Below are 57478 nucleotides of genomic sequence, written 5' to 3' on the forward strand. Positions count from 1 at the left end.
CCGAGCGCCGGGACCTGTCCGGGATCGTCGCGGACGCCTGGGAGTTCGCCCGGCGGACCCGGGGAGGCCGGTGAGCGCCCGGCGGGCCGCCGAGGCCTTCAAAGCGGTCCATGGCGCCCCGTGCGAGGGCGTGTGGGCGGCGCCCGGCCGGGTCAACCTCATCGGCGAGTACACCGACGTCAGCGACGGCTTCGTGCTGCCCTTCGCGCTGCCGCACCTGACCTGGGTGGCCGCCCGCCGGCGCCGGGACGGGCTGCTGCGGCTGCACTCGGCGGCGGTCGGCGGCGGAGTCGTCGAGCTGCGCGCGGACCGGCTCGCGCCCGGCACGGTGGGCGGCTGGGCCGCCTACCCGGCCGGCGTCCTGTGGGCGCTGCGCGCGGCGGGGCACCCGGCCGGAGGCGCGGACCTGCACGTGGAGAGCGACGTGCCGGCCGGGGCCGGGCTGTCGTCCTCGGCGGCGCTGGAGGTCGCCACGGCCCTCGCGCTGGACGGGCTGTACGGGCCCCGCATGGACCCGCCCGGGCTCGCCCGGCTGGCGCGGCGCGCGGAGAACGCCTTCGTGGGCGTCCCCTGCGGCGCCATGGACCAGACGGCCGCCGCGTGCTGCGTCGCGGGCCACGCGCTGCACCTCGACACCCGCCACCTGACATGGCGGCAGATCCCCTTCGACCCGGCGGCCCACGGCCTGCGGCTGCTGGTCGTCGACACACGGGTCGCCCACGCCCTCGGCGACGGCGAGTACGCGCGGCGGCGCGCGGGCTGCGCGGCGGCCGCGCGGGCGCTCGGCGTGCGCGCCCTGCGCGATGTGCCGTACGCGCATCTGCCCGCCGCCCTCGACGCGCTGCGCGACGATCCGGGCCTGCTGCCGCTCGTGCGGCACGTGGTCGGCGAGAACCACCGCGTCGGCGCCGTGGCGGCGCTGCTGGAGGCGGGCGACCCGAGGGCGGCCGGGCCGTTGCTGACCGCGGGTCACGCGTCGCTGCGCGACGACTTCGGCGTCTCGTGCCCGGAGCTGGACCTGGTGGTCGCGGCGGCGTGCGGGGCGGGCGCGCTGGGGGCCCGGATGACCGGGGCGGGGTTCGGGGGCTCGGCGCTTGTGCTGGCCGAGGAGGCGGACGACGGGGCGGTCCGGCGAGCCGTCGCCGACGCCTTCGAGGCCGCCGGTTACCGCCCGCCGCGGATCTTCGCGGTGGTGCCGGGGGAGGGCGCCCGACGGGTGGGCTGATGTTCGGCATGCCGTCGTTCCGAGTCGTTCACCGCCCCAATACTGAACATAAAGCTCACGATAAACACCGGGGTCAAGCAGTTTTGCCAATCGCCTTCCGTCGCCGGACCCCGGCCGTACCCTGATGCACAGCGTCGGTGGGGGCCGACGCTGATCAGGGGGCGAGACAGGCAGGTACGACGCCCGGGGCGGGGTGGTTGTCAGGGCACGGCGGCGGCCGTGCGCGCGTTGGCGGCGGCTCCGGATCGGGCGCCGTACCCGCACTGCCCTCGCTTTCCGGGATATGGGGGTGGTTGTGGCACGTATTCGGGTACTGGTGGTCGACGACCACCGCATCTTCGCCGAGTCGCTCGCCGCCGCCCTCGCGGCCGAGCAGGACGTGGACGTCTCGGCGGCCGGCAGCGGGCCGGCGGCCCTGCGCGCGCTCGAGCGCGCGGCGGGCGAAGGGCGGCGCTTCGACGTCCTGCTGATCGACGCCGACCTCGGCACCGTGGGCCCGGACGGCGCACAGCCGCCGGGTCAGCTGAGGGCGCCGGGAGCGGTGGACGGCCCCGGGCAGGCCGAAGGTGTGGTGGACGGCATCTCGCTGGTGGCGCGGGTGCGCACGGGCCACCCGGGCGTACGCACGGTGGTGCTGGCCGAGCGCGACGACCCCCGCCGCGCGGCGGGAGCGCTGCAGGCGGGCGCCGGGGGCTGGGTCGCGAAGGACTGCTCGCTCTCGCGGCTGCTCGCGGTGATACGGGGCGTGCTGCGGGACGAGACGCATCTGCCGCCCGCCCTGCTGACGGGCGTGCTGCGGGAGCTGACGGCCGCGCGCAAGCACCGCACCGAGAGCGAGCGGCTGGTGGAGTCGCTGACCCCGCGCGAGCGCGAGGTGCTGCGCTGCATGGTGGCGGGCCTGGGCCGCAAGGCCGTCGCCGAGCGCCTCTACCTCTCCCCGCACACCGTGCGGACGCACATGCAGAACGTGCTGGGGAAGCTCGGGGTGCACTCCACGCTGGCCGCCGTCGCGCTGGCACGGCGGGCCGGGGTGGGGCCGGTGGACCTAGCCGGGGACGTTGTCGAACGGGGCGGTCAACTGGCGTAGCAGACCGGCCAGTTCGCCGCGCTGTGCGGAGGACAGCTCGGCGAGGATCGCCCGCTCCTGGGCGAGCAGCCCGGCGAGCGCCTGATCGGCGCGGTCCTGGCCCTCGGTGGTCAGCCGGACGAGCACGCCGCGCCGGTCGCTGGGGTCGGGCTCGCGCTGGACCAGGCCCTTCTTGGCGAGCCTGTCGATGCGGTTGGTCATGGTGCCGGAGGTGACCAGGGTCTGGGTCAGCAGCTGCCCGGGGGAGAGCTGGTAGGGCGCCCCGGCACGGCGGAGCGCGGTGAGCACGTCGAACTCCCACGGCTCGAGCTCGTGCTCGGCGAACGCCAGCCGCCGGGCCCGGTCGAGGTGGCGGGCGAGCCTGCTGACCCGGCTGAGCACCTCGAGTGGTTCCACGTCGAGGTCGGGGCGCTCTCGGCGCCACGCCGCGACCAGCCGATCGACCTCGTCCTCCATGGGATCAGTGTAGTTGGTCTGTCGACATGAAGTCTCTTGATGTCAAGACACTCGCGTGGCCGGTGTCATCGCCGAGGCGAGCGCGCGCCCCTGAAGGGCGCGGTGCGCCCTGGCGCGCGCACCGCCCCCCTGCGTAACAGCCGTCAGTTCTTGCGGTGGCCCACCAGCCGCGGCTTGGCCTCCAGCCCGTCCAGGCCGTGCCAGGCCAGGTTCACCAGGTGGGCCGCGACCTCCGCCTTCTTCGGCTTGCGGACGTCCAGCCACCACTGGCCCGTCAGCGCCACCATGCCCACCAGCGCCTGCGCGTACAGCGGTGCCAGCTTCGGGTCGAAGCCGCGGGCCTTGAACTCCAGGCCCAGGATGTCCTCGACCTGGGTGGCGATGTCGCTGATCAGGGACGCGAACGTGCCCGTCGACTGCGCCACCGGCGAATCGCGGACCAGGATGCGGAAGCCGTCCGTGGACTTCTCGATGTAGTCCAGCAGCGCGAACGCCGCCTGCTCCAGAAGCTCCCGGGGATGGCCGGCGGTCAACGCCCCCGTCACCATGTCGAGCAGCTGCCGCATCTCGCGGTCCACGACCACCGCGTACAGCCCCTCCTTGCCGCCGAAGTGTTCGTAGACCACCGGCTTGGAGACCCCGGCCTTCGCCGCGATCTCCTCCACCGACGTCCCCTCGAACCCCCGCTCGGCGAAGAGCGTGCGACCGATGTCCAGCAGTTGCTCGCGGCGCTCCGCGCCGGTCATCCGCACCCGGCGGGGCCGGGCGCGCCGGGGCGCCGGAGCCGCGGGCAGGTCCTTGTCACTGGTGGTATTGCTGTCGATCGCCACGCTGTCAATCATGCCGCGTGAACGGCATCTTCCTTCCCCTGGGAATTCCGCTTCGACTCGATACGGCCCGCGTCCGGCCAGCGCACGTCGTACGCCCAGCCCGCCTTCTCGAACCAGCGGATGATACGGGCGCTGGAATCCAGCTGCCCCTTGAGCACACCGTGCCGCGCCGACGTGGGGTCGGCGTGGTGCAGGTTGTGCCAGGACTCGCCGCACGAGAGCACGGCCAGCCACCAGACGTTGCCCGAGCGGTCCCGCGACTTGAACGGGCGCTTGCCCACCGCGTGGCAGATCGAGTTGATCGACCACGTCACATGGTGCAGCAGCGCCACCCGGACCAGCGACCCCCAGAAGAACGCCGTCAGTGCCCCCTGCCACGACCAGGTGACCAGGCCGCCCACCAGCGGCGGGGTCAGCAGCGAGACCGTCGTCCACAGCACGAACTGCCGCGAGATCGTCCGAACGACCGGATCCTTGATCAGGTCCGGGGCGTACTTCTGCTGCGGGGTCTGCTCCTGGTCGAACATCCAGCCGACGTGCGCCCACCACAGGCCCTTCATCAGCGCCGGCACGGTCTCGCCGTAGCGCCAGGGGGAGTGCGGGTCGCCCTCGGCGTCGGAGAACTTGTGGTGCCTGCGGTGATCGGCCACCCAGCGCACCACCGGTCCCTCGACCGCCAGCGAGCCCATGACCGCCAGGGCGATCCGCAGCGGCCGCTTCGCCTTGAAGGAGCCATGGGTGAAGTAGCGGTGGAAGCCGATCGTGATGCCGTGGCAGCCGATGTAGTACATCGCCACCATCAGCCCCAGATCCAGCCAGCTCACCCCCCAGCCCCAGGCCAGCGGCACTGCGGCGAGCAACGCGACGAACGGAACGACGATGAACGCCAGCAGGGTGATCTGCTCGACCGACCGGCGTTGCTCACCTCCGAGCGTGGCGGACGGCAGTGCACTCTCCTGGGCCTGCGGCGCGTTCTCGATCACGTCGGGGCTTGCAGTCATGGGTTCCCTCAGGGGGTCGGGGCTTGGCCACGGTCTCCGACCGCGATCTCTGACCGCGATCTCTGGCTACGGTTCCGTAACCTACGGCTTCGTAAGTATGGCAGGGCTCGGCGCCGGGGCAAGAGGCCGTGGCCAACCGCGCGTCGTGCGGAGACCTATGCTGGGGGCGTCGGACAGCGCGGTCCGCCACCCCTCCAGACGTGCTCGGAAACACCGCAAGGAGCCGCACCTGTGAGCAGTGCCGACAACACCAACGCCGCCCTGCGCGCCGACATCCGCCGCCTCGGGGATCTTCTGGGCGAAACGCTGGTCCGCCAGGAGGGTGACGAGCTTCTCGACCTCGTCGAGCGTGTGCGCGCCCTGACCCGTACGGACGGCGAGTCCGCCGCCGAGCTCCTCAGCGCCACCGACCCGGAGACCGCCGCCAAGCTCGTGCGGGCCTTCTCCACCTACTTCCACCTGGCCAACGTCACCGAGCAGGTGCACCGAGGCCGCGAGCTGCGCGCCCGCCGCGAGGCCGAGGGCTCGATCCTCGCCCGCACCGCCGACCAGCTCAAGGACGCCGACCCCGAGCACCTGCGGGCCACCGTCGAGCACCTCGGCGTACGTCCCGTCTTCACCGCGCACCCCACCGAGGCCGCCCGGCGCAGCGTCCTCAACAAGCTCCGCCGCATCGCCGAGCTCCTCGACGCCACCGACGCCGGCACCGGCGAGAAGCGCCGCACCGACCTCCGCCTGGCCGAGAACATCGACCTGCTCTGGCAGACCGACGAGCTGCGCGTGGCCCGCCCCGAGCCCACGGACGAGGCCCGCAACGCCATCTACTACCTCGACGAGCTCCACGCGAGCGCCGTCGGCGACGTCCTGGAGGACCTCGCCGCCGAGCTCGACCGGGCCGGCGTCGCCCTGCCCGCCACCACCCGCCCGCTCACCTTCGGCACCTGGATCGGCGGCGACCGCGACGGCAACCCCAACGTCACCCCCGACGTCACCTGGGACGTGCTGATACTGCAGCACGAGCACGGCATCACCGACGCCGTCGAGCTCGTCGACGACCTGCGCGGCGCCCTCTCCAACTCCATCCGCAACAGCGGCGCCACGGAGGAGCTCCTCACCTCCCTGCAGCGCGACCTCGAGCTGCTCCCCGAGATCAGCCCCCGCTACAAGCGGCTGAACGCCGAGGAGCCCTACCGGCTCAAGGCCACCTGCGTCCGGCAGAAGCTCGTCAACACCCGCGAGCGCCTCGCCCGCAACACCCCCCACCAGGAGGGCCGCGACTACCTCGGCACCGGCGAGCTCCTCGCCGACCTCCAGCTCATCCAGGACTCCCTGCGCGCCCACCGCGGCCGGCTCATCGCCGACGGCCGCCTCGAGCGCGCCATCCGCACCCTGGCCGCCTTCGGCCTCCACCTGGCCACCATGGACGTCCGCGAGCACGCCGACGCCCACCACCACGCCCTCGGCCAGCTCTTCGACCGCCTCGGCGAGGAGTCCTGGCGCTACGCCGACATGCCCCGCGAATACCGCCGCAAGCTGCTGGCCAAGGAGCTGCGCTCACGGCGCCCCCTCGCCCCCAGCCCGGCCCCCCTCGACGCGGCCGGCGCCAAGACCCTCGGGGTCTTCCACACCGTGCGCGAGGCGCTGCAGACCTTCGGCCCCGAGGTCGTCGAGTCGTACATCATCTCGATGTGCCAGGGTGCCGACGACGTCTTCGCCGCCGCCGTCCTGGCCCGCGAGGCCGGACTCGTCGACCTGCACGCCGGCTGGGCGAAGATCGGCATCGTGCCGCTGCTGGAGACCACCGACGAGCTCAAGGAAGCCGACCGCATCCTCGACGAGATGCTCGCCGACCCCTCCTACCGGCGCCTGGTGGCCCTGCGCGGCGACGTGCAGGAGGTCATGCTCGGCTACTCCGACTCCTCCAAGTTCGGCGGCATCACCACCTCCCAGTGGGAGATCCACCGCGCCCAGCGCCGGCTGCGCGACGTCGCCCACCGCTACGGCGTACGCCTGCGCCTCTTCCATGGCCGCGGCGGCACCGTCGGCCGCGGCGGCGGCCCCACCCACGACGCGATCCTCGCCCAGCCCTGGGGCACCCTCGAGGGCGAGATCAAGGTGACCGAGCAGGGCGAGGTCATCTCCGACAAGTACCTCCTGCCGGCCCTCGCCCGGGAGAACCTCGAGCTGACCGTCGCCGCGACGCTGCAGGCCTCCGCCCTGCACACCGCGCCCCGCCAGTCCGACGAGGCCCTCGCCCGCTGGGACGCGGCCATGGACACCGTCTCCGACGCCGCCCACCGCGCCTACCGGCGCCTGGTCGAGGACCCGGACCTGCCGGCCTACTTCTTCGCCTCCACCCCGGTCGACCAGCTCGCCGAGCTGCACCTGGGCTCCCGCCCCTCCCGCCGCCCCGACTCCGGCGCTGGCCTCGACGGGCTGCGGGCCATCCCGTGGGTCTTCGGCTGGACCCAGTCCCGGCAGATCGTCCCCGGCTGGTTCGGCGTCGGCTCCGGCCTGAAGGCCGCCCGCGAGGCCGGCCTGGACACCGTCCTGGACGAGATGCACGACCACTGGCACTTCTTCCAGAACTTCCTGTCCAACGTCGAGATGACGCTGGCCAAGACGGACCTGCGGGTGGCGCAGCACTACGTGGACACGCTGGTCCCGGACGAGCTGAAGCCCGTCTTCGACGTGATCAAGGCCGAGCACGAGCTGACGGTGCGGGAGGTGCTGCGCATCACGGGCGAGGACGAGCTGCTGGCCGCGAGCCCCGTACTGCGCCAGACGTTCCACATCCGCGACGCCTACCTCGACCCCATCTCGTACCTGCAGGTCACCCTTCTCGACCGGCAGCGCCGGGCCGCCGAACGCGGCGAGAGCCCCGACCCGCTGCTCGCCCGGGCCCTGCTGCTGACCGTCAACGGCGTCGCCGCCGGCCTGCGCAACACCGGCTGACCCGGCGGACCCCCGGACACACCGGTGCCCCCCTCGCCGTGCGGCGAGGGGGGCACCGGCATCCGCGGTCAGGAGTTGTACGTGCCCTGCGCGCGCTCCAGACCGTCCACGATCAGCGTCTCCACCGCGTCCGCCGCCCGGTCCACCTCGAACGCCAGCTCCTTGCGCTCGGTGGAGGAGAAGTCCTTCAGCACGAAGTCCGCGACCTGCATACGGCCCGGCGGGCGGCCGATGCCGAACCGCACCCGGCAGTAGTCCGGCCCCATCGTCTTCGTGATCGACTTCAGGCCGTTGTGGCCGTTGTCGCCACCGCCCAGCTTCAGCCGCAGCTGCCCGAAGTCGATGTCCAGCTCGTCGTGCACGGCGACGATCCGCTCCACCGGCACCTTGTAGAAGTCCCGCAGCGCGGCCGTCGGGCCACCCGACAGATTCATGAACGACATCGGCTTGGCGACCACCACCCGGCGGCTCGACGGACCCGGCGCGCCCAGCCGGCCCTCGACCACCTGCGCCCGCGCCTTGTGCGCCTTGAACTTCGCCCCCAGCCGCTCGGCGAGCAGGTCGGCGACCATGAAGCCGACGTTGTGGCGGTTGCCGGCGTACTCCCCGCCGGGGTTGCCCAGGCCCACGATCAGCCAGGGACTCGAGTCGTCCGTCATCTGCATGTCTCCTTCATAGCCAACCGCCGCCCCGCTCCGGTGGAGCGGGACGGCGGTCGAAGAGAAAAATCCCGCGAGCCCGAGGATCAGGCCTTGACGACCAGCAGGTCGACGTGCTCGAGGAAGCCCTTCAGCGGGTCGCGCTGGACCTGCTTGGGGACGACGCGCTCGGTGCGGCCCTCGATGTCCAGGGTCAGCTCGACGCCGGCGTTCTTGAGCGCCATCATCAGCTCGTGGCCCGGCAGGGAGACGTGGACCGGCTCGGCGCCGTGGCCGTAGATGACGGCGGGAACCTGGTCGGCGCGGCGGATACGGCGGGCGGCGCCCTTGCCGAAGTCGGTGCGGACGGCGGCGGTGAGCTGGATCTCAGCCATGGTGCACTCCTCGTGAGCAGTGGTTGTGGACGGTTACCCGGCCCACGAAAGGCCTGCTACGAAGAGCGCGTCGATAACGGACCGCCGGCACCGTGAAAACGGTGCGGCCTCCCTCGCCGAGCAACTCGAGGAGTCTACCCGGCGGGGGAGGCCGTCCAGAAATCGATCAGTGAAAGATCGTTACTCCGCTCAGCCCAGCTCGTCGAAGAGGCTGGTGACCGAGCCGTCCTCGAACACCTCGCGCACCGCGCGGGCGATCGTCGGCGCGATGGAGAGCACCGTGATCTTGTCGAGCTCGAGCTCGTTCGGGGTCGGCAGCGTGTTGGTGAAGACGAACTCGCTCACCTTCGAGTTCTTCAGGCGGTCCGCGGCCGGGCCCGAGAGCACACCGTGCGTGGCCGTGACGATGACGTCCGCCGCACCATGGGCGAACAGCGCGTCGGCGGCGGCGCAGATGGTGCCACCGGTGTCGATCATGTCGTCGACGAGCACGCAGACGCGGCCCTTGACGTCACCGACGACCTCGTGAACGGTGACCTGGTTCGCCACGTCCTTGTCGCGCCGCTTGTGCACGATCGCCAGCGGCGCGCCCAGACGGTCGCACCAGCGGTCGGCCACCCGCACGCGGCCGGCGTCGGGGGAGACGACGGTCAGCTTGTCGCGGTCGACCTTGGCGCCGACGTAGTCGGCGAGGATCGGCAGCGCGAACAGGTGGTCCACCGGGCCGTCGAAGAAGCCCTGGATCTGGTCGGTGTGGAGGTCGACCGTCAGGATGCGGTCGGCACCGGCCGTCTTCATCAGGTCCGCGATGAGGCGGGCGGAGATGGGCTCACGACCGCGGTGCTTCTTGTCCTGACGGGCGTAGCCGTAGAAGGGAAGGATCACGGTGATGCTCCGGGCGGAGGCCCGCTTCAGAGCATCGATCATGATCAGCTGCTCCATGACCCACTTGTTGATCGGAGCAGTGTGGCTCTGCATCAGGAAGCAGTCGGCGCCACGGGCCGACTCCTGGAAGCGAACGTAGATCTCGCCGTTGGCGAAGTCGAATGCCTTGGTCGGGACGAGAGAGACGCCCAGCTGGTGCGCGACCTCCTCGGCAAGCTCGGGGTGGGCGCGGCCGGAGAAGAGCATCAGCTTCTTCTCGCCGGTCGTCTTGAACCCGGTCACAGCACATTCTCCTTGGATGTCGCTTTGTGTGCGCTTATCACGGTACGCCCCGCACGGCGTGCCGGTGTCACGGTCACTGCTCGCCGTCGGTCTCCCGGCGAGCTGCGGAAGCGGCCTGAGCGGCTGCGCTTCCCGGGCGCTTACGGGCCACCCAACCCTCGATATTCCGCTGCTGGCCACGAGCGACAGCGAGCGAACCCGGGGGCACATCCTTGGTGATGACGGAGCCGGCGGCGGTGTACGCGCCGTCCCCGATCGTGACCGGAGCCACAAACATGTTGTCCGATCCGGTGCGGCAGTGCGAGCCGATCGTCGTGTGGTGCTTGTTGACACCGTCGTAGTTCACGAAGACGCTCGCCGCGCCGATGTTGCTGTACTCGCCGATCGTGGCGTCACCCACATACGACAGGTGCGGCACCTTCGTGCCCTCACCGATCTCGGCGTTCTTCATCTCGACGTAGGCGCCGGCCTTCGACTTCGCGCCCAGGCGCGTGCCCGGCCGCAAGTAGGCGAACGGGCCCACGGTGGCGCTCTCGCCGATCACGGCCGAGTCCGCCACGGTGTTGTCCACGCGGGCGCCCGCGCCGACGGTGGTGTCCGTCAGCCTGGTGTTCGGGCCCACCTCGGCGCCGGTCGCCACGTGGGTGGCGCCCAGCAGCTGGGTGCCCGGCTGCACCAGTGCGTCCGGCTCGAACGTCACCGTCACGTCCACCCAGGTCGTGGCCGGGTCCACCACCGTCACACCGCTCATCATCGCGGCGTGCAGCAGTCGGTCGTTGAGCAGCCGACGGGCCTCCGCCAGCTGGACCCGGTTGTTGATGCCCAGGATCTCCCGGTGGTCGGCGGCCACGGCCGCGCCCACCCGGTGACCCGCCTCGCGCAGGATCCCCAGTACGTCGGTGAGGTACTCCTCGCCCTGGCTGTTGTCCGTACGCACCTTGCCCAGCGCGTCCGCCAGCAGCTGGGCGTCGAACGCGAACACCCCGGAGTTGATCTCGCGGATCGCGCGCTGCGCGTCCGTGGCGTCCTTGTGCTCGACGATCGCGGTCACCGCGCCCGTCGCCTCGTCCCGCACGATGCGCCCGTAGCCGGTGGAGTCCGGCACCTCGGCGGTGAGCACGGTCACGGCGTTGCCGTCGGCGGCGTGGGTGTCCGACAGGCGCCGCAGGGTCTCCCCGGTCAGCAGCGGGGTGTCGCCGCAGACGACGACCACGGTGCCGTCGAGGACGATGCCGTTGCCCGACAGCTCCTCCAGGCCCATGCGCACGGCGTGGCCGGTGCCGTTCTGCTCGTACTGCACGGCGGTGCGGACGTCCGGGTCGATCTCGGCCAGGTGTGCCGAGACCTGCTCGCGGGCGTGCCCGACGATGACGACGAGGTGCTGGGGGTCCAGCTCCCGGGCGGCGGCCACGACGTGCCCGACGAGGGAGCGGCCGCTGATCGCGTGCAGGACCTTGGGGGTCGCCGACTTCATGCGGGTGCCCTCACCCGCTGCGAGGACGACGACGGCTGCCGGGCGGTTGGCGCTCACGGGTGTGCCCTTCGGCTTCGAGGGGGTGGACACCCGCAGGATACCGGGGCGTAAGAGGGGGGAAACGCGCGCGGGTCCTGACCTGCGAGGTCAGGACCCGATATTCGAACTTTGAGCTCCCCCGCCAGGACTCGAACCTGGAAAGACGGCACCAAAAACCGTAGTGTTGCCAATTACACCACAGGGGATGGCAAAGATTGCCAAACCGGACAGATCGTCTAGATCGTCGAGCTGGCTCCCACCACTATGCCGTACCACCAGCCCTCAATGCGACGGTACGGCTCGGCGCTTCTCGGTACGCCCGCGACGAGGGGGCGGAGAGGCGGCCACGAGAGCCGCGGACCCCGTTCCCGCGCACCCTTTCCGGGACCTCGTCCGGCGCGTCGCAGGCCGCCGCAGGCCGTGGCACGCCCAGGAAATACGGTGGCGCCCGCCCGTAGTCTGGGTGGTATGACCACAACGGGGGCAATCGCGGAGGCGGGCGCGCGAGGCGCGCCCGTCGGGCCGTGGTGGTGGGTGCGCCGGCGGAGTCTGGTGCTGGACGCGGTGCTGGCCATGGTGTCGGCCCTGGAGTGTGCGCTGGAAGGGGTGAGCTTCGCCCAGGAGGCGGGGCTGCCGGGAGTGCTCGGGGGCCTGGTCGGGCTGCCGGCGGGGGCCACGCTGCTGTTGCGGCGGCGGTGGCCGGTCGCGGTGGTGCTGGTGTCGATAGCGATCCTGCCCGCCGAGATGGGCGTGCTGCTGGGCATCGTGTCGATGTACACGCTGGCGGCGTCCGAGGTGCCGCGACGGATCATCGCGGTGCTGGCCGGGGCGTCCCTGGTGGGCACGCTGATCGTGACCTTCGCGCGGTTCCACCGGGACATGGCGCAGGACGGCTACCAGCCGGGTTACTGGCTGACGTGGGTGTTCTCGCTGGTGATGGCGCTGGGGCTGACGGCGCCGCCGGTGCTGCTGGGGCTGTACGTGGGGGCCAGACGCCGGCTGGTGGAGAGCCTGCGGGAGCGCGCGGACGGACTGGAGCGGGAGCTGTCGCTGCTGGCGGAGCGGGCCGAGGAACGCGCGGTGTGGGCCCGCAACGAGGAGCGGACGCGGATCGCGCGCGAGATGCACGACGTGGTGGCGCACCGGGTGTCGCTGATGGTGGTGCACGCGGCGGCGCTGCAGGCGGTGGCCCTCAAGGACCCGGAGAAGGCGTCGCGGAACGCGGCGCTGGTCGGGGACATGGGCCGGCAGGCGCTGACGGAGCTGCGCGAGATGCTGGGCGTGCTGCGTTCGGGTTCGGACGGGGCGGCGCGGCCGCAGGGCGCGGTGGACTCGGAACGGCTGGCCGCGGTGGCCACGGCGGCGTCGGCCCGGGTGCGGGTCGCGGCGGGTGCCGCGGCCGAAGGCGCGGCGGACGCCGGGGACGGCGGGCCGTGCCTGGACGGGCTGGAGGATCTGGTCGGGCAGTCGCGGGACGCCGGCATGGCCGTGGAGCTGTCGGTGATGGGGGACGAGCGCACGTACGCGCCGCGGGTGGAGCGGACGGCGTACCGGGTGGTGCAGGAGGCGCTGACGAACGTCCACAAGCACGCTCCGGGCGCCAAGGCGCTGGTGCGGCTGGCGCACCGGGAGGCCGAGGTGGCGCTGCAGGTGGAGAACGGCCCCTCGGACGCCGGCGCCGACGCCGGCCCGGGGCTGCCGAGCGGCGGGAACGGGCTGGTCGGGATGCGGGAGCGGGTGGCCGCGCTCGGCGGTGTGTTCGTGTCGGGCCCGACGGACGCGGGGGGCTTCCGGGTCTCCGCGGTGATACCGGACACTCCCTAGCCGGGCGGGGCCGGCCGGGGTCCAGGGCGTGCCCTAGGCGGGGCCGGGGGCGGTGAGGCGGGAGGGCCGGGTTCCGGTGACCAGGGCGCCGATGGCGTGGTCGATGTCGGAACCGAGGTACCAGTCCCCGGTGTGGTCCAGGCTGTAGACGCGGCCGTGCGCGTCGATGGCGAGGAGGGCCTGGCCGTCCAGCTCCTGGCCGAGGGGGCAGATCTCGGTGCCCAGCGCGCGGCCGAGGTCGGCGACGGTACGGGCGAGGTGGAGGCCGTGCAGGGGGTCGATGTGGAACGGCGTGGGGGCGATGTGCCGACCCGGTCCGGGCGGGGTGACGTGGAGTCCGCCGAACTCGGCCCAGGCCTCGACGGCCGCGGGGAAGACGGTGTGCCGGTGCCCGGCGGGGCTGGTGTGGGCGCGCAGGGCGTCGGCCCAGCGCTCGGCGGCCTTGATGTCCCAGCGGCCGGGTTGCCAGCCGGCCTCGCGCAGGGCGGCGTCGACGGCGACGGGGAAACGGGTGGCGGCGGTGCGGTCGAATGCGCGCATCGGTGGTCGTCAGTTCCTGCCGTGGGACGGGGCGCCGGGGTCGACGGGCCGTACGCCGAAGTGGTCGAGGAGGGCCGTACAGGAGCGGCAGGGCGGGGCGTACGCGCCGTGGCGGGGATCGCCGTCCTCGCGGATGTGGCGGGCGGTCAGTTTGGATCCCTTGAGGGCGCGGCGGGCGTCGCTGTGGGTGAGGGGTTTGCGGGAGGCGCGTTTGCTGCGGGCGGGCTCGTGGGCGGTCAGGTAGCGGGTGAGGAGGACGGCTTCGGGGCAGCGGCCGGTGAAGCGTTCGCGCCGTTCGATGGTGAGGGTGTCCAGGAAGTCCTGGACGAGGGGATGCAGTCTGGGGGGCTGACCGGACTTGCCGGCGGTGCAGGTGAGCGTCTCGCCGCGCACGGAGAGGGCGGCGGCGACGGTCGGCAGGATGCCGTCGCGGCGGCGCAGCAGGGCGGGCGGCCGGTCGGCCTCGTCGGCGGAGCTCCAGGTGAGCCGGGGGTCGCCGGGTGTGCCGCTGTCGGTGTGCCGGTCCTGAGTGGTGTGCATGACGCTTCTTCCCTCCCGTGCAATCCCCCTGTTGCGGGGATCAGACTGCCAAATGGGGAGGCCGCTGTGAAAGCCAGGTCTGTTTTGCGTGGTGCTCCTGCGATGAATGATCACTGTGGGGTTACGAGTTGTCGCGGGGCGGTGCGTGACGGGGCAGGGGCTGGTGGGGGTTCGTACGCATCTGCAAGCGTGTGCACGGGCTGTGCGGAGGCGGGGCCGGGCGGCGGCCGGGACCCTCGCCCGCGACAGCGCATAGGCTGTCGCCCACGAGTGTTCCCGGCGTCCGCCGCATGTCCGGGTCTTCAGTAGTCCTGTAGGAGACACAGTCAGCAGGGGGCTTCCGCCATGACGACAGGTCGGCTCGGGCAGCAAGCCGCGCCACCGAACGCGGCCTATGCCGGGCAGGTCGTGCACTTCCCGGACCCGGTCCGGCGCGGCCGTTATCCCAAGGGCGTACGCGTGGACGACCGGGGTTTCCCGGACTTCTCGCCGTACGCCCGGGCGGCCGCGGAGATCGCGGAGCCGCCGGAGGGCTTCGGCGTCGACGAGCTGCGGCTGACCGACTACGTGTCGGCCAACGCGGCCCAGCACGCGGCCGGCCACGAGCTGTGGGCGAGCCTGTCGCCGGTGGCGACGCCGCACGGCTGGACCTGGCACCACGTCGCGGGGACGCGCCGGCTGGAGCTGGTCCCGGCCGAGGTGAAGGCGCTGCTGCGACACCACGGCGGCCTGGCGACCGCCGCCGTCGACCAGGACAAGCGCGGCACGCGCCCGCTGCAGGAGACCCGTCCGGTGCACTTCGCGCTGCCGCCCCGGGACCTGCCGGTGACGGAGGAGCAGGTGCAGGGCGTCGAGGAGGACCTCGGCTACCGCCTGCCGGGCGCCTACCGCGCGTTCCTGAAGGCGGCCGGCGGCTGCGCCCCGGTGGGCGCCGCGCTGGACGCGGACCTGGGGCTGCTGCTCGACCAGCCGTTCTTCACGGTGCGCGACGACGCCGCGGTCAACGACCTCGTCTACATCAACAAGTGCCTGCGCGACCACTTCACCAAGGACTATCTGGGCGTGGCCTTCGTGCAGGGCGGCGTCCTGGCGGTGAAGGTCAAGGGCGAGGCGATCGGCTCGGTGTGGTTCTGCCCCTACGACGACGCCCGGGACCGTGACGGCTGGGCCGTGCAGGAGCGGGTGGAGCGGCTGCTGCTGCCCTGCGGCGAGGACTTCGACGCGTTCCTGTCGCGTCTGGCGGGTGGACCGCCGGAGCTGGAGACGGTGGCCAACCTGATGGTGGACGGCGGATTCGCGTACGCCGTCCCGGTGGAGGAGTGAGCGGCGCCATGGTGACATTCGCGCAGGCGCAGGAGCGCGCGGAGCGCTGGGTCAACGGAGACGTGCCGGCCTATCTCCAGCGTGAGGTGTGCGTAAGGGAGTTCGACCTGGGCTTCGTGGTCTGGGCCGAGGACCGCGAGGACGGCCCGACGGGCGACGGCGGCCGGCTGCGGATGGTCATCGCGCGCGACAGCGGCGAGACCACGCTGTGGCCCGCCCTGCCGGTCGGCGAGGTGATCCGGCGGTACGAGGAGGAGTACGGGGCCGTGGAGGAACCGGTGAACGAGACGCCGGAGCCGCCGAAGCGGGTGGACCTGAACGCGACGTCGTTCCTGCTGAGCCCGCCGGAGTGGCTGCAGGAGGCGGCGGACGCGATGGGCATCCCGGACCGGCGGCCCTCGTCCGGGTCCTCGTCGTCCGGGTCCTCGTCCGGCTCTTCCCCGGCCGAGGACGCGGCGGATGCCGCCGCGGCGTCCGGTGCGGACGACGCGGCCGCCGGTCCGGTGGCCGCGCCTGAGCCCGAGCCCGAGCCCGTGCCTGTGCCTGAACCTGAGCCGGCGCCGGTTTCCGAGGCGCCGGAGCGGGCGGCGTCCGCCGTCGCGACCGACGCCGGCGACGCGGAAGCGTCCGATCCGGCGGCTGGTACGCCTGGTGACGTGCCGGAAGCCGGGGCGCCCGCCGACGCGGTGGTCCCGGAACCGCAGGAGCGTGCCGACATGTTCGCCAAGCCGTCCGCCGACGTGTCGGCCGACGCACCGGCGAGCCCGGAAGCCGCGCAGGCCCCCGTGGAGTGGCCCTCGGGCGGTGACACGTCGGAGGCGCCGGCCGGTGCCGAGCCGTGGGCGGGTGCCGACGTGTCCGGGGACGACGGCGACGACCACGTGGTGGGGCTGCCCGCCACGGTTCTGACGCCCGCGCTGTCGGGCGTCGACGTCGACGACGTCCCGGCGCCGAGCGTCCGGCCGGAGGCGAAGACGGCGCTGATGCCGCAGGGCAGCGCCCTGCCGCGCACGACGATCGCCCCGGCGGTCGGCGGCCCGGCCGCTCCCGCGACCCCGCCCGTGGCCCCCGCCACTCCTGTGACGCCTGCCGCCCCCGCCGTACCGAACGCCGCGCCGAACGCCGCTCCGGCCGCCGCGCCCGGCGCTCCGGCCGGTGGGTACGTACGGACGCAGATGGTCGCGCAGCTGGACGAGTCGGGTCAGCCCGTCATGGCCGCCCCGGCGGCTCCCGCGACCCCGCAGGCGCCCGCCGCGCCGCCCGCGACCGGTGGCGCGCACGCCGCGGCCACCATGCTGGCGAGCCCCGGCGGTCCCGTGCCGCCCGCCCCGCCCGGCGCACCCGCGGCTCCGGGCCAGCCTCCGGCCGCCCCGCACGCCCCTCAGGCTCCGCAGGCCCCGGGCGTACCCGGTGTCCCGGCCGCGCCGCAGGGCGCCCGCCCCGTGCACGCGGCGGCGACGATGCTCGCGAGCCCCGGCGGCCCGGGTGCCCCGCAGGCCCCCGGCGTGCCCGCCGCGCCCCAGGTCCCGCAGCCGCCGCAGGCCCCGGCGCCCGCGTACGGCTACCCCCAGGCCCCCACGGGCCTGCCCACCGTCGGGCCCGGCTACATGGCCGTGCTGCGCTACCGCGCCCACGACGGTTCCGAGCAGCAGATCATCCGCCGCAGCGCGCCCGGCACCCCGCACCCCGAGTGGCAGATCCTGCATGAGCTGCGGGCGATGAACGTGCCGCCGCAGCAGGTGCTGGAGCTGCACACCGAGCTGGAGTCGTGCGACCTGCCCGGCGGCTACTGCGCGCGGATGATCCGCGAGACGTGGCCGCAGGTGAGGATCAGTCACACGGCCGCCTACGGGCGCGACCACGCCACCCGCCAGCAGGGCGTGCGCCACCTCGTGGAGCACCAGGGCGAGCTGCACCAGGTGGCGGACGGGCCCGCGCGGCCCGCGCCGAACCGGGTGCCGCTGCCGCACCCGCAGCAGATCCAGATGGCGCCGCCGGTGGGGCCGGACGTGATCGGGCGGGAGCTCGCCGAGGCCTTCGGGCCGCAGGTGTTCCGCTTCGACCAGCGGGCCGTCTCCCGTCAGGGCGTGCCGGACATCGTCGCGCAGACGCTGGTCTGGGCGGGGCTTCCGGCCGACTTCGGGCCGTTCTTCTGGGGCCAGGCCCAGCCGGGCCGCCCGGTGCCGACGCTGGCGGAGCTCGCGGCCGAGCGCGGGGTGCGGGCGGCGGCGGACGCCGGTTCGTACCTCGTCATGGGCAGCGACTACGGCCGTCAGCTGTGCGTCCAGTACGGCACGGCCCACATCGTGGCCGTGCCGATGGAGTCGCCCGACGGTCAGCCGGCGCCGCCGCAGTTCGTCAACACGAGCCTTCCTCAGTTCGTGCGCTCTTTGGCGCTGCTCGGCAAGATGTGGCGGTGGCGCTACGGGCTGACGCCGGAGCAGGCCGGGCGCTGGACCGTGGACTTTCAGGACCAGCTGGCCGCGCTGGACCCGGCGGCGCTGTCGTCGCCGGAGAACTGGTGGGCGGTGCTGCTGGAGCAGATGTGGGACGGTCTCTTCTAGCGGCCGGCCGAGACGTGCGCGGACGGCGCGGGGCGCCCACCCCGGGACGGGGGGCGGGCACCCCGCGCCGCGGAGTGTCGCGGCAAGGGCACTTCGCTCGTACGGGAATGATGTACGCCGGACCTGTCGCATACCGGATTTCCGGATATAAGGGGCTACAAGGATGAGTTCATCGCTGTCTCCTGACGGTTTCGCTGTCGTACGAGGCCGCGGTTACCGGCCTGAGCAGGTCGACCGCACGCTGGCGGAGTTCGCCCGTCAGCGCGACTCCGCCTGGGAACGGGCGGCGCGGCTGACCGTCCTCGCCCGCGAGATGGAGGACGAGGTACGGCGCCTGGAGCAGGTCGTCGCGAAGATGCCTCCACAGACGTACGAGTCCCTCGGCCCGCGCGCCCAGGGCCTGGTGACGACGGCCGAACTGGAGGCCGCGGGCCTGCGGGAGCGTTCGGAGGCCGAGGCGGCGGAGGCGCAGGAGAGCTCCCAGGCGCACGCGCGGAACCTGCGCGACGCGGCGCACGAGTACGCCGTGGCGGTACGGGCGGAGGCGGAGGAGTGGGCGCGGCAGGCGCTGCTCGCCGCGGAGACCGTCGCCGACGACGTGTGCACGACCGTGACCCAGGAGGTCAAGAAGCGCCGTGAGGAGTCGCTGGCGGCGCTGACGGAGATGCGGCAGCGCACGACGCACGTCCTGGCCGAGCAGGAGAAGGAGCACACCGAGCGCTGGGACGCGGCGGGCCGTGAGATCGCCGAGCGCGAGGCGGCGATGGACGCGCGCGTGGCGGCGCTCGAGGAGTACGCGCGTACGGCGCTGGGCGACGCGCGCCGCCGGTACGCCGACACCGAGGAGGCGGCGCGGCACGGGCAGGAGGACGCCGAGGCGCAGGCCGCCGCGGTGATCGCGCAGGCCCGGGTGCGGGAGGAGCGGATCGCGCGGGACACCGAGCGGGTGCTGCGCGAGCACGAGGAGCGGCGCGAGGAGCTGAAGTCGCACATGGCGCATGTGCGGCACAGCCTGGCGGCGCTGACGGGCAAGCCGGTGGTCGAGGACGCGGGCGCCGCGGACTGATCCGGCCGGTCCCGGGCCGCCGGGAGACACGTGGTCCCGCCCGCCGGGGGCGGGCGGGACGTCCGTGACCTACTGGGCCGGCGTGGGCGTGCCCGCCGGCTTCGACGGCTCGGGCTTCTCCGGCGCGGGGGCCGCGACGGTCAGCTGGAGCACGAGGACCGTTCCGTCGCCGGTGGCCAGGCGCAGGGTGTAGGTACCGGTCCGCTCGTCGGTGAACAGCTCCGGCAGCGTGACCAGACCGTCCTTGTCCGTCTTGGGCAGGGCGAGCGTGCGGGTGGGCTTGCCGTCCTTGTCCTTGAAGTAGGGGCCGGCCTTCGTGAGGGGCTTGCCGTCGGCGTCGAGCACGGTGGCCGTGATCGCCGTGTCGGACACCGGCTTGTCCTTGCCGAGCGCCTTGATCTGGATCTTCTGCGTGAACGTGGCCTTCGGCGCGGCCTTGAGGTCTCCCTCGCCGACGCGCTGGAGCTTGTCGGCACGCGGCGCGGGGGCGTTCTTGACGGTCGCGTCGAAGTCGACGGGGGCGACGTCGCGGCCCACGACGGTGGCGCGGACGGTGAACTGCCCGGGCCAGTCGCCGGCGTGGAGCGTCGGCGCGGTGGCGGTGCCGTCCGCCTTGGCGCGGACGGTGGCCTCCTTGGCACCGCCGGGGAAGCGGGCCTCGGTGTCGCCGATGATCTCGAAGCGGACGCGGGTGCCGTCCGGGGCGGCCTTTCCGGCGCCGGTCAGGGCCCGTACGCGCGGCTGCGCGGTGAAGTCCTCGCCCGCCGTGGCCTCCAGCTTGCGCTCGCTCACCCGGTCGAGGCGGGTGACCGGGGCGGGCGCGGGCGGGGTGGGCTTGTCGGTGCCGCCACCGCCGGGCTTCTCGCCGCCGCCCGGCTTCTCGGGGGCCGGCTTGTTGCTGCCGCCGTTGTTGCCGGTGTTACCGGTGTTGCCCGGCTTGTGGGGCGTGGTGGAACCGCCGCCGGGGGTTGCGGGCGGGGACGAGGGGGACGACGGGGACGAGGGGGTGGGCTGGGTGCCCGAGGGGGCGTTGCCCGACGGGGAGGGCGGCAGACCCGGGCCGTCCGGCACCACGCCGACCTGGCCGTCGGAGTACTTGCGCATCCAGGCGAGGACCGCGTTCACGTACTCGCGGGAGTTGTTGTAGCTCAGCACCGCCTTGTCGAGGTCGGCGGCGCGGGTCATGTCCTTGTTGCCGGAGCACAGGTAGCGCGCTGTCGCGGCGGCGGCGTCGAAGATGTTGTTGGGGTCCTGGACGCCGTCGTTGTTGCCGTCGGCGCCGAAGTCCGTCCACGTGGCGGGGATGAACTGGGTCGGGCCGACGGCCCGGTCGTAGAGCTTGTCGCCGTCCCAGCGGCCGCCGTCGGTGTCGGTGATCTTCGCGAACTCGCCGCCCGTCAGCCGGGGGCCGAGGATCTGTCTCTCCGTCGTCCCGTCCGCGTTCAGCCGGCCGCCCATGGCCGCGTGCTGCGACTCCACCTTGCCGATGCCCGCGACGAGCTGCCAGGGGATGTGGCAGCTCGGGTACTTCTCCTTGGCGATGGCCTCGGCGTTCTTGTAGGCGGCCAGTGCGGTCGCCGGGATGCCGGAGTTCTCGCCGCCGGACGGCAGCGCGGACTCGCCGGGCTTGCCCGTGGCGCCGGGCTTCGGACGGAGGTCGGGGAGGGTGAGGTTGGGGGTTCCGTGCGGGCGGCTCTGCGGGCTGTCGTTGCCGGGGGAGGGGTCGCCGTCGGCGGCGTTGTGCGGAGTGGCCCCGACGGCGGCCGTGGTAAGGCTGGCGACGAGCAGAGCAGCGCACAGTCCCTGACGGGAGACGCTGGCAGCGCGTGTACCACGTATCTTCACGGAGACTGCTTCCTCGGGAGACCGGCGGCCGTTCCCATCGGGGGGTCGCACGTCAGCCCCCCACGGCCATAGACCCGAACACTAATTCTCTCCAACCCCAATTGTCTTGTCAGGGGACCGGCTTCACGGTTTCTTCGCCGTTCGTTACCCCTCAAGGGTCGGTTTCTCCGTCGATGTACGTACCCGACCCTGAGAAGTCATCGTGCTGAGGGAGGGCTTCCCCTAGGGGACGCTCCTTACGTTCTCCTCCTCGCGGTTCGTACCGCAGCAGGACGAGTGGCCGGAAAGCCGCGTCTAGATTCATGGGGGCGGCCGGGGGGCGCCGGGTGGGGCTGACCCCACCCCAGGACACGGACGAGCACCATCGCGTCCGCCACCGGGTCTGCCACAGGCTTGATCCCGTCCCCCGCCACCGGGCGGACCTCACACGATCACTAGGAGAAAACCCACCGTGACAACGGCTGTATCGATTCCCAGGACCGGGGGCAGTGGAGGGCATGCGGCCGTCGCGGCGAGGGCCCGTCAGGTCCTGAAGGCGTACGGGTCCGGGGAGACCCGCGTCGTCGCGCTCGACCACGTGGACGTGGACATCGCCCGCGGGCAGTTCACGGCCATCATGGGCCCCTCCGGCTCCGGCAAGTCGACCCTGATGCACTGCCTGGCCGGCCTCGACAGCGTCTCCTCGGGGCAGATATTCATCGACGAGACCGAGATCACCGGGCTCAAGGACAAGCACCTGACCCGGCTGCGCCGGGACCGCATCGGCTTCATCTTCCAGGCGTTCAACCTGCTGCCGACGCTCAACGCCCTGGAGAACATCACGCTCCCCATGGACATCGCCGGCCGCAAGCCCGACCAGCAGTGGCTGGACCAGGTCGTGGAGACCGTGGGCCTGGCCGGGCGTCTGAAGCACCGCCCCAACCAGCTCTCCGGCGGCCAGCAGCAGCGCGTGGCCGTCGCCCGCGCCCTGGCCGCCCGCCCCGAGATCATCTTCGGTGACGAGCCGACCGGAAACCTGGACTCGCGGGCCGGCGCGGAGGTGCTCGGCTTCCTGCGGCGCTCGGTGGACGAACTGGGGCAGACCATCGTCATGGTGACGCATGACGCGGTCGCCGCCTCCTACGCGGACCGCGTGCTCTACCTCGCGGACGGCCGGATCGTCGACGAGATGCACTCCCCGACCGCCGAGGCCGTCTTCGAGCGGATGAAGAACTTCGACGCCCGGGGCCGGGTGTCGTGACCGTTCTCAAGACCTCGTTGCGCAACTTCCTCGCGCACAAGGGCCGCATGGCGCTGTCCGCCACCGCGGTCCTGCTGTCGGTGGCGTTCGTCTGCGGCACGCTCGTCTTCACCGACACCATGAACGCCACGTTCGACAAGCTCTTCGCCAACGTCGCGTCGGACGTCTCCGTCGGCCCGAAGGAGAACGACGACGCGCAGCAGGCCGGCAGGCCGGCGACGGTCCCGGCCTCGCTGCGGGAGAAGCTCGCCAAGGTCGACGGCGTCGCCAAGGTCGAGCCGTCGGCCGACAGCCGGCAACTGACCGTCGTCGACGGCAGGAAGAAGAGCCTCGGCCCCACCTCCGGCGCCCCCACCGTGGGCGTCAACTGGGACGAGGGCGCGAAGAAGTCCGTCGAGATCACCAGCGGCCACGAGCCGCACGGCCCGGCCGAGGTCGTCCTCGACTCCGACACCGCCGACAAGCACGGCGTGAAGACGGGCGACGCCCTCCGGGTGATCGCCGTCCCGGGCGACTTCACCGTCAAGGTCGTCGGCATCGCCACGTACAAGACCACGAACCCCGGCGCGGCCGTCTTCTACTTCGACACCCCGACCGCCCAGGCCAAGCTCCTCGGCAGCACCGACGAGTTCAGCGGCTACGGGCTGACCGCCGCCTCCGGCGTCAGCGACGAGCAGCTCAAGGAGCGGGTCTCCGCCGCCCTCGGCTCCTCCGCCGGCGACTACACCCTGCGGACCGCCGCCGAGAGCAAGGAGGAGAACAAGAAGGACATCGGCTCCGTCCTGGACGTCATGAAGTACGCGCTGCTCGCCTTCGCCGGCATCGCCGTCCTCGTGGGCGTCTTCCTCATCGTCAACACCTTCTCGATGCTGGTCGCCCAGCGCACCCGGGAGATCGGCCTGATGCGGGCCATCGGCTCCAGCCGCCCGCAGATCCTGCGCTCGGTGCTGGTGGAGGCCGTACTGCTCGGCGTCGTCGGCTCGGTCCTGGGCATCGGCGGCGGCGTGGCGCTGGCCGTCGGGCTGATGGAGCTCATGGGCTCCATGGGCATGAAGCTCGACACCTCCGAGCTGACCATCAAGGCCGCGACGCCGATCGTGGGCCTGACCATCGGCGTGCTCGTCACCGTGCTCTCCGCCTTCCTGCCGGCCTTCAAGGCCACCAAGATCTCCCCGATGGCCGCCCTGCGCGACGCCGGCACCCCGGCCGACGGCAAGGCCGGCAAGGTGCGCGCCGCCATCGGTCTGGTGCTGACCGCCGTGGGCGGGCTGGCGCTGGCCGGCGCCAGCCAGTCCGACGACGCCGCGGCGGGCTCGGGGATGCTCGGCCTCGGCGTCCTCCTCACCCTCGTCGGCTTCGTGGTCGTCGGCCCGCTGCTCGCCGGGTTCGTCGTCCGCGCGATCAGCGCGGTGGTGCTGCGGGCCTTCGGGCCCGTCGGACGGCTCGCCGAGCGCAACGCGCTGCGCAACCCGCGCCGCACGGGCGCCACGGCCTCGGCGCTGATGATCGGCCTCGCGCTGGTCGCCGCCCTGTCGGTGGTGGGCTCCTCCATGGTCGCCTCGGCCACCGAGCAGCTCGACAAGTCGGTGGGCGCGGACTTCATCGTCCAGTCCGAGAACCAGCAGCCGCTGAGCCCGGCCGTGGTCAAGGCGATCAAGTCCGCCGGCCACGTCGAGCACGTCACGGAATACACGGTCGTCAACGCGAAGATCACCACCCCGGACGGTAGGAGCGGCACCCAGCGGCTGTCCGCGGTGACCCCCACCTACGCCGACGACGTGCGCGCCGAGACGGTCGAGGGCGACCTGAAGGACGCCTACGCCAAGGACGCCATGTCCGTGCCGGAGGGCTTCGCCAAGGACCACGGCGTCAAGCTCGGCGACCGGCTGACGGTCGCCATGGTCGACGGCCGGACGGCCAAGCTGACGGTCAAGGCCGTCACCTCGGACGACACCAGCATCGACAAGGGCGCGATGTACACCGACATCGCCACCGCGCGCAGCTACCTCCCGGCCGGGAAGATGCCGCTGGACTTCATGGTCCTGGCCAAGGCCGCCGACGGGCAGACGAAGCAGGCCGCCGCCGCGCTCAAGGCGTCGGTCGAGGACTACCCGCAGGTCAAGGTCCGTGACCAGTCCGACTACAAGAAGCTCATCCAGGACCAGGTCGGCCAGCTGCTCAACATGATCTACGGCCTGCTGGCCCTCGCGATCATCGTCGCGGTCCTGGGCGTGGTGAACACGCTCGCCCTGTCGGTGGTCGAGCGCACCCGGGAGATCGGCCTGCTGCGGGCGATCGGCCTCTCGCGCCGCCAGATGCGCCGCATGATCCGGCTGGAGTCGGTGGTCATCGCCCTCTTCGGCGCCCTGCTGGGCCTCGGCCTCGGCATGGCCTGGGGCACCACGGCCCAGAAGCTGCTGGCCCTCCAGGGCCTCGGCGTCCTGGACATCCCCTGGCCGACGATCATCGCGGTCTTCGTCGGCTCCGCGGTGGTGGGCCTGCTCGCCGCCCTGATCCCGGCGTTCCGGGCGGGCCGGATGAACGTCCTGAACGCCATCGCGACCGACTAGCGGGGCCGCCGCCCGAAGGCTCGGACGGCCCGGACGCGACACGGGGGTGCGCGTCCGGGCCGTCCGGCATTTCCCGGGCCCACCCCGAGTGACCGACGGTGGCGAACGGAGCTCGCCCCGCTACGCACCGGCGGGCGTCGGTCCACCGTCGTAGTCTGGAGACCCCCGGCTCGGCCCGTACGGCACGCGCCGGGCCGTTCGCGTTGTCCACCCCCGGGACGGGAAAGCCTTCATGAGCCTGCACGGTCTGCTCGACGCCGTCGTCAATGATCCGGCGCTCGCCGAAGCGGTGAAGGCCGCGGGCGACGGCAATCGGCCGCACATCGACCTCGTGGGGCCGGCCGCCGCACGGCCCTTCGCCGTCGCCGCGCTCGCGCGCGACGCCCAGCGGCCCGTGCTCGCCGTGACCGCCACCGGCCGGGAGGCGGAGGACCTGGCAGCCGCCCTGCGCTCCCTGCTGCCCGCCGACCGCGTCGTCGAGTACCCCTCCTGGGAGACGCTGCCGCACGAGCGGCTCTCCCCGCGCTCGGACACCGTCGGCCGCCGCCTGGCCGTGCTGCGCCGGCTGGCGCACCCCAGCGCGGACGACCCCGCGGCGGGCCCGGTCAGCGTCGTCGTCGCGCCCGTACGGTCCGTGCTGCAGCCCCAGGTCAAGGGCCTGGGCGACCTGGAGCCGGTGAGCCTGCGCAGCGGGCAGGGCGCGGACCTCGGCGAGGTCACCGAGGCGCTGGCCGCGGCCGCCTACGCCCGGGTCGAACTGGTCGAGAAGCGCGGCGAGTTCGCGGTGCGCGGCGGCATCCTCGACGTCTTCCCGCCGACCGAGGAACACCCGCTGCGGGTCGAGTTCTGGGGCGACGACGTCGAGGAGATCCGCTACTTCAAGGTGGCCGACCAGCGGTCGCTGGAGATCGCCGAGCACGGCCTGTGGGCGCCGCCGTGCCGTGAGCTGCTGCTGACCGACGCGGTCCGGGAGCGGGCCGCGGCGCTGGCCGAGGAGCACCCCGAGCTCGGCGAGCTGCTCGGGAAGATCGCCGAGGGCATCGCGGTGGAGGGCATGGAGTCCCTCGCGCCGGTCCTGGTGGACGACATGGAGCTGCTGCTGGACGTGCTGCCGGCCGGGGCGATGGCCGTGGTCTGCGACCCGGAGCGGGTCCGCACCCGGGCCGCCGACCTGGTGGCGACCTCGCAGGAGTTCCTGCAGGCGTCCTGGGCCGCCACGGCCGGCGGCGGCGAGGCGCCCATCGACGTGGACGCCGCCTCCCTGCGGGGCATCGCCGACGTCCGCGACCGCGCCCGCGAGCTGGGCATGATGTGGTGGTCCATCAGCCCCTTCGCGGCGGACGAGACGTTGACATCGGCCGTCGGCGCGGCGGGGGACGGCGACACCCTCAAGCTCGGCATGCACGCCCCGGAGACCTACCGCGGCGACACCGCCCGCGCGCTGGCCGACACCAAGGGCTGGGTCTCCGACGGCTGGCGCACGGTCTTCCTCACCGAGGGCCACGGACCGGCCGCCCGTACCGTCGAGGTGCTCGGCGGCGAGGGCATCCCCGCCCGCCTCGACGCGGACCTGGCGGAGCTGTCCCCGTCCCTCGTGCACGTCTCGTGCGCCGGGATCGACACCGGCTTCGTCGACCCGGGCCTGAGGATCGCCGTGCTGACGGAGGCCGACCTGACCGGCCAGAAGTCCGCCAGCAAGGACCTGGGCCGGATGCCGGTGCGCCGCCGCAAGACCATCGACCCGCTGACCCTGCAGGCCGGCGACTACATCGTCCACGAGCAGCACGGCGTCGGCCGCTACCTCGAGATGATCCAGCGCACGGTCCAGGGCGCCACCCGCGAGTACCTCCTCGTCGAGTACGCGCCCGCCAAGCGCGGCCAGCCCGGCGACCGCCTCTACATCCCCACCGACCAGCTCGAGCAGGTCACCAAGTACGTCGGCGGCGAGGCGCCCACCCTGCACCGGCTCGGCGGCGCGGACTGGACGAAGACCAAGGCGCGCGCCAAGAAGGCCGTCAAGGAGATCGCCGCCGACCTGATCAAGCTCTACTCCGCCCGCATGGCCGCCCCCGGCCATGTCTTCGGCCCCGACACCCCCTGGCAGCGGGAGCTGGAGGACGCCTTCCCCTACGCGGAGACGCCCGACCAGCTCACCACCATCGCCGAGGTCAAGGAGGACATGGAGAAGTCCGTCCCCATGGACCGCCTGGTGTGCGGCGACGTCGGCTACGGCAAGACGGAGATCGCGGTCCGCGCGGCCTTCAAGGCGGTGCAGGACGGCAAGCAGGTGGCGGTGCTGGTGCCCACCACGCTGCTGGTGCAGCAGCACTTCGGCACGTTCTCCGAGCGGTACTCCCAGTTCCCGGTCGTGGTGAAGGCGCTCTCCCGCTTCCAGACGGACGCCGAGGCGAAGGCCGTCCTGGAAGGGTTGCGCGAGGGCTCGGTCGACGTCGTCATCGGCACCCACCGCCTCTTCTCCTCCGAGACGAAGTTCAAGGACCTGGGCCTGGTCATCGTCGACGAGGAGCAGCGCTTCGGCGTCGAGCACAAGGAGCAGCTGAAGAAGCTGCGCGCCAACGTGGACGTGCTGACGATGTCGGCCACGCCCATTCCGCGCACCCTGGAGATGGCGGTGACCGGCATCCGCGAGATGTCGACGATCACCACCCCGCCGGAGGAGCGGCACCCGGTGCTGACCTTCGTGGGCCCCTACGAGCAGAAGCAGATCGGCGCGGCCATCCGCCGCGAGCTGCTGCGCGAGGGACAGGTCTTCTACATCCACAACCGGGTCGAGTCCATCGACCGGGCGGCCGCCAAGCTGCGCGAGATCGTGCCCGAGGCGCGCATCGCCACGGCGCACGGCCAGATGTCGGAGTCGGCCCTGGAGCAGGTCGTGGTCGACTTCTGGGAGAAGAAGTTCGACGTGCTCGTCTCGACGACGATCGTCGAGTCCGGCATCGACATCTCCAACGCCAACACCCTCATCGTCGAGCGCGGCGACAACTTCGGCCTCTCCCAGCTGCACCAGCTGCGCGGCCGTGTGGGCCGTAGCCGCGAGCGCGGCTACGCCTACTTCCTCTACCCGCCGGAGAAGCCGCTGACCGAGACCGCCCACGAGCGGCTGGCCACCATCGCCCAGCACACGGAGATGGGCGCGGGCATGTACGTGGCGATGAAGGACCTGGAGATCCGCGGCGCGGGCAATCTGCTCGGCGGCGAGCAGTCCGGGCACATCGCGGGCGTCGGCTTCGACCTCTACATCCGCATGGTGGGCGAGGCGGTGGCGGACTACCGGGCCTCGCTGGAAGGCGGCGCGGAGGAGGAGCCGCCGCTCGAGGTCAAGATCGAGCTGCCGGTCGACGCGCACGTCCCGCACGACTACGCCCCCGGCGAGCGGCTGCGCCTGCAGGCCTACCGCGCCATCGCCTCGGCGACCAGCGAGGAGGACATCAAGGCCGTCCGCGAGGAGCTCACCGACCGCTACGGCAAGCTGCCCGAGCCGGTGGAGAACCTCCTGCTGGTGGCCGGCCTGCGGATGCTCGCCCGCTCCTGCGGGGTCTCCGACATCACGCTGCAGGGCGCCAACGTGCGCTTCGGCCCGGTGGACCTGCGCGAGTCGCAGGAGCTGCGGCTCAAGCGGCTCCACCCGCGTACGGTCATGAAGCCGGCCACCCAGCAGATCCTGGTGCCGCGCCCGGCGACCCGCCCCATCGGCGGCAAGCCGCTGGTCGGCCGGGAGCTGCTGGCGTGGACGGGCGAGTTCCTGACCACGATCCTCGGTTAGCAGCCGCCTTCCGGGCCCTCGGCCACCCGCCTGGAACGACCGGGCGGCCGAGGGCCCGCCGCCGTCAGGGGCGGGTGGTCGCCGCGGTCGGCTTGGGCGTTCCCGGTGCCCGTCCCAGGGGGACGTACCAGGTCTTCCCGGTCCGTTCGAGGGCCAGCCGCTGCCGGTAGCGGCGGCCCTCGCCGTCGGTGCCCTCGATGACGACGTCGGCGAAGTCGGGGCCGAATTCGTGGTGGACGGTCATGCCGCCGACCTTCACCCGCCGGCCGCCCTCACGGGCGACGAGGGCCCGGGCCTCCTGCTCCGTGCCCTGGTCGCCGGGGCGCCCCAGCCCGGCCAGGGCGTCCGCGTCCCGGGCGTTGAGGGCCTCGACGTAGGCCGAGGCGGTCTCCTTCTCCGATCTCGCCTCGCCCTGGCCCGCGCCGCAGCCGGTCAGGGCGAGCAGTGTCGCGGTGGTCAGGGCCGCCGCGCCGAGCGCGGCCGTTCGACGTGCCGTCATCTGTGCCCCCAGGGCCGGGCGGAGCGGATCAGGTGCGGTGGGCGTAGTACCAGGCGTCGGGACGCTTGGCGATGAGGTTGCTCAGCTTCCGGTTGTGCGTATTACCGGTGTGGTAGGTGAGGTACCGCTCGGTGCGGGTGATCTTCGTGACGATCATGCTGTGGTCGATGTTGTTGTTCGGGCGCGGGCCCCAGTCGGCCTGCAGGACGTCCGCGGTGCCGAGGGCCCAGATGTCGCGCAGCGGCTTGGTGCGCTTGGAGTGCACCTGGGCGAAGAAGTACCAGTTCTCGGCGCCGGCCCAGGTGTAGCTGGTCCACGGCTGGGGGCCGTAGAACCACTTGCTGTTCTTCTTGCGGTCGAGGAGGGACCCGCCCACGGGCTTCCAGCCCCCGGCGTACATGGACTGGGAGATGAAGTTGGTGCAGTCGTTGCCGTAGGTGCGGTAGTCGTCGTTGGGGTGTTTCCAGTACTTGTTCGCGTAGGCGACCATCTTGGAGTAGTTGTACGACGCCATCGCCTTCGGCTCCGGCGGCGTCGTGGGACGGGCGAGCGAGGCCCGGACGGCGGGCGCGCCCTTGTCCTCGGAGTCGGGCTCGGTACGGCCCTCGGCGGGCGTCGCCAGGTAGGTGGTGACGTCGCCCGTGTCGATGTCCGGCTTGTCGGAGGCCAGCAGCCACGCGCCCGCGGCGGTGCGCTTGAACGTGAGCGTGTGGGTGAGGGAGTACTCCTCCGCCTCCGGGGCGTCCTCGGGCGCGTCCGGGTAGAAGAGGCTCGTGTCCTCGGTGATCTTGAGCGTGGCGGTGTCCCCGCGCAGCTCCGCGGCGCCCGGGGTGATCTTCACCTTCGCGTGGGTGTAGCCGCCGCTGGCCTTCACATACGCGCGGCCCTGCTCGGCCAGTCCCGTGAACTCCTTGCGGAGCTCCGTGCGCAGCGCCGCTTCGGCCTGCTGCGGTACGGCGGGCGTGATCCGGCTCCGCCCGGTGGCGGTCACGGTGTCGGCGCGCTGCTGCAGATAGCCCTCGGCGATCCGGGCGAGCGCGGCGGTGTCGGCGGCCGGAAGGGCCGTGGCGGGCGCCGTCGACGTGGCCGGATCGGGCCGCTCGGCGGCCAGGGCCAGTGGCGCCGCGCCGAGCGTCAGTGCGGTGGTGACGGTGACCGCGCAGGCGGTCCTGGTCAGTTTCCTCGGCATGTGCTTCCCCCATGAGCCGTAGCTGATTGACCGAAACCACAGTCATGGGGGAGTACGCGAGTGGCGGGGGAGGCAGTTGCCCCATGGCCGGAACGCTCGGAGGAATGGCCGGGACCGCCCCTACGCGACGTGCTTGAGCACCGCGTAGCCGCTCTCGACGCCGAGCACCCTGAACGTCGCCCCCGGGTGCCGCCGCTGCGCGTCCTCGGTCAGGTCCTTCGCGGTCCTGCCGTCGGTGATCCGCAGCGCGATGTAGTCGGGGACGATGCCACGGGTGTCGCCTATCCAGAAGACCCGGCAGCGGGTGACGAGCCGGCTTATGGGGGCGACGTCGGCCTCGACGGTGGCGTCGTCGGGGATGCGGGCGAGGAGGCGTTCGGCGTCCTTGACGCTCTGCGGCACGCGGTAGGTGTCGGGCTGGGTGAGGCTGTAGACGGGCAGCGAGGCGCTCAGCGCGAGGGCGGCGGCGACCACGGCGGCCGGCAGCTGGTGGGCGTAGCGGCGCAGCCAGGGACGTCGGCTGTGCCGGGCGGTGGCGAGCGCGTCGGTGAGGGCGATGAGGACGACGGGCATGAGGACCGCGCTGTAGTGCCAGTCGGTGCCCCAGTAGTGCTCCTCGTGGGAGGCGAACCGCCAGCCGAGGGTGGGCAGGGCGACGATCAGCACCGGTGAGCGCAGGGCCAGCAGGCCGGTGGTGGGCAGCAGCACCCACAGCAGGGTGCGGACGGCGGTCTCGGCCGGGATGACGGGGGCGGGCCCGTCCCCGCCGCCGATCTTGTTCCAGTAGTCGTAGGAGCCGCCGCTGTTGAAGCCGGGGATGATCAGGCCGAGGGCGATCGCGGTGGCGGCGAGCCCGAAGACGACCAGTGCGGCGGCGAGCGCCGTGGCCCCCTTCTCGCGGCGGCCTCCGCGCAGGCGGATCAGCATCAGCACGCCGATGGCGGCGACGGTGACCCCGAGGTCCTCCTTGACCAGCACCAGCGGAGCCGCCCACAGCGCGGCGGCGCGCCAGCGCCGGGTCACCACGGCCTCCAGCGAGAAGGCCAGCAGCGGCATGGCGAAGGCGATCTCGTGGAAGTCGAAGTCGACCGCCCGCTGCACTCCCCACGACAGTCCGTAGGCGACGCCGATCGCGAGGCCGCGGCCCCGGCCGAGCAGGCGGGCGGCGAGGCGGGTGACGGGCACGGCGGACAGGGCGAACAGCGCGGCCTGGACGACGAGCAGCGTCACCGGGCCGGGGAAGAGCCGGTAGAGCGGAGCTATCAGCGCGGTGACGGGGCTGAAGTGGTCGCCGAGGATGTTGGTGCCGGGCCCCTTGAGGTCGGCCATGGGCGGCCGGAGCCGGGAGTAGGCCTGTATCGCCTGCTCGAAGATGCCCAGGTCCCAGGACATGGTGAGCATCCGCAGATGGCGGCTGAGGGACAGCGCGGTATAGAGGACGAACAGGACGCCGCCCACCCAGTACGGGTCGAGCCCCGGCGCACGCAGGCGCGAGCGGCGGGTGGGCCTCTCGGGCGTGGCCTCGTCCGTGCCGCGGCCGGGAGCCGGAACGGCGGCGGTGGCCGAGTCCATGAGCGGTGTCCTCCGGTGTGGTGCGGGTCCGCGGCCCCTGCCGGGCCGACGGGACGAACGATATGCGGAGGCCGGTGCGGGTTCGGCCTCCCCTTCGAAGACGAGCGACCGGACCGTCCGGTTCAGCCGCTTTTCTTCCGCCCGGCACGTCGGCCGGTCTTGCAGTATGCGGCGTCGCCGGGCCGTGGCCGGCGGTCGGCGCGGTGGCCGGCCCGGGGAGCGAGTGGGCCACGTGCCCCGACATCCGCACGCTCGTTGGCCGAATCAGTGGCCCGGGTCACGTCGAGTGCCTAACATCGATCACCGCCCCGCCCCTGTTTGTTCGTGATCTCTGCCGGGAGGCTTCATGATCCGCCGCAGGACAGCGCTCTCCGTCTCCGCCGCCGCTCTGCTCGCCGCGGCCCCGCTGCTCACCGCGTGCGGGTCGGCACCGCACCCGGGGGCCGCGGCCGTCGTGGGCAAGGACCGCATCACCGTCTCCCAGCTGCAGCGGGAGGTCGAGGACGTGCGCGAGGCGCAGCGCTCCTCGCCGCAGGGCCCGCAGCTGCTGGCCGCCGGCGCCCGGCTCGGCCAGGACACCCTCGTCCGCCTGGTGCAGTACCGGATCGTGGAGCAGGCCGGGCAGGACAACGGCGTGGACGTCACCCGCCGGGAGCTGCAGGAACGCCGCCAGCAGGTCGAGCGGATGCTCGGCGGCCCCGAGGCGGTCGAGGGCCGCTTCCTCGCGGCCGGCATCGCCCCCGGCCAGGTCGACCAGGAGCTGCGGACCGGTCTGGTCCGCTCCAAGCTGGAGCGCAAGCTGGGCCAGGCCCGCACGAACGAGGTCCTGAGGCGGACCTCCGACGCCCTGCGGGTGGACGTCAACCCCCGCTACGGCACCTGGGACTCCCGGCGCGGCACCGCCCGGTCCGCGCTCGAGCCCTGGCTGCGCCCGGCGGAGCCGCCCGCCCCGGGGCAGCCGGCGTGAGCCGCCGCCCGGCCTCTCGCCTAGGCTCGGCCGTGTGAACGACCTGAACGACTCCCGCGGCCGCATCGTCCTGCTCACCACCAGCCACCGGGTCGCCCCCGGAATGCTGTCGTGGCCCGCCTGGCGGACGCTGCGCGAGGCCGACCGGGTCCTGTGCGCCGACGCCGGCCACCCGCAGCTGCCGTATCTGCGGGAGGCCGGCGTGACGGTCGAGCACGCGGCCGCCACCGCCCGCGAGCTGGTCGACTACTGCGCGGACGGCGGGCGCACGGCCGTGGTCCTCACCTCCGCCGAGGGCGAGTCGGCGCTGACCGACGGCCTGGCCCGGCTGGCCGGCTCCGGCCGGGAGTCGATGCCGGCGCTGGAACTGCTGCCCGGCTCCTACGACCTGCCCGGCGCCCGGCTGCTGGACCTGGTCCAGGTCATGGACCGGATCCGCCTCTCCTGCCCGTGGACCGGCATCCGCACCCACGAGGACCTGGCGAAGTACGGCCTGGAGGAGATGTACGAGCTCCTGGAGGCCATCGAGACCGGCGACCGCGAGGCGCTGCGCGAGGAGCTGGGCGACGTACTGCTCCAGGTCGTCTTCCACGCCCGCATCGCCCAGGACGACCCGGACGAGCCGTTCTCCGTCGACGACGTCGCGGGCGGCATCGTCGACAAGCTCATCCACCGCCACCCGCACGTCTTCGGCGACGAGAGCGCCGAGACGCCCGAGGACGTCAAGGAGCACTGGACGCGGACCAAGGCGGCGGAGAAGGGCCGCGAGTCCGTCACCGAGGGCGTGCCGCTCGGCCAGCCCGCCCTGGCCCTCGCCGCCAAGCTCGCCTCCCGGGTGCGCTCGGAGGGCCTGCCCGTGGATCTCCCGGCCGGCGAGGGGACCGGCTACGAGCTGCTGGCCCTGGCCGCGCGGGCCGAGGCGGCCGGCACCGACCCGGAGACCGCCCTGCGGGCCGCGGCCCGGACGTACCGCGACGCGATCCTCGAGGCCGAGGCGGCTGCCCGCGCGAGCGAGTGACGGACACCCGTTCGGCCCAGTGACGGTCTTGACGGGGGCGCGGGCGGGTACCCGCATCCCATGCGTACTGAGCACACGGACCTCGCCCTGCCCCACTGGTTCGGCGGCATCGCCCCGTTCATCGTGGGGCTGTTCGTCGTCGGCCTGCTGCTCGCGGCCTTCGTCTACGGGCAGCGGTGGCGCGACCGGGAGCCCCCGCCGCCGAGCCAGCCGCAGCGCCGCCAGGGGGCCTGGCAGACGCCCGCGGAACACGGCACCGGTCCCACCTCGCCCGACCACGGCCCGGGGCACAACGACGACAACGGCAAGATCGACTACGTCACCGAGCACCGCGAGTCGGACCGTCTGCAGACGGAGGCCGACGGGGAACGCGTGCTGCCGCACGAGATCCACAACCCCGGCAGCCACCCCGAGGAGCCGTCCGAGGAGCGCAAGAAGTGGAGCCCGGGCAGCAGCGGCTCCTTCGGCAGCGGCGGCAGCAGCCACACCTAGGACACTCCCTAGGTAGCGTCGGGGCGTGCACGAGAACCGTACGCCCCCTGCCCCGCCCCTGTTCACCTGGGAATTCGCCGCCGATCCGTACCCCGCGTACGCCTGGCTGCGCGAGCACGCCCCCGTCCACCGCACCGCGCTGCCCAGCGGGGTGGAGGCCTGGCTGGTGACGCGGTACGCCGACGCCCGGCAGGCGCTGGCCGACCAGTGGCTGTCGAAGAACCCCGTGCACCACTCCGAGAGCGCCCACGGCAAGGGCAAGGTCGGCATCCCCGGCGAGCGCAGCGCCAACCTGATGACGCACCTGCTCAACATCGACCCGCCGGACCACACCCGGCTGCGCCGGCTGGTCTCGAAGGCGTTCACCCCGCGCCGGGTCGCCGAGTTCGGCTCCCGCGTCCAGGAGCTGACCGACCAGCTGATCGACGGCTTCGCCGGGACGGGGGAGGCGGACCTCATCCACGAGTTCGCCTTTCCCCTGCCCATCTACGCCATCTGCGACATGCTGGGCGTCCCGCGCGAGGACCAGGACGACTTCCGGGACTGGGCGGGCATGATGATCCGCCACGGCGGCGGGCCGCGCGGCGGAGTGGCCCGTTCGGTGAAGAAGATGCGGGGCTATCTCACGGAACTGATCCACCGGAAGCGGGAGGATCTCGGCGAGGACCTCATCTCGGGACTGATCAGGGCGAGTGACCACGGCGAGCACCTCACCGAGGACGAGGCCGCGGCCATGGCTTTCATCCTGCTCTTCGCCGGTTTCGAGACCACCGTCAATCTGATCGGCAACGGGGTCTACGCCCTGCTGCGCAACCCCGGGCAGCGCGAGCGCCTCCAGCGCGCGCTCGCCGCCGGCGACGAGGGCCTGCTCGCCACGGGAGTGGAGGAACTCCTGCGCTACGACGGCCCGGTGGAGCTCGCCACCTGGCGGTTCGCCACCCGGGACCTGACCATCGGCGGACAGCGCATCGCCGAGGGCGACCCCGTGCTCGTGGTGCTCGCCGCGGCCGACCGCGACCCCGAGCGGTTCGCCGACCCCGACACCCTCGACCTCTCCCGGCGCGACAACCAGCACCTGGGCTACGGGCACGGCATCCACTACTGTCTCGGCGCCCCGCTCGCCCGCCTCGAGGGGCAGACGGCGCTGGCCACCCTGCTGCGCCGGCTGCCCGACCTGCGACTGGCCGCCGATCCGGACGACCTGCGGTGGCGCGGAGGCCTGATCATGCGTGGATTGCGCACTTTGCCCGTGGAATTCACTCCCGAGGGAACCGAACACGCATAACCCCGGCTCCTACCCCGTGACGCGGTATCAAACCACGTGATCCGAACGTGACCTGCGCTACACCGGCTTGTGACTCATCGGCGCCGTCGCTATGTTCGACGACCACATCAGCCGCCACACGAGAGGCCAGCACATGCGCTCAGGGTCCGGTAGACATCGCCGCCCCCGCCAGGTACCCGCCATCGTGGTCGCGGCGGGGGTGACGGGAGCGAGCATCGCCATGCCGCTGCTCGCCGCCTCCGGCGCCTCCGCGGCCGACACCGACACCTGGGACAAGGTCGCCCAGTGCGAGAGCGGCGGAACCTGGAGCGCCAACTCCGGCAACGGCTACTCCGGTGGGCTCCAGCTCACCCAGGAGATGTGGGAGCAGAACGGCGGCACCACCTACGCCCCGCGCCCCGACCTCGCCAGCCGCTCGCAGCAGATAGCCGTGGCCGAGCAGATCCTCAAGTCCAAGGGCCCCGACGCGTGGCCGAGCTGCGCCGTGAGCTCCGGCCTGCAGAAGGACGCCCCGGCGCCCGAGGTGAACCCCGGCAGCGGCGCCGACGGCACCACCCGGGCCCCCGCGCCGGAGCCCACGCGCGGGTCCGCGAAGGAGCGCCCGACGCCCTCCACGCCGGCGCACGAGTCCGGCAAGCCGTCCGACAAGCCCTCCGGCACCACCGAGCCCACGCCCGGCACGTCGCAGACGCCCGGCACGCCCACCCCGTCCGGCAGCCCCGGCACCGGCGAGGGCGGCAAGCACCGCAAGGACCCGTCCACGGAGCCCTCCGGCGGCACGGCGACCCCCTCGGGCACGCCCTCCGGCACGCCCTCGGAGACCCCGTCGCAGACGCCCGGGACCTCCCCGGCGCCCTCCGGCTCCCCGACGCCCGGCACCCCGTCCGACAGCGCCACCCCCGGCGCGGACGCGGGCACCGGGACGGGCGCCGGCAAGCACCGTGCCGAGCCGTCGCGTTCGGGCGACGAGGCCCAGCGCTCCTCGCGCGGCGACGCGCGGACGGACCCGGCGGGCCCGTCCGACTACACCGTGCGTCCGGGTGACAATCTGTCAGCCATCGCATCGGAGCACGCGGTCGACGGCGGATGGAAGACGATCTATCAGAAGAACCAAAAGGCGGTCGGATCCGATCCGGACCTCATCCAGCCCGGTCAGCGCCTCGACATCCGTAAGTAGCGGGCCGGTTCGGGCCGAATGTCCGTTCCAGTCGAAAGTGAGACATGGGTCTCGTCGCCCGACGCCCGGAGTGTCCCCGTCCGTTGCTCTTGTACCCGCTCCCACCTGCGAGAATGATCGTTCTCGGTAGGCCGTAACCAGCAACTGTGGCCGAAAAGTGGGGTTTGAACCTGTCGGCCGCCTGTGTTTAACGTCGTTTCCGCTCGCTACCGCGGGCACCTCGACCGCCACGCCGAATCCTGCCGGCGGTCGGGGGAGTCGTCGCGCAAGCGCCGTTGGCAGGAGCGGGGGAACCAGGTAGGGCGCCGGCACGCACCGACGGTCAACGACCGACGGGACGGGACGGCTTGGGGTGAAGCCCGGTGCGCGCGAGCGGACCGGGCCGGGCGAACTCACTAGCCCGAACCCGACAGCTCACCTCGTAGGCGTCGGTGAGGAAACCGACTTATGTCCAAGGGCAAGCACCGTCGTCCGTCCAAGGCCGTCCGCATCGTCACCCTCGCCGGTGTCACCGGCGCGGCTGTCGCCGCCCCTCTGATGGTCGCGACCTCCGCCAACGCCGCCCCTGTCCAGGCCTGGGACAGGGTCGCCCAGTGTGAGGCCGGGGGCAACTGGTCCATCAACACCCAAAACGGCTACTACGGCGGCCTGCAGTTCTCGAAGGAATCGTGGGACGCCGCAGGTGGCGGCAAGTACGCCGCGTACCCGCACCAGGCCACCAAGGCCCAGCAGATCCTCGTCGGCGAGCGCCTCCTCGCCCTGCAGGGTCCGGGCGCCTGGCCCAACTGTGGCGGTGGTCTGACCCGTGGCGGCCCGGCACCCGACGTCGACGGCGGCTCCTCGAAGCCCAAGCCGTCCAAGCCGTCGAAGTCCACCGGCGACCGCGACACCTCCACCAAGACCCACGCCGACCGCGGCGAGCGCCCCTCGGGCAAGCACGCCAAGCCGGGTTCGGGCACCGAGACGCCCGCGCAGAAGCAGACCCCGGGCAAGCACGCCAAGACCCCGACCTTCAAGAAGGGTGACGGCGAGTACGAGGTCAAGCAGGGCGACACCCTGGGCTCGATCGCCACGGCCAAGAAGGTCAAGGGCGGCTGGGCGAAGCTCTACGACCTCAACAAGAAGATCATCGACGACGCCGACGTCATCTACCCCGGGCAGATGCTGCACCTCAGCTGACCGCCGCCGGACCCCGTCCGGACGCCCGGACGGTCCCACCGCCAGGACGAGCCTTCCGCTCATCCGACGGACCGCCCCGCTCCGATGCGCCTACCCCCCGAGCCGCATCGGAGCGGGGCTCCGTCGTTCCCGCCTCCGGAACCCCGTGCCGGCCGTCCCCGTTGAGCGAACACACCGGCGATTCATCCGCTGATCTTGGCTTTTGTGCCAATTTTCGGTCCGCTGATCGATCCAAGGGCGGGCGCAGCCTCCGGCGCCCGTTAGGCTCGTGCTGCAGAACTCCAGCACACACGAAGGAGACCCTCGTGCCGTCCATCGACGTCGTCGTAGCTCGCGAGATCCTCGACTCGCGAGGCAACCCCACGGTCGAGGTCGAGGTCGGCCTCGACGACGGCTCCACGGGCCGTGCCGCCGTGCCGTCCGGCGCCTCCACCGGCGCCTTCGAGGCCATCGAGCTCCGTGACGGCGACCCCAAGCGCTACCTCGGCAAGGGTGTCGAGAAGGCCGTCCTGGCCGTCATCGAGCAGATCGGCCCGGAGCTCGTCGGCTACGACGCCACCGAGCAGCGCCTGATCGACCAGGCCATGTTCGACCTGGACGCCACCGATAACAAGGGCTCGCTCGGCGCCAACGCCATCCTGGGCGTCTCCCTGGCCGTCGCGCACGCCGCCTCCGAGGCGTCCGACCTCCCCCTCTTCCGCTACCTCGGCGGCCCGAACGCGCACCTGCTGCCCGTTCCGATGATGAACATCCTGAACGGCGGCTCGCACGCCGACTCCAACGTGGACATCCAGGAGTTCATGATCGCGCCGATCGGCGCGGAGTCCTTCTCCGAGGCCCTGCGCTGGGGCACCGAGGTCTACCACACCCTCAAGTCGGTCCTGAAGGCCAAGGGCCTGTCGACCGGCCTCGGCGACGAGGGCGGCTTCGCCCCGAACCTGGGCTCCAACCGCGAGGCCCTCGACCTCATCCTCGAGGCCATCAAGCAGGCCGGCTACACCCCCGGCCAGGACGTCGCGCTCGCCCTGGACGTGGCCGCCTCCGAGTTCTACAAGGACGGCGTCTACAAGTTCGAGGGCAAGGACCGCTCCGCCGCCGAGATGACGGAGTACTACGCCGAGCTCGTCGAGGCGTACCCGCTGGTCTCCATCGAGGACCCGCTGTTCGAGGACGACTGGGCCGGCTGGAACACCATCACCGAGAAGCTCGGCGACAAGGTCCAGCTCGTCGGCGACGACCTGTTCGTCACCAACCCCGAGCGCCTCGCCCGTGGCATCGAGGAGAACTCCGCCAACGCCCTGCTGGTCAAGGTCAACCAGATCGGTTCGCTGACCGAGACCCTGGACGCCGTCGAGCTGGCCCAGCGCAACGGCTTCAAGTGCATGATGTCGCACCGCTCCGGCGAGACCGAGGACGTCACCATCGCCGACCTGGCCGTCGCCACCAACTGCGGCCAGATCAAGACCGGTGCCCCGGCCCGCTCCGAGCGCGTCGCCAAGTACAACCAGCTGCTGCGCATCGAGGAGATCCTCGACGACGCCGCGGTGTACGCGGGCCGCTCGGCGTTCCCGCGCTTCAAGGGCTGAGCTCCACGGGCTGAGCCTTAAGGGCTGAGCTCTCGCCAGTCTCCGTACGTCCCCGGCCGCGGTCCCGTACCGTGTCCGGGGACGTACGTTCGTAGAGGACTCCGAGGACTCACTGGGGAGGCGACGTGGGCGCGGACCGGTTCTCCACCGCGACCAGGCTCAAGGCGCTCGGCACGGCGATCGTGCAGGGGCCCGCCGTCGCGCGGGTCTACCGGGCGCGGCCGCAGCGGCGCAGCCGGCTCACGGGACGCGCCGCGCTGCTCGCGCTCGTCGTCTGCTCCCTCGTCGTCGCCCTCGCCTATCCGATGCGCCAGTGGGTCACCCAGCGCTCGGACATCGCCGACCAGCGGCGCCAGACCGAGAACGCCCGCGAGCAGGTGAAGCGGCTGCGCGACGAGAAGGCCCGGCTGGAGGACCCCGCGTACGTCGAGCAGCAGGCGCGCGAGCACCTGCACTACCTCCGCCCGGGGGAGACCGGCTACAGCGTGGTGGGCGGCGGTGGTCCCACCAAGCCGCCCAGGGACCGGGGCGCGGCCGACCGCCCCTGGTACAGCAACCTCTGGGAAGACATCGACTCCTCCGACGGGCAGCAGCGCCGAGCGCTTCCCTGACGCCCCCCCCGCGCACCGCATCCGAACCAGACCGAGCATCAACGAGCACGAGCGAGCACATGGACACGCCTCCTCCGAAGACCGAGCCCACCGAGCCGACCGACGCGGACATCGCCGCGTTCAAGGAGCAGCTGGGGCGCCCGCCGCGCGGCCTGCGCGCCATCGCGCACCGCTGCCCGTGCGGCAACCCCGACGTCGTCGAGACCGCGCCGCGGCTGGAGGACGGCACGCCGTTCCCGACGCTGTACTACCTGACGTGCCCGCGCGCCGCCGGCGCCATCGGCACGCTCGAGGGCTCCGGCCTGATGAAGGAGATGCAGGACCGGCTGGCGACCGACCCCGAACTGGCGGCCGCCTACCGGGCCGCGCACGAGGACTACATCGCGCGCCGCGACGCGATCGAGGTCCTGGAGGGCTTCCCGAGCGCCGGCGGCATGCCGGACCGGGTCAAGTGCCTGCACGTGCTCGTCGGCCACTCGCTGGCGGCGGGCCCGGGCGTGAACCCCTTCGGCGACGAGGCCATCGCCCTGCTCCCGGAGTGGTGGAGCAAGGGCCCGTGCGTCACCCCCTGCGGCGGCGCCGGCGAATGCGGCGAGGAGCGGGCATGACGCGGGTCGCCGCCGTCGACTGCGGCACGAACTCCATCCGGCTGCTCGTCGCCGACGCCGACCCGGCGACCGGTGAACTCAAGGAGCTCGACCGGCGGATGACGATCGTGCGGCTCGGCCAGGGGGTCGACCGTACGGGCCGCTTCGCGCCGGAGGCGCTCGAGCGGACGTTCGCCGCCTGCCGGGAGTACGCCGAGGTCATCCGGGCGCTCAACGCGGAGCGGGTGCGTTTCGTCGCGACGTCCGCGTCCCGCGACGTGTCCAACCGCGAGGAGTTCGTGCGCGGCGTCGTGGACATCCTCGGCGTGGAGCCCGAGGTGATCACCGGTGACCAGGAGGCGGAGTTCTCCTTCACCGGCGCCACCAAGGAGCTCACGGGCCGGGACGACCTGGCGAAGCCGTATCTGGTCGTGGACATCGGCGGCGGCTCGACGGAGTTCGTGGTCGGCGACGACCACGTGCGGGCGGCGCGCAGCGTCGACGTGGGCTGCGTCCGGATGACGGAACGTCACCTCGTGGTGGACGGCGAGGTCACCGACCCGCCGACGCCGGAGCAGATCGCCGCGATACGCGCCGACGTCGAGGCCGCGCTGGACCTGGCCGAGGAGAGCGTCCCGCTCACCGAGGCCCGTACCCTCGTCGGCCTGGCCGGCTCGGTCACCACGGTCGCGGCGATCGCGCTCGGCCTGGACGCGTACGACTCCGAGGCCATCCACCACTGCCGCGTCTCCCTCGAGCGGGTCCGCGAGATCACGGCCATGCTGCTGGAGTCGACGCACGAGCAGCGCGCGGCGTTCTCCGTGATGCACCCCGGCCGGGTCGACGTCATCGCCGCCGGAGCGCTCGTCCTGCAGTGCGTGATGGAGCGTTCCGGGGCCCGGGAGGTCGTGGTCAGCGAGCACGACATCCTGGATGGGATCGGCTGGAGCATCGCCTGAGGGCGTCCGCCGGAGAATGTTCGTGAAATCCTTCACATGAAATAGCGGTCCTAGGACCCCGGAGGGAGGCCTTCTGGCCCCCTTCCGGGGTCCGTCGGCCCCTGGCGGCCGGAAACCGTGTGGTTTTCGCCGTCTTAAAGAAACGCTTATGCGGAAGCCCCGGGCGCAGTGGTCCAGTCCACCGCGAGGCCGCAAGGCCAGTTCAGCAGGGGTGATCAACGCCCGGCGGGACGGCCTGGTTCCCTCATGGGGCTATGGCGTCGGTCACGGGGGCGGCGGAGTGTAGCAGACCCCCCTCGGGCTCTTGTGAAGGGGCTCACGAGCACCCCTGCGGGGAGTGCTGGATACTCGAATCATGAGCACCACGGAGCGTCCACGGATCCTCGTAGTAGGCGGTGGGTACGTCGGCCTGTACGCGGCACGCCGCATCCTGAAGAAGATGCGCTACGGCGAGGCGACCGTCACGGTCGTCGACCCGCGCTCGTACATGACGTACCAGCCCTTCCTCCCTGAAGCAGCCGCCGGCAGCATCTCGCCGCGCCACGTCGTGGTGCCGCTGCGCCGCGTCCTGCCCAAGGCGGAGGTTCTCACCGGCCGTGTCACCACGATCGACCAGGACCGCAAGGTCGCCACGATCGCGCCGCTCGTCGGCGAGGCGTACGAGCTGCCTTTCGACTACCTGGTGATCGCGCTCGGCGCCGTCTCCCGTACCTTCCCGATCCCCGGCCTTGCCGAGAACGGCATCGGCATGAAGGGCATCGAGGAGTCCATCGGCCTGCGCAACCACGTTCTCGAGCAGCTGGACAAGGCCGACTCGACGAAGGACGAGGAGATCCGCCGCAAGGCGCTGACCTTCGTCTTCATCGGTGGCGGCTTCGCCGGCGCCGAGACGATCGGCGAGGTCGAGGACATGGCGCGGGACGCCGCCAAGTACTACCCGAACGTGAAGCGCGAGGACATGCGCTTCATCCTCGTCGACGCTGCGGACAAGATCCTCCCCGAGGTCGGTCCGAAGCTCGGCGAGTACGGCAAGAAGCACCTGGAGAGCCGCGGCGTCGAGATCTACCTCTCGACCTCCATGGACTCCTGCGTCGACGGCCACGTCGTGCTGAAGAACGGCCTCGAGGTCGACTCCAACACGATCGTGTGGACCGCGGGCGTCAAGCCCAACCCGGCGCTGTCCCGCTTCGGCCTGCCGCTGGGCCCGCGCGGTCACGTCGACACCTCCGAGACCCTCCAGGTCCAGGGCACCGACTACATCTGGGCCGCGGGCGACAACGCCCAGGTCCCGGACATGGTCGGCCGCAAGGCGGGCAACGAGAACGCCTGGTGCCCGCCGAACGCCCAGCACGCGCTGCGCCAGGCCAAGGTCCTCGGCGACAACGTCCTGTCCGGCATGCGCGGCTTCCCGCAGAAGACGTACTCGCACGCCAACAAGGGCGCGGTGGCAGGCCTCGGCCTCCACAAGGGCGTCGCGATGATCGTCATGGGCAAGACCAAGATCAAGCTCAAGGGCCGGCTGGCCTGGTACATGCACCGTGGTTACCACGGCATGGCCATGCCGACCTGGAACCGTAAGATCCGCATCTTCGCGGACTGGACCCTGGCCATGTTCCTCAAGCGCGAGGTCGTCTCCCTGCGCGCCATGGAGAACCCGCGCGAGGAGTTCTACGAGGCCGCCAAGCCGGCCCCGCAGCCGGCCGCCAAGGCCGACGCGAACCAGGGTCAGAAGGCGAAGGCCTCCTAAGCACGGCATCGACCGCAGGGCGTCCACCAAATCCGTGGGGTGGGCGCCCTTCGGCGTACCCGGAGCGCGAAGTTGACCTAATCTGGATCGGCAGAAGGACTACAGCACGACCTGTTGGTGTTCAGGTGTCAGGTGAAACTATCTCCTGACACTTCATCATGGAGGTGTGCGACATGGCCGAGGCCGCCTCGCGGCTCACCGCGCTCGCCGAGCAGGTACTGGGGAAGCCCTTCCCCGTCCGCCTGCGCGCCTGGGACCGCAGCGAGTCGGGACCGCCCGGCACTCCCGTCCTGATCATCAAGCACCGCCGCGCCCTGCGCCGCCTGCTGTGGAAGCCGGGCGAACTCGGCCTGGCGCGCGCCTGGGTCGCCGGCGACCTCGACGTCGAGGGCGATCTCTACGAAGCCCTGGACCTGCTCGCAGGCTCCCTGTGGGAGCGCGCCGAGGACGCCGCCCGGCCCGCCGGCCCCGCCGCCCTCCTCGGCGCCCTGCGCGACCCGGTGCTGCGCGCCGCGGGCCGCGAGCTGATCGCGCTCGCCGGACCCTGGGCGCCGCCCGCACCACCGCCCGAGGAGGCCCGCCGCACCGGCGGCCCGCTGCACACCCTGCGCCGCGACAAGCAGGCCATCAGCCACCACTACGACGTCGGCAACGCCTTCTACGAGCGGGTCCTCGGCCCCTCCATGGTGTACTCCTGCGCCTACTGGGAAAGTCCCGGCTCCACCCTCGAGGACGCCCAGCACGCCAAGCTCGACCTCATCTGCCGCAAGCTCGACCTCGGGCCGGGCCGGCGCCTGCTGGACGTCGGCTGCGGCTGGGGCTCGATGGTGCTGCACGCCGCCCGCGAGTACGAGGTGAGCGCCGTCGGCATCACCCTCTCCGAGGAACAGGCCGCCTACGCCCGCAAGCGCGTCGCCGAGGCCGGCCTGACGGACCGTATCGAGATCCGCGTCCAGGACTACCGGCTGGTCTCCGACGGGCCCTACGACGCCATCTCCTCCGTCGGCATGGCCGAGCACGTCGGCTCCGCCCGCTACGCCGAGTACGCCGCCGACCTCTACGCCCTGCTCCGGCCCGGCGGCAGGCTGCTGAACCACCAGATCGCGCGCCGCCCCCTGAAGGACGAGGAGGCCTACCGCGTCGACGAGTTCATAGACCGCTACGTCTTCCCCGACGGCGAGCTCGCCCCCGTCGGGCGGACCGTCGCCCAGCTGGAGGAGGCCGGGTTCGAGGTCCGGGACGTGGAGGCCCTGCGCGAGCACTACGCCCTGACGCTGCGCCAGTGGGTGGCCAACCTGGAGACCCACTGGGACGAGGCCGTACGGCTCACCTCCCCGGGCCGGGCCCGCGTCTGGCGGCTGTACATGGCCGCCTCGGCCCTGTCCTTCGAGCGCAACCGCATCGGCGTGAACCAGGTGCTGGCGGTGCGCACGCCGGAGTCCGGCGAGCCGGGCCTGTCCCTGCGCACCCGCGACTGGCGCGGCTAGCGGCGGGACGCGCGAAGGGGCCCGGTCCGCATGGACCGGGCCCCTTCGCTGCTTTTCCGCTTTTCCGCTTGCGCGTACGGGCTACTCCGCCTTGATGGCGTCGAGCATGTTCAGCTTGGCCGCCCGGCGGGCGGGCCACAGCGCGGCCAGCACGCCCACCAGGGCGGACAGCAGCAGGAAGACGCCCATGCGCTCCCAGGGGAGCACCAGCTCGTAGGTGCTGATGCCCTTCTTGATGAGGTCGCCCGCGGCCCAGCCGAAGAAGACGCCCAGCCCGACACCCATCACACCGCCGAAGACCGAGATGATCAGGGACTCCAGGCGCACCATGCGCTTGATGCCCTTGCGGTCCAGGCCGATGGCGCGCAGCATGCCGATCTCCTGCCGGCGCTCGAAGACCGACATCGCCAGGGTGTTGACGACGCCGAGGACGGCGACGACCACGGCCATGGCCAGCAGGCCGTAGAGCATGTTGAGCAGCAGGCTGATGCCCTTGGAGATGCCGTCGGAGATGTCCTGCTTGGTCTGGATCTGGATGGCGGGGTTGTCGCCGAGGGCCTTGCCCAGCGCGTCCTTGGTGGCCTCGCTGGTGCCGGCCTTGGTCTTGACCAGCACCTGGCGGTCGTCGATCTGGCTCTGGTGCGGGGCCAGCGTCTGGGTGTCGACCATGATGCCGCGCATCAGGTCGTTGCCCTTGTAGACGCCGGAGACCGTCAGCCTGGCCTTCTTGCCGTCCTCGAAGGTGACGTCGAGGGACGAGCCGGTCTTCCAGTGGTTGGTGCGGGACGTGGCGTCGTCGATGACGACGTTGCGGCCGGAGAGGCCGGCGAAGGAGCCCGACGTGAACTCGAGGTTCATCAGCTTGCCGATGGTGGCGCCGTTGACGCCCATGAGCTCCCTGTGCTCGCCGGCGACCATGGACCAGGAGCTGCGCAGCGGGCTGGCGGCGACGACGTCCGGGTGCGTGGAGAGCTTCTTCTCCACGTCGGTGGACAGCGGGGTCATGCTGGCCATGGAGACGACGTAGTCGGCCTTCATGGAGCCGGTGGCCATCTTGTCGATGGCCTGCTGCACGCTGCCGGCGATCACGGTCAGGCCGGTGATCAGGGTGAGGCCGATCATCAGCGCGGAGGCGGTGGCGGCGGTGCGGCGCGGGTTGCGGACCGCGTTCTGCCGGGCCAGCTTGCCGGTCATGCCGAAGGGGCGCAGGATCGGGGCCGCCGCGGCGATCACCGGGCGGGACAGCAGCGGCGTCAGCACGAACACGCCGATGAGGACCAGGCCCGCGCCCAGACCCATCATGGTCGAGCTGGTGGCGGTCAGGACGATCGCGGCACCGATGGCGGTGATGACGCCGCCGATGGAGTTGCGGACCACCAGGGACTTGGTGGTGGCCACCGCGTGCACGCTGTTCATCGCGGCGACCGGCGGGATCTTCGCGGCGCGGCGGCCGGGCAGCCACGCGGCGAGCATGGTGACGACGACGCCGACGACCATGGACACCAGGACCGTGCTCGGGGCGATCACCAGCGGGCCGTCCGGGATGGTGGCGCCGGTGCCGCTGATCAGCGCCCGCAGGCCGGCGCCGATGCCGATGCCCGCGACCAGACCGGTGACGCCCGCGACCGAGCCCACGACGAACGCCTCGATGAGCACCGAGCGGGTGACCTGACGGCGGCTCGCGCCGACCGCGCGCAGCAGCGCCAGCTCCTTGGTGCGCTGGGAGACCAGCATGGTGAAGGTGTTGGCGATGATGAAGACGCCGACGAAGAGGGCTATGCCCGCGAAGACCAGCAGGCTGGTGCGCATGCCGTCCATGCCCTGGGCGATCACCCGGCTCTGCTCGTCGGCGAGCTCCTTGGCCGTGGTGGCCTTGGCGTCCTTGGGCAGGATCTTCTCGACGGACGCCTTCAGCGCGGCCTGGGAGGTGCCGGCCGCCGCCTTCACGTCGATCCGGTCGAACTCGCCGGGCCGGCCGTAGAGCTTCTGCGCGGTGGGCGTGTCGAAGAGGGCGAGGCTGCCGCCGGCGGAGACGTTGCCGTCGTCGGTGGTGAAGACGCCGGTGAGCTTCTGCCGCAGGACCGGGCCGTCGACGGAGACCCGGACGGTGTCGCCGACCTTGTAGCCGGCGCGCTCGGCGGTCTTGGCGTCGAGGGCGATCTCGCCGGCGCCCTGCGGCGCGCGGCCGCTCTTCATGGGGTAGCGGGCGTCCTTGCCGTCGCCACCCGCGTAGTAGTTGGCGCCGGAGGAGTTGAAGCCCTCGCCGACGAGCTTGCCGTTCTTGTCGGCGACGGCGGCGAAGCCGGTGACCGAGCCGGTGGCGGAGGCGGCGCCGGGGACCTTGCCGGCCTGGTCGAGCAGCCGCTGGCCGAGCTTGGGGGTCCGGCCGGGCTTGTCCTCGTCGCCGGCCGCCCGGTGGGGCTCGACGGCGACGTCGACGCCGGTGAAGCCCTTCTCGGAGCTCTTCTGGTACGCGGCGGAGATGGTCGAGGTGAAGACGAGGGTGCCGGAGACGAAGGCCACGCCGAGCATCACGGCGAGCACCGTCATCATCAGCCGGGCCTTGTGCGCGAGCACGTTGCGCAGGGCGGTACGGAACATTTCGGGGTCAGTCCTGGAGATCGAGTCCGGCGGTGATCAGCTCGTACGGCCCTTGGCGTCGAACCGCTTCATGCGGTCGAGGACGGCGTCGGCGGTGGGGTCGCGCATCTCGTCGACGATGCTGCCGTCGGCGAGGAAGACGACGCGGTCGGCGTAGGAGGCGGCGACGGGGTCGTGGGTGACCATGACGACGGTCTGGCCGAGTTCGCGCACGGAGTTGCGCAGGAAGCCGAGGACCTCGGCGCCGGAGCGGGAGTCGAGGTTTCCGGTGGGCTCGTCGGCGAACATGATCTCGGGGCGGCCGGCCAGGGCGCGGGCGACGGCCACGCGCTGCTGCTGGCCGCCGGAGAGCTGGTTCGGGCGGTGCTTGAGCCGTCCGGACAGGCCGACGGTGTCGACGACCATGTCGAGCCACTGCTTGTCGGGCTTGCGACCGGCGATGTCCATGGGGAGCGTGATGTTCTCCAGGGCGGTCAGCGTCGGCAGCAGGTTGAAGGCCTGGAAGATGAAGCCGATCTTGTCGCGGCGCAGCCGGGTGAGCTTCTTGTCGTTGAGGGTGGTCAGCTCGGTGTCGCCGATGCGGGCGGAGCCGCCGGAGACGGAGTCGAGGCCGGCCATGCAGTGCATGAGGGTCGACTTGCCGGAGCCGGACGGGCCCATGATCGCGGTGAACTCGGCCTGCCGGAACTCCACGGAGACCGCGTCCAGCGCGACCACCTGCGTCTCGCCCTGTCCGTAGACCTTGGTGAGATCCGTGGCGCGGGCTGCGACCGCGGTGCTGCGGACGGCGGTCGGGGCGCCGAAGGGGGTGGTGGTCACGGTGGAGCGCTCCTGTCGGGACGGCATGTCAGGGGACGTACTCCATGGTCCTGTGCGGACACGGGGCGCGGATCAGCCGGAGCTCCGGTTCTCGGGGCAGTCTCGGGAGGTACGCGAGGGCGGCCCCGTCATCCCTGGGTAGGAGACGGGTGCTTACCGAGAGCGACGAGATTGCGACAATTCCGCTTCACCCCGGGGGTGGGGTGGTGAACGGGGGAGATGGGCCTCTGGCATGTGCCAAAGGCGTCATCCCTGCACTGATGGGGGCTCAGTTGCCATTAAAATAAGACAACCTCGGGTCATCGTTCCGCTGATTGGGGGGCGCTGCCCGGCTAGGCTCGTCCTGCTCTCCTCGCGGTGGAGGTTCGCGCACCTCTCCGCCCGCTCCTGCCCGAGAGCCCCCGCCCGGATGGTGGAATGCAGACACGGCGAGCTTAAACCTCGCTGGCCCTTCGGGCCGTGCCGGTTCAAGTCCGGCTCCGGGCACTTCCCCCTCCGCTTCCGTGCAGCTTCACCCGCCGCCTCGGCGCCCTTCCGTATCGCGCGGACCGGGCGTCACGCGGGAATACCCGCTTTCCCGCGCCTTCGCGGAACCGATCGCCGCCCGTTCGCGTTGTCCGGTACGTATCCGCAGGCATCCAGTAGACATCCGGTGGGCATCCGGTAGGCATCCGGTACGGAGTGCGGTAAGAAAAGATCGTCCCGAAGCAGGAGAGTCGTTCTTTTGCCTACCTATTACCCTTGAGCCCAAGGCCGCGCCGTGTGGCCATGGAGGAGTGAGATGAGGAGCAGGAACCCGGTCTTCTCGCGACGGGGGTTCAGCGGCGGTCACGCGGGCTTCGACGCGGGCCCGCAGGCCGGGACCGCGCAGGCCCAGGGCAACCCGTACGCGGCCAACCCGTACGCCGGAAACCCCTACGGCCAGCCCGCCAACCCCTACGCGGCCAACCCGTACGCCCAGGGCGGTCCGGACCTTCAGCAGGGCTACCCCCCGCAGGCGCCCGCGCGCGCCGCCGACCGCATGACGATCGACGACGTCGTCGCGCGGACCTCCATCACGCTGGGCCTCGTGGTCCTCGCCGCCGGCGCCGCCTGGGCGCTGCGGCTGCCCGTGGGCGTCGGCTTCGCGGCCGGCCTCGTGGCCATGGTGCTCGGCTTCGTCCAGTCCTTCCGGCGCACGGTCTCCCCGGCGCTCATCCTGGGCTACGCCCTCTTCGAGGGCCTGTTCCTCGGCGTCATCAGCCAGGCCTACAACGAGGTCGCCAAGGGTGCCCCGATGCAGGCCGTGCTCGGCACGATGGCCGTCTTCGCCGGTGTGCTGATCGCCTACCGGGCCAAGATCATCAGGGTCAACGCCCGCTTCATGCGGTTCGTGATCGGCGCGGCCATCGGCTTCGTGCTGCTGTCGCTGGTCAACGTTCTGGTCGCCGTCTTCGTCGGCGGTGACGGGCTCGGCCTGCGCACCGGCGGCCTGGGCATCGTCTTCGGCGTCATCGGCGTCGTGATCGGTGCGGCGTTCCTGGCGCTGGACTTCAAGCAGGTCGAGGACGGCGTGCGGTACGGCGCTCCGCGCGAGGAGTCGTGGCTGGCGGCGTTCGGTCTGACGATGACGCTGGTGTGGATCTACACCGAGATCCTCCGGCTCATCGCGATCCTGAATAACGACTAACGCGACGACTAGCGCGACGACTAGTGCGACGGCTGGCGCGACGGCCGGCGCCCGACTGGCGCGCATAAATGCATAACCGGTGACGGGGGATCCCCGGCCGGTGGCGGGGCCCGGGAGGACTTTGTCCTCCCGGGCCCCGTCGTGTTTGCGGCGCCCGCTACCGGAGCTTCCGCGCCGCGCGTCGCAGGTCGTACTCGTGGACGATCGCCTTTGCGTGGCCGTAAGCGAGATTGTGCTCTCCGCGCAGCCAGCTGACCTTCTCCTCGAAGCGGAAGAGAGAGGGTCCTTCTTCGACCGTGCGCAGCCAGTCGGCTACTTCGCGGCCGGTGCAGTGGGGGATTCGGGAGAGCAGGTTCCGGTGGGTCTCGTCGGAGAAGACGTGGGACATCGGCGCCTCCGGACGCGTGGAATGATGGTCCTTCATGTCACCGTGCCCGAGTGTTCAAGCGTTGGCAACAGTCGGTGGGCGGCGCATAGGCTCGTGGCGTGGATGATGTGACGCCTCTCCTGGCCGCCGTGGACAGCTTCGCCGACCGGCTGCGGACCCTTCCCCAGTCCCGACTCAGCCGCGGGGCGGCGGCGGAAGCGCTGGCCCTGGCGCGAGAGTTGGCCGCCTGGACCCAGCGGATCGAGGAGCCGGGGGCCGTCGAGCTGAGGGAAATGCCGGACGCCGGGATGTTCGCGGTCGCCGACCAAGTGGCGGTGGCCGGCCATGATTTGGCCGAAGCGCTCATCGCCTCCGGCGGTGTGGCCGAGGGGGCGGCGGAGGCCGTGTCGCTCGTGCGGGCTGCGGAGCGGCGCTGCGGGCTGTAGGGGGCGGGGTCGTCGGTGGGGCGGGGCCGGGGCGGGACGGGCCGGGCCCTTCCGGGGCTGGATTATTTACGGCCCCCCTCTGCCGTGAGGGTGCTCCGCACGTCGCCGCAAATAACCCTTACGCCCCTGCCAGGGCCCGGCCCGTCCCGCCCCGGCCCCTCCGGCCTGTCCTCGGGTGCGGCTTTTTACGGTGACGCTGTGACCCGGTCCGCCAGGGCGTAGATGCTGCCGGTCCGGCCCTGGCCCCTCCGGCCTGTCCTCGGGTGCGGCTTTTTACGGTGACGCTGTGACCCGGTCCGCCAGGGCGTAGGCGCTGCCCGTCCCGCCCCTCCGGCCTGTCCTCGGGTGCGGCTTCTTACAGCGAGGCTATGACCCGGTCCGCCAGGACGTAGACGCTGCCCGTCCGGCAGCGGAAGGTCAGGGCGTAGGCGCCCGAGACGCCCGAGCCGCCCAGCAGTACTGGCGCGTCGCCCGCGCGCAGGGCCTCGGCCAGGCGCTCGGCGGTCTCGCGGTGGCCGGGGGTCATGCAGACCGTGGTGCCGTCGGCGAAGACGTAGACGTCGAGCGTGCCCAGCGGGCCGGGGCGGACGTCCGCCAGCGGGATCTCCGCCTCCGCCAGCTCCTCGAGGAGCTCGACCGTGTGCTCGTGGTCGGTCGCGGCCGCCGCCACCGGCGAGAAGTCCGGGTGCGAGGGGTGCCGGCGGCGCGCGGCGGCCAGCTCGGGGGAGTCCGCGGCCTCCGCCTCGTCGGCCGGGTCGACCTGGCGGGGCAGGTAGAAGCCGCCGTACGGGCTCTCCAGGAGCGGCTCGTCGCCCAGGCCCGGCAGCCCGCCCAGCAGGGAGGGGGCGTCGGCCGCGTTCGTCAGGTCGCGTGCCTCCTGCGCCGCCCAGAACGCGCGGGCCTCGGCCAGCTCCCGCTCGCGCTCCTCGGCGAGGGCGTCGGCCACCGCCGCCCGTATCTCGGAGAGCTCGGCGACCGGCGCGCTGCGGGCGGGAGGCACCGCCGCGGTGCGCGTCTCGCGCTCCGCCGTCGCGGCCGCCAGATCGGCGCGCAGCTCGGTGAGCTGGCGACGCAGGCCGCGCGTACCGAGCAGGGCGGCGACGCCCGCGGCCGTGGCGGCGGCAGCGGCCAGCAGCAGGGCAAGAGACATGGCGCTCACTGGCGAACTCCCGGTTGCTATGGATCCCCCGAATTCCTACCTCAGCTTCGCGCACGTCCTGGGAGTCCCGCAGGGCGAAACGTCATGAACCGGACGGGACTTCGGTCCCGGACGTTGTACCTTCAACCACTCTGACCTGCGGAAACGAATCTCCCCCGGGATGTTCGTCACATCCTGGGGGAGATTCGGTCACGTTTTGGCAAGGTCCGTGCCTGGTGCTGCTGGCAGTTGCCCGGCGGTCACGCCGGCCGGTGCCGGATCGGCTCAGGCGCTCGTGTCACGGTCGCGCTGAGCCTCGCCTCCGCTGCGGCTCAGCTCAGGCGCGCGCGTTCATGGTCGCGCTGAGCTTCGCCTCCGCTGCGGGCAGGTGCCGCCTTCGTGCCTCAGGTGACCCCTGCCCTCCGCTGCGGCTCAGCTCAGGCGCTCGATCACAATCGCCATGCCCTGGCCGCCGCCCACGCACATCGTCTCCAGGCCGAACTGCTTGTCGTGGAACTGGAGGGAGTTGATCAGCGTGGTGGTGATGCGGGCGCCCGTCATGCCGAAGGGGTGGCCGACCGCGATGCCGCCGCCGTTGACGTTGAGCCTGTCGATGTCGATGCCCAGGTCGCGGTAGGAGGGGATGACCTGCGCGGCGAACGCCTCGTTGATCTCGACCAGGTCGATGTCGCCGATCGACAGGCCGGCCCGCTTCAGGGCCTGCTTGCTGGCCTCGACCGGGCCGTAGCCCATGATCTCGGGCGACAGCGCCGAGACGCCGGTGGAGACGATGCGGGCGAGCGGGGTCAGGCCCAGCTCGCGGGCCTTGGTGTCGGACATGATCACCAGGGCGGCGGCGCCGTCGTTGAGCGGGCAGCAGTTGGCGGCCGTGATCATGCCGTCCGGGCGGAACGCGGGCTTGAGGCCCGCCACGCCCTCGAGGGTGACGCCCGCGCGGGGGCCGTCGTCCTGGGAGACGACCGTGCCGTCGGGGAGCGTCACCGGGGTGATCTCGCGCTGCCAGAAGCCCTTGGCGAGCGCCTGCTCGGCGAGGTTCTGCGAGCGGACGCCGAACTCGTCCATCTCCTCGCGGGTGATGCCCTTGAGGCGGGCGAGGTTCTCGGCGGTCTGGCCCATCGCGATGTACGCGTCGGGGACCAGGCCGTCCTCGCGCGGGTCGTGCCAGCCCTCGCCGCCCTGCTCGGCGCGGGCGGCCGTGCGGGCCTCGGCGTCGGCGAAGAGAGGGTTGTGGGTGCCGGGCATGCCGTCGGAGGAGCCGTTGACCGAGCGGGAGACCGTCTCGACGCCCGCCGAGATGAAGACGTCGCCCTCGCCCGCCTTGATGGCGTGCAGCGCCATCCGCGAGGTCTGCAGCGAGGAGGCGCAGTAGCGGGTGATCGTGGTGGCGGGCAGGTGGTCCATGCCCATCTGCACGGCCACGATCCGGCCGAGGTTGTGGCCCTGCTCGCCGCCGGGCAGGCCGCAGCCGAGCATCAGGTCGTCGATCTCGCGCGGGTCGAGGCCGGGCACCTTGTCGAGCGCCGCCCGGATGATCGTGGCGGTGAGGTCGTCGGGCCGCATGTCCTTCAGCGAGCCCTTGAAGGCGCGGCCGATGGGGGAGCGGGCGGTTGAGACGATCACGGCTTCGGGCATCACACGGCTCCAAGTGACGAGGGACGACTTCCCGGAAGTTACCCGCCCGTAGCCTCTTGGTCACGATCTGCGGGCTGTGATGCGGGCCTCTTTTCTAAGCGCTTGCTCACTCGTCGTGTTCACAGCGTACGTCCGGGGGCGGGCCGGGCGGGGTGGGGCTCGGCCGCCTCGGTGTGGGCGGGCAGCCGGCGCCGCTTGCGGTGCTTGAGCAGCGCCCAGCGGCCGCGGGCCGTCGCCGTGACCTCCGTGCCGCCCTCCGCGGCGGCCTGGGCCGCGGCCGTGGCCACCGGCAGGATGCCCTCGCGGCGGGCGGCGTCCGGCCGCTCGTCCTCGGGCCACAGGCCCAGCGCCGCGCAGAGCGTGGGCAGCAGGGCCATGGCCGCCGTGGCGTAGCCCTCGGCGGACGGGTGGTAGTTGTCCGGGCCGAACAGCTCGCGCGGGTTCGACGCGAACTCCGGGCCCAGCAGGTCGCCCAGCGAGACCGTGCGCCCGCCGGCCTCCAGCACCCCTATCGTCTGCGCCGCCGCCAGCTGGCGGCTCAGCCGCCGGGCCAGCCAGCGCAGCGGCTGGTAGACCGGCTCGATCGTGCCCAGGTCGGGGCAGGTGCCCACGACGACCTCGCAGCCCGCGTCGCGCAGCCGGTGCACCGCCTCCGACAGCAGCCGCACGGAGCGGGCGTAGGGCACCCGGTGGGTGACGTCGTTGGCGCCGATCATGATCACGCAGACGTCGGGGATGCGGTCGGGGAGCGAGAGGATCTGGGTGACCTGGCGCTCGAGGTCGTAGGACTGGGCGCCGGACAGCGCCACGGTGCGCAGTTCCACGGGGCGTTCGGCCACCGCCGCCAGGCCCGAGGCCAGCAGGGCGCCGGGGGTCTGCCGGGGGCGGTGGACGCCCTGGCCGGCGGCCGTGGAGTCGCCCAGGACGCCCAGCAGCAGGGGCTCGCGTCCCAGGTGGTGGACGAAGGCGGAGCCGTAGCGGCCGTCCGCGTGCGGCGGGCTGTCGTTGTGGCCGCCGACCACGCGCCGGGCCAGGGCCACCTCGGTGAGCAGGACGCCGAGCGCGGCGCCGCCCAGCAGGCCCGCGCCGCCTCCCCCGTACGCCGCCGCCGCCGCGATCCGCCGCGCGACCCTCGCCCTCTGCATGGACATCGGCAGGCCTCCTTCGCGCCACGAAAACCCGATCACAAGCCGTTTTATAAACGCTTCATAAAAGCTTCACGAACCGCGCGGGCCCTTTGCCGGAGCGCGTTACCAGCAGGTTGCCCCGTGAGCGGCCGCGTGCAACCGCCACTGGTGCAGTCGGACGCGCAATAGGCTGGCGGTATGGGCACGCGACGACCGCTAGTGCCCCCGACCGCGGAGATCACCGTGCAGTATCGCGATTCGATGATTGAGCTCGTTGGCAACACCCCGCTCGTGAAGCTCAACAGCGTGACCGAAGGCATTCAGGCGACCGTGCTGGCCAAGGTCGAGTACTTCAACCCCGGCGGCTCGGTCAAGGACCGCATCGCCCTGCGCATGATCGAGGCCGCCGAGAAGTCCGGGGAGCTCAAGCCCGGTGGCACGATCGTCGAGCCGACGTCCGGCAACACCGGCGTGGGTCTGGCCATCGTGGCCCAGCAGAAGGGCTACAAGTGCATCTTCGTCTGCCCGGACAAGGTCTCGCAGGACAAGATCAACGTACTGCGGGCGTACGGGGCAGAGGTCGTCGTCTGCCCGACCGCTGTTGACCCCGAGCACCCGGACTCGTACTACAACGTCTCCGACCGGCTCGTGCGCGAGACGCCGAACGCCTGGAAGCCGAACCAGTACAGCAACCCCAACAACCCGCTCTCGCACTACGAGTCGACCGGTCCCGAGCTGTGGGCGCAGACGGAGGGGAAGATCACCCACTTCGTGGCGGGCTGCGGCACCGGCGGCACCATCAGCGGCACCGGCCGCTACCTCAAGGAGGTCAGTGACGGCCGGGTCAAGATCATCGGCTCCGACCCCGAGGGCTCGGTCTACAGCGGCGGTTCGGGCCGTCCGTACCTGATCGAGGGCGTGGGCGAGGACTTCTGGCCGGACTGCTACGACGGCTCGGTGATCGACGAGATCATCGCGGTCTCCGACAAGGACGCCTTCCAGATGACCCGCCGCCTCGCCAAGGAGGAGGGCCTGCTCGTCGGCGGCTCCTGCGGCATGGCGGTCGTCTCCGCCCTGCGCGCGGCCGAGGGCCTCGGCCCGGACGACGTGGTCGTCGTCCTGCTGCCGGACAGCGGCCGCGGCTACCTGAGCAAGATCTTCAATGACGAGTGGATGGCCGACTACGGCTTCCTGGAGGAGCCCGGCGACGCCGCGCGCGTCGGCGACGTCCTGCAGCGCAAGGACGGCGACCTGCCCTCGCTGGTGCACATGCACCCCGAGGAGACCGTCGGCGAGGCGATCCAGGTGCTGCGCGAGTACGGCGTCTCGCAGATGCCGATCGTCAAGCCGGGCGCCGGCCACCCCGACGTCATGGCCGCCGAGGTCATCGGCTCGGTCGTCGAACGCGACCTGCTGGACGCGCTGTTCGCGCAGCGCGCCTCGCTCGAGGACCCGCTGGAGAAGCACATGAGCCCGCCGCTGCCGCAGGTCGGCTCCGGCGAGCCGGTCGCGGACCTGATGGCCGTGCTCGGCAGCGCGGACGCCGCGATCGTGATCGTCGAGGGCAAGCCGACCGGCGTGGTGAGCCGTCAGGACCTGCTGGCCTTCCTGGCCGAGGGTCACAACGGCGCGGCGAAGTAGGCCGCGCCGCACGTCGCCTGACGGGCCGTGACGTGGTGCGGGACGGGTTTCCCGGCGCGTCGCCGGACGGCCCGCGAAAGGCACGCGCGCGTCACGCGCGCGCAGCGTGGGCTTAACACGGGCCCGGCATAGTGAGGGACGTCGGCGAGGGCGGTACCCGCCCGGGCCGGCGTCCCGATCGCGACGGCCGGGCCTTCGGAGCGGCTCCCGGACCCGGCCGTCGGACGCGGGGGCAGGCCTTCGGGTCCGCCCCGCGCCCCACGTGGGACCGCCGTCGTCCCGACCCCGGCTCCGGCCGGGGTGCGGCGGTCCCGCGTCGATCGGCCCGCGGCGCGGCGCTCACCGGCGCCGCGTCGGCTCCACTTATCGGCTCCACTCCTCGGACCGGTCCTCGCGGGCGCGGCGCGGCCAGGGCAGTCCGCCCGCCGCCTGGGCGACGTTGACGCCCACGATGCCCGCCCAGGTCACCAGCAGGCCGGGCAGTCCGGCGTTGACCGCGCCGATCGCCGACAGCGGTACGGCCAGTACCAGCGAGAGCGTCGCGAAGCCGAAGCGCTCGCCGAAGGTGCCGGTGCCCAGGTCGTCGGCCGTCCGCCCCCGGGCGACGGCCATCCGGCGCTCCGCCAGATGCCGGCGCACCTGCCGCTCGGCGGTCGCGTCCAGCGTCCGCTCGATGTGCTGCTCGACCCTCTCCAGGAACGAGTCGAGGAGCTCCTGTTCGTACTCCGGCCCCAGCTCCTTGCGGGTCTGCAGGGTCGCGTCGAGGTCCTTCTTCAGGTCGGTGTCGCGGGCCATCATGCCTACGACGGTACGGTCGCCTCGGGCCCCGGGTCGCTGGGGCCAGCACCCGTATCCGCGGAGGGGGTGCCCCCCGAGCGGGGCGAGCCCCCGGGGAAGGAGCAGACCGTGAGCGACGCACCCGAGGCCATGGGGCCGGGGACGAGGGCGCCGGGCGCGCCCGCCGGCGGCGGGAACGCGGTGCCCCCGCCCCTGCTGACGTCCCTCCTCGCGCCGGACGCCGGCGACCGGGCGGACGCCCTGACCGTGGCCGGGCGGTCCCTGTCCCGGGAGGAACTCCTGGGCGCGGCGGGCGCGGTGG

46 protein-coding genes, 2 tRNA genes, 1 pseudogene and 1 riboswitch (2 of these 50 running past the window's edge) are annotated in these 57478 nt (G+C 72.2%); of the genes and pseudogenes, 28 read left to right on the forward strand and 21 right to left on the reverse strand.

Annotated features, from left to right (window positions below; genetic code table 11):
- The 3 genes from galE to AB4K12_RS28535 form a co-directional block, all read left to right on the forward strand.
- On the forward strand, window positions 1-74 hold the end of the coding sequence (gene galE, locus AB4K12_RS28525; RefSeq protein WP_368437401.1) for a UDP-glucose 4-epimerase GalE. 898 nt of this gene lie to the left of the window's left edge; 74 of the gene's 972 nt are visible here — the last part of the coding sequence; its start codon lies beyond the left edge, outside the window; its stop codon occupies window positions 72-74.
- Window positions 71-1225: a galactokinase gene (gene galK, locus AB4K12_RS28530; protein WP_368437402.1), complete on the forward strand. Its 1155-nt coding sequence runs from the start codon at window positions 71-73 to the stop codon at window positions 1223-1225. The genes galE and galK overlap by 4 nt, the downstream gene beginning before the upstream one ends.
- Before the next feature lie 295 nt (window positions 1226-1520).
- The gene (locus tag AB4K12_RS28535; RefSeq protein WP_368437403.1) at window positions 1521-2312 is read left to right on the forward strand and encodes a LuxR C-terminal-related transcriptional regulator; all 792 of its coding nucleotides are present in this window, start codon (window positions 1521-1523) and stop codon (window positions 2310-2312) included.
- Here the strand turns inward: AB4K12_RS28535 and AB4K12_RS28540 are convergent.
- The 3 genes from AB4K12_RS28540 to AB4K12_RS28550 form a co-directional block, all read right to left on the reverse strand.
- Window positions 2271-2768 (reverse strand): MarR family winged helix-turn-helix transcriptional regulator, encoded by a 498-nt coding sequence (locus tag AB4K12_RS28540; protein WP_086572747.1) that lies wholly within the window; start codon window positions 2766-2768, stop codon window positions 2271-2273. The two genes, AB4K12_RS28535 and AB4K12_RS28540, sit on opposite strands and share 42 nt — an antisense overlap.
- 143 nt (window positions 2769-2911) lie before the next feature.
- Window positions 2912-3610 carry a TetR/AcrR family transcriptional regulator gene (locus tag AB4K12_RS28545; RefSeq protein WP_086572749.1) on the reverse strand — a complete coding sequence of 233 codons (699 nt, stop codon included), beginning with the start codon at window positions 3608-3610 and terminating at the stop codon, window positions 2912-2914.
- Window positions 3607-4599 carry an acyl-CoA desaturase gene (locus tag AB4K12_RS28550; protein WP_368437405.1) on the reverse strand — a complete coding sequence of 331 codons (993 nt, stop codon included), beginning with the start codon at window positions 4597-4599 and terminating at the stop codon, window positions 3607-3609. The genes AB4K12_RS28545 and AB4K12_RS28550 overlap by 4 nt, the downstream gene beginning before the upstream one ends.
- Before the next feature lie 231 nt (window positions 4600-4830).
- Here AB4K12_RS28550 and ppc point away from each other — a divergent pair, with 231 nt between their 5' ends.
- Entirely contained in the window at window positions 4831-7554 is a 2724-nt protein-coding gene (gene ppc / locus AB4K12_RS28555; protein WP_368437406.1) for a phosphoenolpyruvate carboxylase, read from the forward strand.
- A 68-nt stretch (window positions 7555-7622) separates the two neighbouring features.
- On the opposite strand, the gene pth is transcribed toward ppc, so the two are convergent.
- The 5 genes and pseudogenes from pth to AB4K12_RS28580 all read right to left on the reverse strand — a co-directional run bounded on the left by pth (window position 7623) and on the right by AB4K12_RS28580 (window position 11473).
- Entirely contained in the window at window positions 7623-8213 is a 591-nt protein-coding gene (gene pth / locus AB4K12_RS28560) for an aminoacyl-tRNA hydrolase (RefSeq protein WP_086572757.1), read from the reverse strand.
- Window positions 8214-8305: 92 nt separating this feature from the next.
- Window positions 8306-8587: pseudogene (locus AB4K12_RS28565) on the reverse strand (50S ribosomal protein L25); the annotation flags it as partial.
- Window positions 8588-8776: 189 nt separating this feature from the next.
- Window positions 8777-9754, reverse strand: a complete 978-nt coding sequence (locus tag AB4K12_RS28570; protein ID WP_086572754.1) for a ribose-phosphate diphosphokinase — start codon at window positions 9752-9754, stop codon at window positions 8777-8779.
- Window positions 9755-9827: 73 nt separating this feature from the next.
- Window positions 9828-11285: a bifunctional UDP-N-acetylglucosamine diphosphorylase/glucosamine-1-phosphate N-acetyltransferase GlmU gene (glmU, locus tag AB4K12_RS28575; protein ID WP_086572759.1), complete on the reverse strand. Its 1458-nt coding sequence runs from the start codon at window positions 11283-11285 to the stop codon at window positions 9828-9830.
- Window positions 11286-11401: 116 nt separating this feature from the next.
- Window positions 11402-11473, reverse strand: a tRNA-Gln gene (locus AB4K12_RS28580).
- A 262-nt stretch (window positions 11474-11735) separates the two neighbouring features.
- On the opposite strand from AB4K12_RS28580, the gene AB4K12_RS28585 reads away from it, so the two are divergent.
- The gene (locus AB4K12_RS28585) at window positions 11736-13091 is read left to right on the forward strand and encodes a sensor histidine kinase (RefSeq protein ID WP_368437409.1); all 1356 of its coding nucleotides are present in this window, start codon (window positions 11736-11738) and stop codon (window positions 13089-13091) included.
- Window positions 13092-13124: 33 nt separating this feature from the next.
- Here the strand turns inward: AB4K12_RS28585 and AB4K12_RS28590 are convergent, their stop codons facing one another.
- Complete coding sequence (locus tag AB4K12_RS28590) at window positions 13125-13631, reverse strand: SUKH-3 domain-containing protein (protein WP_368437411.1); 507 nt, start codon at window positions 13629-13631, stop codon at window positions 13125-13127.
- Between the two features lie 9 nt (window positions 13632-13640).
- Window positions 13641-14171, reverse strand: coding sequence for a YwqJ-related putative deaminase (locus tag AB4K12_RS28595; RefSeq protein WP_368437412.1), 531 nt, complete (start codon window positions 14169-14171; stop codon window positions 13641-13643).
- A 345-nt stretch (window positions 14172-14516) separates the two neighbouring features.
- On the opposite strand from AB4K12_RS28595, the gene AB4K12_RS28600 reads away from it, so the two are divergent.
- The 3 genes from AB4K12_RS28600 to AB4K12_RS28610 all read left to right on the forward strand — a co-directional run bounded on the left by AB4K12_RS28600 (window position 14517) and on the right by AB4K12_RS28610 (window position 19124).
- Entirely contained in the window at window positions 14517-15494 is a 978-nt protein-coding gene (locus AB4K12_RS28600) for an SMI1/KNR4 family protein (RefSeq protein WP_362259484.1), read from the forward strand.
- Window positions 15495-15502: 8 nt separating this feature from the next.
- Window positions 15503-18058, forward strand: a complete 2556-nt coding sequence (locus AB4K12_RS28605) for an SUKH-4 family immunity protein (RefSeq protein ID WP_368437413.1) — start codon at window positions 15503-15505, stop codon at window positions 18056-18058.
- A 163-nt stretch (window positions 18059-18221) separates the two neighbouring features.
- Window positions 18222-19124: a cellulose-binding protein gene (locus AB4K12_RS28610; RefSeq protein ID WP_368437414.1), complete on the forward strand. Its 903-nt coding sequence runs from the start codon at window positions 18222-18224 to the stop codon at window positions 19122-19124.
- Window positions 19125-19193: 69 nt separating this feature from the next.
- On the opposite strand, the gene AB4K12_RS28615 is transcribed toward AB4K12_RS28610, so the two are convergent.
- The gene (locus AB4K12_RS28615; protein ID WP_368437415.1) at window positions 19194-20969 is read right to left on the reverse strand and encodes a lytic transglycosylase domain-containing protein; all 1776 of its coding nucleotides are present in this window, start codon (window positions 20967-20969) and stop codon (window positions 19194-19196) included.
- Between the two features lie 451 nt (window positions 20970-21420).
- Between AB4K12_RS28615 and AB4K12_RS28620 the strand changes: the two genes are divergently transcribed.
- The 3 genes from AB4K12_RS28620 (at window position 21421) to mfd (ending at window position 28563) form a co-directional block, all read left to right on the forward strand.
- Window positions 21421-22209: an ABC transporter ATP-binding protein gene (locus AB4K12_RS28620; protein ID WP_368437416.1), complete on the forward strand. Its 789-nt coding sequence runs from the start codon at window positions 21421-21423 to the stop codon at window positions 22207-22209.
- The gene (locus AB4K12_RS28625) at window positions 22206-24779 is read left to right on the forward strand and encodes an ABC transporter permease (protein ID WP_368437418.1); all 2574 of its coding nucleotides are present in this window, start codon (window positions 22206-22208) and stop codon (window positions 24777-24779) included. The genes AB4K12_RS28620 and AB4K12_RS28625 overlap by 4 nt, the downstream gene beginning before the upstream one ends.
- Before the next feature lie 232 nt (window positions 24780-25011).
- A complete protein-coding gene (gene mfd, locus AB4K12_RS28630) occupies window positions 25012-28563 on the forward strand; it encodes a transcription-repair coupling factor (RefSeq protein WP_368437420.1) in 3552 nt (1183 codons plus the stop codon).
- 64 nt (window positions 28564-28627) lie between these two features.
- Here mfd and AB4K12_RS28635 read toward each other — a convergent pair whose 3' ends face one another.
- The 3 genes from AB4K12_RS28635 to AB4K12_RS28645 all read right to left on the reverse strand — a co-directional run bounded on the left by AB4K12_RS28635 (window position 28628) and on the right by AB4K12_RS28645 (window position 31823).
- Window positions 28628-29062, reverse strand: a complete 435-nt coding sequence (locus tag AB4K12_RS28635; RefSeq protein WP_368437422.1) for a hypothetical protein — start codon at window positions 29060-29062, stop codon at window positions 28628-28630.
- Between the two features lie 28 nt (window positions 29063-29090).
- Window positions 29091-30251 (reverse strand): amidase domain-containing protein, encoded by a 1161-nt coding sequence (locus AB4K12_RS28640; protein WP_368437424.1) that lies wholly within the window; start codon window positions 30249-30251, stop codon window positions 29091-29093.
- Between the two features lie 120 nt (window positions 30252-30371).
- Window positions 30372-31823, reverse strand: a complete 1452-nt coding sequence (locus AB4K12_RS28645) for a DUF2079 domain-containing protein (protein ID WP_368437425.1) — start codon at window positions 31821-31823, stop codon at window positions 30372-30374.
- A gap of 346 nt (window positions 31824-32169) precedes the next feature.
- Here AB4K12_RS28645 and AB4K12_RS28650 point away from each other — a divergent pair, with 346 nt between their 5' ends.
- The 12 genes from AB4K12_RS28650 to AB4K12_RS28705 all read left to right on the forward strand — a co-directional run bounded on the left by AB4K12_RS28650 (window position 32170) and on the right by AB4K12_RS28705 (window position 44918).
- Complete coding sequence (locus AB4K12_RS28650) at window positions 32170-32790, forward strand: SurA N-terminal domain-containing protein (protein WP_368437427.1); 621 nt, start codon at window positions 32170-32172, stop codon at window positions 32788-32790.
- 34 nt (window positions 32791-32824) lie between these two features.
- Window positions 32825-33808 carry a nucleoside triphosphate pyrophosphohydrolase gene (locus AB4K12_RS28655; protein WP_368437428.1) on the forward strand — a complete coding sequence of 328 codons (984 nt, stop codon included), beginning with the start codon at window positions 32825-32827 and terminating at the stop codon, window positions 33806-33808.
- A 60-nt stretch (window positions 33809-33868) separates the two neighbouring features.
- Window positions 33869-34300, forward strand: coding sequence for a DUF6479 family protein (locus AB4K12_RS28660; RefSeq protein WP_368437430.1), 432 nt, complete (start codon window positions 33869-33871; stop codon window positions 34298-34300).
- Between the two features lie 25 nt (window positions 34301-34325).
- On the forward strand, window positions 34326-35585 hold the full coding sequence (locus tag AB4K12_RS28665; RefSeq protein WP_368437432.1) for a cytochrome P450: 1260 nt from the start codon (window positions 34326-34328) through the stop codon (window positions 35583-35585).
- A 199-nt stretch (window positions 35586-35784) separates the two neighbouring features.
- Window positions 35785-36762 (forward strand): transglycosylase family protein, encoded by a 978-nt coding sequence (locus AB4K12_RS28670; protein ID WP_368437434.1) that lies wholly within the window; start codon window positions 35785-35787, stop codon window positions 36760-36762.
- Window positions 36763-37022: 260 nt separating this feature from the next.
- Window positions 37023-37205, forward strand: a riboswitch (cyclic di-AMP (ydaO/yuaA leader).
- Between the two features lie 4 nt (window positions 37206-37209).
- A complete protein-coding gene (locus AB4K12_RS28675; protein WP_368437436.1) occupies window positions 37210-37941 on the forward strand; it encodes a transglycosylase family protein in 732 nt (243 codons plus the stop codon).
- A 305-nt stretch (window positions 37942-38246) separates the two neighbouring features.
- A complete protein-coding gene (eno, locus tag AB4K12_RS28680; RefSeq protein WP_368437438.1) occupies window positions 38247-39527 on the forward strand; it encodes a phosphopyruvate hydratase in 1281 nt (426 codons plus the stop codon).
- A 125-nt stretch (window positions 39528-39652) separates the two neighbouring features.
- Entirely contained in the window at window positions 39653-40138 is a 486-nt protein-coding gene (locus tag AB4K12_RS28685) for a septum formation initiator family protein (RefSeq protein WP_368437440.1), read from the forward strand.
- A gap of 59 nt (window positions 40139-40197) precedes the next feature.
- Window positions 40198-40746, forward strand: a complete 549-nt coding sequence (locus tag AB4K12_RS28690; RefSeq protein ID WP_368437442.1) for a DUF501 domain-containing protein — start codon at window positions 40198-40200, stop codon at window positions 40744-40746.
- Window positions 40743-41684: an exopolyphosphatase gene (locus tag AB4K12_RS28695; RefSeq protein WP_368437444.1), complete on the forward strand. Its 942-nt coding sequence runs from the start codon at window positions 40743-40745 to the stop codon at window positions 41682-41684. Before AB4K12_RS28690 ends, AB4K12_RS28695 begins: the two co-directional genes overlap by 4 nt.
- A 355-nt stretch (window positions 41685-42039) precedes the next feature.
- Window positions 42040-43431 carry an NAD(P)/FAD-dependent oxidoreductase gene (locus AB4K12_RS28700; protein ID WP_086569933.1) on the forward strand — a complete coding sequence of 464 codons (1392 nt, stop codon included), beginning with the start codon at window positions 42040-42042 and terminating at the stop codon, window positions 43429-43431.
- Window positions 43432-43604: 173 nt separating this feature from the next.
- The gene (locus AB4K12_RS28705; protein WP_368437446.1) at window positions 43605-44918 is read left to right on the forward strand and encodes a class I SAM-dependent methyltransferase; all 1314 of its coding nucleotides are present in this window, start codon (window positions 43605-43607) and stop codon (window positions 44916-44918) included.
- An 81-nt stretch (window positions 44919-44999) separates the two neighbouring features.
- Here the strand turns inward: AB4K12_RS28705 and AB4K12_RS28710 are convergent, their stop codons facing one another.
- Window positions 45000-47519 (reverse strand): ABC transporter permease, encoded by a 2520-nt coding sequence (locus AB4K12_RS28710; protein ID WP_368437448.1) that lies wholly within the window; start codon window positions 47517-47519, stop codon window positions 45000-45002.
- A gap of 36 nt (window positions 47520-47555) precedes the next feature.
- Window positions 47556-48365, reverse strand: a complete 810-nt coding sequence (locus AB4K12_RS28715; RefSeq protein WP_086569929.1) for an ABC transporter ATP-binding protein — start codon at window positions 48363-48365, stop codon at window positions 47556-47558.
- Between the two features lie 376 nt (window positions 48366-48741).
- Here AB4K12_RS28715 and AB4K12_RS28720 point away from each other — a divergent pair.
- Both AB4K12_RS28720 and AB4K12_RS28725 read left to right on the forward strand, forming a co-directional pair.
- Window positions 48742-48824: transfer RNA gene (locus tag AB4K12_RS28720), tRNA-Leu, on the forward strand.
- A gap of 295 nt (window positions 48825-49119) precedes the next feature.
- Entirely contained in the window at window positions 49120-50007 is an 888-nt protein-coding gene (locus AB4K12_RS28725) for a Bax inhibitor-1/YccA family protein (RefSeq protein WP_368437450.1), read from the forward strand.
- Between the two features lie 157 nt (window positions 50008-50164).
- On the opposite strand, the gene AB4K12_RS28730 is transcribed toward AB4K12_RS28725, so the two are convergent.
- Window positions 50165-50395 (reverse strand): DUF4287 domain-containing protein, encoded by a 231-nt coding sequence (locus tag AB4K12_RS28730; RefSeq protein ID WP_071965358.1) that lies wholly within the window; start codon window positions 50393-50395, stop codon window positions 50165-50167.
- 98 nt (window positions 50396-50493) lie between these two features.
- Between AB4K12_RS28730 and AB4K12_RS28735 the strand changes: the two genes are divergently transcribed.
- Complete coding sequence (locus tag AB4K12_RS28735; RefSeq protein WP_207246613.1) at window positions 50494-50820, forward strand: hypothetical protein; 327 nt, start codon at window positions 50494-50496, stop codon at window positions 50818-50820.
- 355 nt (window positions 50821-51175) lie between these two features.
- Here AB4K12_RS28735 and AB4K12_RS28740 read toward each other — a convergent pair whose 3' ends face one another.
- The 3 genes from AB4K12_RS28740 to AB4K12_RS28750 form a co-directional block, all read right to left on the reverse strand.
- Window positions 51176-51970, reverse strand: a complete 795-nt coding sequence (locus AB4K12_RS28740; protein ID WP_368437547.1) for a hypothetical protein — start codon at window positions 51968-51970, stop codon at window positions 51176-51178.
- Between the two features lie 420 nt (window positions 51971-52390).
- On the reverse strand, window positions 52391-53611 hold the full coding sequence (locus tag AB4K12_RS28745; protein WP_368437451.1) for an acetyl-CoA C-acetyltransferase: 1221 nt from the start codon (window positions 53609-53611) through the stop codon (window positions 52391-52393).
- A 119-nt stretch (window positions 53612-53730) separates the two neighbouring features.
- Window positions 53731-54762, reverse strand: a complete 1032-nt coding sequence (locus tag AB4K12_RS28750; protein ID WP_368437452.1) for an SGNH/GDSL hydrolase family protein — start codon at window positions 54760-54762, stop codon at window positions 53731-53733.
- 219 nt (window positions 54763-54981) lie between these two features.
- On the opposite strand from AB4K12_RS28750, the gene AB4K12_RS28755 reads away from it, so the two are divergent.
- The gene (locus AB4K12_RS28755; RefSeq protein WP_368437454.1) at window positions 54982-56379 is read left to right on the forward strand and encodes a cystathionine beta-synthase; all 1398 of its coding nucleotides are present in this window, start codon (window positions 54982-54984) and stop codon (window positions 56377-56379) included.
- A gap of 363 nt (window positions 56380-56742) precedes the next feature.
- On the opposite strand, the gene AB4K12_RS28760 is transcribed toward AB4K12_RS28755, so the two are convergent.
- Entirely contained in the window at window positions 56743-57177 is a 435-nt protein-coding gene (locus tag AB4K12_RS28760) for a hypothetical protein (RefSeq protein WP_368437456.1), read from the reverse strand.
- A gap of 180 nt (window positions 57178-57357) precedes the next feature.
- Between AB4K12_RS28760 and AB4K12_RS28765 the strand changes: the two genes are divergently transcribed.
- Window positions 57358-57478, forward strand: partial view of an acyl-CoA synthetase gene (locus AB4K12_RS28765; RefSeq protein ID WP_242705469.1) — the beginning only. The gene runs 1241 nt beyond the window's last position; 121 of the gene's 1362 nt are visible here — the first part of the coding sequence; its start codon is at window positions 57358-57360; its stop codon lies off the right edge, out of view.

Origin of the sequence: Streptomyces sp. C36 (assembly GCF_040932295.1) — a bacterium.
GTDB lineage: Bacteria > Actinomycetota > Actinomycetes > Streptomycetales > Streptomycetaceae > Streptomyces > Streptomyces triculaminicus.

Excerpts from the sequence above, each read along its gene's own strand:
- AB4K12_RS28540 (WP_086572747.1), bottom strand. The coding sequence starts at position 2,768 with ATGGAGGACGAGGTCGATCGGCTGGTCGCGGCGTGGCGCCGAGAGCGC.
- AB4K12_RS28545 (WP_086572749.1), bottom strand. The coding sequence starts at position 3,610 with ATGATTGACAGCGTGGCGATCGACAGCAATACCACCAGTGACAAGGAC.
- AB4K12_RS28550 (WP_368437405.1), bottom strand. The coding sequence starts at position 4,599 with ATGACTGCAAGCCCCGACGTGATCGAGAACGCGCCGCAGGCCCAGGAG.
- pth (WP_086572757.1), bottom strand. The coding sequence starts at position 8,213 with ATGACGGACGACTCGAGTCCCTGGCTGATCGTGGGCCTGGGCAACCCC.
- AB4K12_RS28585 (WP_368437409.1), top strand. The coding sequence starts at position 11,736 with ATGACCACAACGGGGGCAATCGCGGAGGCGGGCGCGCGAGGCGCGCCC.
- AB4K12_RS28590 (WP_368437411.1), bottom strand. The coding sequence starts at position 13,631 with ATGCGCGCATTCGACCGCACCGCCGCCACCCGTTTCCCCGTCGCCGTC.
- AB4K12_RS28595 (WP_368437412.1), bottom strand. The coding sequence starts at position 14,171 with ATGCACACCACTCAGGACCGGCACACCGACAGCGGCACACCCGGCGAC.
- AB4K12_RS28600 (WP_362259484.1), top strand. The coding sequence starts at position 14,517 with ATGACGACAGGTCGGCTCGGGCAGCAAGCCGCGCCACCGAACGCGGCC.
- AB4K12_RS28605 (WP_368437413.1), top strand. The coding sequence starts at position 15,503 with ATGGTGACATTCGCGCAGGCGCAGGAGCGCGCGGAGCGCTGGGTCAAC.
- AB4K12_RS28610 (WP_368437414.1), top strand. The coding sequence starts at position 18,222 with ATGAGTTCATCGCTGTCTCCTGACGGTTTCGCTGTCGTACGAGGCCGC.
- mfd (WP_368437420.1), top strand. The coding sequence starts at position 25,012 with ATGAGCCTGCACGGTCTGCTCGACGCCGTCGTCAATGATCCGGCGCTC.
- AB4K12_RS28635 (WP_368437422.1), bottom strand. The coding sequence starts at position 29,062 with ATGACGGCACGTCGAACGGCCGCGCTCGGCGCGGCGGCCCTGACCACC.
- AB4K12_RS28640 (WP_368437424.1), bottom strand. The coding sequence starts at position 30,251 with ATGCCGAGGAAACTGACCAGGACCGCCTGCGCGGTCACCGTCACCACC.
- AB4K12_RS28645 (WP_368437425.1), bottom strand. The coding sequence starts at position 31,823 with ATGGACTCGGCCACCGCCGCCGTTCCGGCTCCCGGCCGCGGCACGGAC.
- AB4K12_RS28650 (WP_368437427.1), top strand. The coding sequence starts at position 32,170 with ATGATCCGCCGCAGGACAGCGCTCTCCGTCTCCGCCGCCGCTCTGCTC.
- AB4K12_RS28660 (WP_368437430.1), top strand. The coding sequence starts at position 33,869 with ATGCGTACTGAGCACACGGACCTCGCCCTGCCCCACTGGTTCGGCGGC.
- AB4K12_RS28675 (WP_368437436.1), top strand. The coding sequence starts at position 37,210 with ATGTCCAAGGGCAAGCACCGTCGTCCGTCCAAGGCCGTCCGCATCGTC.
- AB4K12_RS28690 (WP_368437442.1), top strand. The coding sequence starts at position 40,198 with ATGGACACGCCTCCTCCGAAGACCGAGCCCACCGAGCCGACCGACGCG.
- AB4K12_RS28695 (WP_368437444.1), top strand. The coding sequence starts at position 40,743 with ATGACGCGGGTCGCCGCCGTCGACTGCGGCACGAACTCCATCCGGCTG.
- AB4K12_RS28700 (WP_086569933.1), top strand. The coding sequence starts at position 42,040 with ATGAGCACCACGGAGCGTCCACGGATCCTCGTAGTAGGCGGTGGGTAC.
- AB4K12_RS28705 (WP_368437446.1), top strand. The coding sequence starts at position 43,605 with ATGGCCGAGGCCGCCTCGCGGCTCACCGCGCTCGCCGAGCAGGTACTG.
- AB4K12_RS28710 (WP_368437448.1), bottom strand. The coding sequence starts at position 47,519 with ATGTTCCGTACCGCCCTGCGCAACGTGCTCGCGCACAAGGCCCGGCTG.
- AB4K12_RS28715 (WP_086569929.1), bottom strand. The coding sequence starts at position 48,365 with ATGCCGTCCCGACAGGAGCGCTCCACCGTGACCACCACCCCCTTCGGC.
- AB4K12_RS28725 (WP_368437450.1), top strand. The coding sequence starts at position 49,120 with ATGAGGAGCAGGAACCCGGTCTTCTCGCGACGGGGGTTCAGCGGCGGT.
- AB4K12_RS28730 (WP_071965358.1), bottom strand. The coding sequence starts at position 50,395 with ATGTCCCACGTCTTCTCCGACGAGACCCACCGGAACCTGCTCTCCCGA.
- AB4K12_RS28740 (WP_368437547.1), bottom strand. The coding sequence starts at position 51,970 with ATGTCTCTTGCCCTGCTGCTGGCCGCTGCCGCCGCCACGGCCGCGGGC.
- AB4K12_RS28745 (WP_368437451.1), bottom strand. The coding sequence starts at position 53,611 with ATGCCCGAAGCCGTGATCGTCTCAACCGCCCGCTCCCCCATCGGCCGC.
- AB4K12_RS28750 (WP_368437452.1), bottom strand. The coding sequence starts at position 54,762 with ATGTCCATGCAGAGGGCGAGGGTCGCGCGGCGGATCGCGGCGGCGGCG.
- AB4K12_RS28760 (WP_368437456.1), bottom strand. The coding sequence starts at position 57,177 with ATGATGGCCCGCGACACCGACCTGAAGAAGGACCTCGACGCGACCCTG.